The organism is uncultured Chitinophaga sp., from assembly GCF_902168175.1.
Lineage (GTDB): Bacteria > Bacteroidota > Bacteroidia > Chitinophagales > Chitinophagaceae > Chitinophaga.
Genome location: NZ_CABHOU010000072.1, coordinates 57,672 through 115,342, shown reverse-complemented (window position 1 = coordinate 115,342; position 57,671 = coordinate 57,672). Strand labels below are relative to the sequence as shown.

The 57,671-nt window shown below is 48.1% G+C and carries 49 protein-coding genes (2 of these 49 cut by a window edge); 20 read left to right on the top strand and 29 right to left on the bottom strand.

The genetic code is table 11. The features are described from left to right. The 3 genes from QZT80_RS15475 to QZT80_RS15465 form a co-directional block, all read right to left on the bottom strand. Window positions 1-310: the 5' portion of a hypothetical protein gene (locus QZT80_RS15475; RefSeq protein ID WP_295123719.1), read on the bottom strand. 80 nt of this gene lie to the left of the window's left edge; 310 of the gene's 390 nt are visible here — the first part of the coding sequence; the start codon lies at window positions 308-310; its stop codon lies beyond the left edge, outside the window. Window positions 311-410: 100 nt separating this feature from the next. Then, window positions 411-845 (bottom strand): hypothetical protein, encoded by a 435-nt coding sequence (locus QZT80_RS15470; protein WP_295123718.1) that lies wholly within the window; start codon window positions 843-845, stop codon window positions 411-413. A gap of 134 nt (window positions 846-979) precedes the next feature. Further along, window positions 980-3,175, bottom strand: coding sequence for a S9 family peptidase (locus QZT80_RS15465; protein ID WP_295123715.1), 2,196 nt, complete (start codon window positions 3,173-3,175; stop codon window positions 980-982). A 173-nt stretch (window positions 3,176-3,348) separates the two neighbouring features. Between QZT80_RS15465 and QZT80_RS15460 the strand changes: the two genes are divergently transcribed. After that, complete coding sequence (locus QZT80_RS15460; RefSeq protein WP_295123712.1) at window positions 3,349-3,606, top strand: hypothetical protein; 258 nt, start codon at window positions 3,349-3,351, stop codon at window positions 3,604-3,606. A 100-nt stretch (window positions 3,607-3,706) separates the two neighbouring features. Here QZT80_RS15460 and QZT80_RS15455 read toward each other — a convergent pair whose 3' ends face one another. Further along, window positions 3,707-4,648: an aspartate carbamoyltransferase catalytic subunit gene (locus QZT80_RS15455; RefSeq protein ID WP_295123709.1), complete on the bottom strand. Its 942-nt coding sequence runs from the start codon at window positions 4,646-4,648 to the stop codon at window positions 3,707-3,709. A gap of 47 nt (window positions 4,649-4,695) precedes the next feature. After that, window positions 4,696-5,235 carry a bifunctional pyr operon transcriptional regulator/uracil phosphoribosyltransferase PyrR gene (gene pyrR, locus QZT80_RS15450; protein ID WP_295123707.1) on the bottom strand — a complete coding sequence of 180 codons (540 nt, stop codon included), beginning with the start codon at window positions 5,233-5,235 and terminating at the stop codon, window positions 4,696-4,698. A 170-nt stretch (window positions 5,236-5,405) separates the two neighbouring features. Here pyrR and QZT80_RS15445 point away from each other — a divergent pair, with 170 nt between their 5' ends. Then, window positions 5,406-6,041 (top strand): outer membrane beta-barrel protein, encoded by a 636-nt coding sequence (locus tag QZT80_RS15445; protein ID WP_295123704.1) that lies wholly within the window; start codon window positions 5,406-5,408, stop codon window positions 6,039-6,041. Window positions 6,042-6,156: 115 nt separating this feature from the next. Beyond that, window positions 6,157-6,669 carry a peroxiredoxin gene (locus QZT80_RS15440; RefSeq protein ID WP_295123701.1) on the top strand — a complete coding sequence of 171 codons (513 nt, stop codon included), beginning with the start codon at window positions 6,157-6,159 and terminating at the stop codon, window positions 6,667-6,669. A gap of 129 nt (window positions 6,670-6,798) precedes the next feature. Here QZT80_RS15440 and pruA read toward each other — a convergent pair whose 3' ends face one another. Together pruA and prfB are read right to left on the bottom strand one after the other, a co-directional pair. Beyond that, entirely contained in the window at window positions 6,799-8,430 is a 1,632-nt protein-coding gene (pruA, locus tag QZT80_RS15435) for an L-glutamate gamma-semialdehyde dehydrogenase (protein ID WP_295123698.1), read from the bottom strand. 41 nt (window positions 8,431-8,471) lie between these two features. Next, window positions 8,472-9,567 (bottom strand): peptide chain release factor 2 gene (prfB, locus tag QZT80_RS15430; protein WP_295123695.1). Its coding sequence is split into 2 segments (ribosomal slippage): window positions 8,472-9,506 and window positions 9,508-9,567, totalling 1,095 coding nucleotides; the frame shifts between segments, so codons are not numbered across the junction. A 212-nt stretch (window positions 9,568-9,779) separates the two neighbouring features. Here prfB and QZT80_RS15425 point away from each other — a divergent pair. Both QZT80_RS15425 and pgi read left to right on the top strand, forming a co-directional pair. Further along, complete coding sequence (locus tag QZT80_RS15425) at window positions 9,780-10,604, top strand: hypothetical protein (RefSeq protein WP_295123692.1); 825 nt, start codon at window positions 9,780-9,782, stop codon at window positions 10,602-10,604. 42 nt (window positions 10,605-10,646) lie between these two features. Next, the gene (gene pgi, locus QZT80_RS15420) at window positions 10,647-12,299 is read left to right on the top strand and encodes a glucose-6-phosphate isomerase (RefSeq protein ID WP_295123689.1); all 1,653 of its coding nucleotides are present in this window, start codon (window positions 10,647-10,649) and stop codon (window positions 12,297-12,299) included. 240 nt (window positions 12,300-12,539) lie between these two features. Here the strand turns inward: pgi and QZT80_RS15415 are convergent, their stop codons facing one another. The 5 genes from QZT80_RS15415 to QZT80_RS15395 all read right to left on the bottom strand — a co-directional run bounded on the left by QZT80_RS15415 (window position 12,540) and on the right by QZT80_RS15395 (window position 16,685). Next, a complete protein-coding gene (locus QZT80_RS15415; protein WP_295123686.1) occupies window positions 12,540-12,983 on the bottom strand; it encodes a DUF3276 family protein in 444 nt (147 codons plus the stop codon). A gap of 169 nt (window positions 12,984-13,152) precedes the next feature. After that, window positions 13,153-14,946: an ABC transporter ATP-binding protein gene (locus QZT80_RS15410; protein WP_295123684.1), complete on the bottom strand. Its 1,794-nt coding sequence runs from the start codon at window positions 14,944-14,946 to the stop codon at window positions 13,153-13,155. An 83-nt stretch (window positions 14,947-15,029) separates the two neighbouring features. Beyond that, on the bottom strand, window positions 15,030-15,959 hold the full coding sequence (locus QZT80_RS15405; protein WP_295123681.1) for a phosphoribosylaminoimidazolesuccinocarboxamide synthase: 930 nt from the start codon (window positions 15,957-15,959) through the stop codon (window positions 15,030-15,032). 232 nt (window positions 15,960-16,191) lie between these two features. Next, window positions 16,192-16,440 (bottom strand): hypothetical protein, encoded by a 249-nt coding sequence (locus tag QZT80_RS15400; protein ID WP_295123678.1) that lies wholly within the window; start codon window positions 16,438-16,440, stop codon window positions 16,192-16,194. A gap of 32 nt (window positions 16,441-16,472) precedes the next feature. After that, a complete protein-coding gene (locus QZT80_RS15395) occupies window positions 16,473-16,685 on the bottom strand; it encodes a hypothetical protein (protein WP_295123675.1) in 213 nt (70 codons plus the stop codon). A gap of 113 nt (window positions 16,686-16,798) precedes the next feature. Here QZT80_RS15395 and QZT80_RS15390 point away from each other — a divergent pair, with 113 nt between their 5' ends. Further along, window positions 16,799-17,443 (top strand): MgtC/SapB family protein, encoded by a 645-nt coding sequence (locus QZT80_RS15390; protein ID WP_295123671.1) that lies wholly within the window; start codon window positions 16,799-16,801, stop codon window positions 17,441-17,443. Window positions 17,444-17,456: 13 nt separating this feature from the next. Then, window positions 17,457-18,149 (top strand): deoxyribonuclease V, encoded by a 693-nt coding sequence (gene nfi / locus QZT80_RS15385; protein ID WP_295123668.1) that lies wholly within the window; start codon window positions 17,457-17,459, stop codon window positions 18,147-18,149. A gap of 2 nt (window positions 18,150-18,151) precedes the next feature. Here the strand turns inward: nfi and QZT80_RS15380 are convergent, their stop codons facing one another. The 6 genes from QZT80_RS15380 to QZT80_RS15355 all read right to left on the bottom strand — a co-directional run bounded on the left by QZT80_RS15380 (window position 18,152) and on the right by QZT80_RS15355 (window position 24,782). Continuing rightward, window positions 18,152-19,060 (bottom strand): EamA family transporter, encoded by a 909-nt coding sequence (locus QZT80_RS15380; RefSeq protein ID WP_295123665.1) that lies wholly within the window; start codon window positions 19,058-19,060, stop codon window positions 18,152-18,154. After that, the gene (locus tag QZT80_RS15375) at window positions 19,057-19,677 is read right to left on the bottom strand and encodes a CGNR zinc finger domain-containing protein (RefSeq protein WP_295123663.1); all 621 of its coding nucleotides are present in this window, start codon (window positions 19,675-19,677) and stop codon (window positions 19,057-19,059) included. Before QZT80_RS15375 ends, QZT80_RS15380 begins: the two co-directional genes overlap by 4 nt. Window positions 19,678-20,286: 609 nt before the next feature. After that, complete coding sequence (locus QZT80_RS15370; protein ID WP_295123659.1) at window positions 20,287-21,045, bottom strand: SDR family NAD(P)-dependent oxidoreductase; 759 nt, start codon at window positions 21,043-21,045, stop codon at window positions 20,287-20,289. A gap of 133 nt (window positions 21,046-21,178) precedes the next feature. Next, window positions 21,179-22,012, bottom strand: coding sequence for a helix-turn-helix domain-containing protein (locus QZT80_RS15365; RefSeq protein ID WP_295123657.1), 834 nt, complete (start codon window positions 22,010-22,012; stop codon window positions 21,179-21,181). Window positions 22,013-22,096: 84 nt separating this feature from the next. Beyond that, the gene (locus tag QZT80_RS15360) at window positions 22,097-23,044 is read right to left on the bottom strand and encodes an erythromycin esterase family protein (RefSeq protein WP_295123654.1); all 948 of its coding nucleotides are present in this window, start codon (window positions 23,042-23,044) and stop codon (window positions 22,097-22,099) included. 100 nt (window positions 23,045-23,144) lie between these two features. After that, entirely contained in the window at window positions 23,145-24,782 is a 1,638-nt protein-coding gene (locus QZT80_RS15355; protein ID WP_295123651.1) for a hypothetical protein, read from the bottom strand. 293 nt (window positions 24,783-25,075) lie between these two features. On the opposite strand from QZT80_RS15355, the gene QZT80_RS15350 reads away from it, so the two are divergent. The 7 genes from QZT80_RS15350 to QZT80_RS15320 all read left to right on the top strand — a co-directional run bounded on the left by QZT80_RS15350 (window position 25,076) and on the right by QZT80_RS15320 (window position 37,200). After that, window positions 25,076-25,963 (top strand): decaprenyl-phosphate phosphoribosyltransferase, encoded by an 888-nt coding sequence (locus tag QZT80_RS15350; protein ID WP_295123649.1) that lies wholly within the window; start codon window positions 25,076-25,078, stop codon window positions 25,961-25,963. 46 nt (window positions 25,964-26,009) lie between these two features. Further along, on the top strand, window positions 26,010-26,741 hold the full coding sequence (locus QZT80_RS15345; protein ID WP_295123646.1) for an SDR family oxidoreductase: 732 nt from the start codon (window positions 26,010-26,012) through the stop codon (window positions 26,739-26,741). Continuing rightward, window positions 26,741-27,334: an HAD family hydrolase gene (locus tag QZT80_RS15340; RefSeq protein WP_295123643.1), complete on the top strand. Its 594-nt coding sequence runs from the start codon at window positions 26,741-26,743 to the stop codon at window positions 27,332-27,334. The genes QZT80_RS15345 and QZT80_RS15340 overlap by 1 nt, the downstream gene beginning before the upstream one ends. Window positions 27,335-27,474: 140 nt before the next feature. Next, on the top strand, window positions 27,475-29,004 hold the full coding sequence (locus tag QZT80_RS15335) for a patatin-like phospholipase family protein (RefSeq protein ID WP_295123640.1): 1,530 nt from the start codon (window positions 27,475-27,477) through the stop codon (window positions 29,002-29,004). A 17-nt stretch (window positions 29,005-29,021) separates the two neighbouring features. Next, window positions 29,022-29,657 carry a hypothetical protein gene (locus tag QZT80_RS15330; RefSeq protein ID WP_295123637.1) on the top strand — a complete coding sequence of 212 codons (636 nt, stop codon included), beginning with the start codon at window positions 29,022-29,024 and terminating at the stop codon, window positions 29,655-29,657. Window positions 29,658-29,691: 34 nt separating this feature from the next. Continuing rightward, complete coding sequence (locus tag QZT80_RS15325; RefSeq protein WP_295123634.1) at window positions 29,692-31,461, top strand: ABC transporter transmembrane domain-containing protein; 1,770 nt, start codon at window positions 29,692-29,694, stop codon at window positions 31,459-31,461. 423 nt (window positions 31,462-31,884) lie between these two features. After that, a complete protein-coding gene (locus QZT80_RS15320; protein ID WP_295123631.1) occupies window positions 31,885-37,200 on the top strand; it encodes an AAA domain-containing protein in 5,316 nt (1,771 codons plus the stop codon). Window positions 37,201-37,381: 181 nt separating this feature from the next. Here QZT80_RS15320 and QZT80_RS15315 read toward each other — a convergent pair whose 3' ends face one another. Next, on the bottom strand, window positions 37,382-38,746 hold the full coding sequence (locus QZT80_RS15315; protein ID WP_295123629.1) for an exonuclease domain-containing protein: 1,365 nt from the start codon (window positions 38,744-38,746) through the stop codon (window positions 37,382-37,384). A 172-nt stretch (window positions 38,747-38,918) separates the two neighbouring features. Between QZT80_RS15315 and QZT80_RS15310 the strand changes: the two genes are divergently transcribed. The 3 genes from QZT80_RS15310 to QZT80_RS15300 all read left to right on the top strand — a co-directional run bounded on the left by QZT80_RS15310 (window position 38,919) and on the right by QZT80_RS15300 (window position 41,653). Continuing rightward, the gene (locus QZT80_RS15310) at window positions 38,919-40,109 is read left to right on the top strand and encodes a tetratricopeptide repeat protein (RefSeq protein ID WP_295123626.1); all 1,191 of its coding nucleotides are present in this window, start codon (window positions 38,919-38,921) and stop codon (window positions 40,107-40,109) included. A 154-nt stretch (window positions 40,110-40,263) separates the two neighbouring features. Then, window positions 40,264-40,845 (top strand): hypothetical protein, encoded by a 582-nt coding sequence (locus QZT80_RS15305; RefSeq protein ID WP_295123623.1) that lies wholly within the window; start codon window positions 40,264-40,266, stop codon window positions 40,843-40,845. A gap of 184 nt (window positions 40,846-41,029) precedes the next feature. After that, entirely contained in the window at window positions 41,030-41,653 is a 624-nt protein-coding gene (locus QZT80_RS15300; RefSeq protein WP_295123621.1) for a hypothetical protein, read from the top strand. An 88-nt stretch (window positions 41,654-41,741) separates the two neighbouring features. On the opposite strand, the gene QZT80_RS15295 is transcribed toward QZT80_RS15300, so the two are convergent. After that, a complete protein-coding gene (locus tag QZT80_RS15295; RefSeq protein WP_295123618.1) occupies window positions 41,742-42,206 on the bottom strand; it encodes a peptidylprolyl isomerase in 465 nt (154 codons plus the stop codon). A 187-nt stretch (window positions 42,207-42,393) separates the two neighbouring features. Here QZT80_RS15295 and QZT80_RS15290 point away from each other — a divergent pair, with 187 nt between their 5' ends. Then, the gene (locus QZT80_RS15290) at window positions 42,394-43,062 is read left to right on the top strand and encodes a hypothetical protein (RefSeq protein ID WP_295123615.1); all 669 of its coding nucleotides are present in this window, start codon (window positions 42,394-42,396) and stop codon (window positions 43,060-43,062) included. Window positions 43,063-43,327: 265 nt separating this feature from the next. On the opposite strand, the gene QZT80_RS15285 is transcribed toward QZT80_RS15290, so the two are convergent. Then, window positions 43,328-44,113, bottom strand: coding sequence for an SRPBCC family protein (locus tag QZT80_RS15285; protein ID WP_295123612.1), 786 nt, complete (start codon window positions 44,111-44,113; stop codon window positions 43,328-43,330). Between the two features lie 169 nt (window positions 44,114-44,282). Between QZT80_RS15285 and QZT80_RS15280 the strand changes: the two genes are divergently transcribed. Further along, a complete protein-coding gene (locus tag QZT80_RS15280) occupies window positions 44,283-44,753 on the top strand; it encodes an ankyrin repeat domain-containing protein (RefSeq protein ID WP_295123609.1) in 471 nt (156 codons plus the stop codon). Window positions 44,754-44,905: 152 nt separating this feature from the next. On the opposite strand, the gene QZT80_RS15275 is transcribed toward QZT80_RS15280, so the two are convergent. From QZT80_RS15275 to QZT80_RS15250, 6 genes are all read right to left on the bottom strand, one after another. After that, on the bottom strand, window positions 44,906-45,598 hold the full coding sequence (locus QZT80_RS15275) for a M24 family metallopeptidase (protein ID WP_295123606.1): 693 nt from the start codon (window positions 45,596-45,598) through the stop codon (window positions 44,906-44,908). Between the two features lie 182 nt (window positions 45,599-45,780). Beyond that, the gene (locus tag QZT80_RS15270) at window positions 45,781-48,117 is read right to left on the bottom strand and encodes a hypothetical protein (protein WP_295123603.1); all 2,337 of its coding nucleotides are present in this window, start codon (window positions 48,115-48,117) and stop codon (window positions 45,781-45,783) included. Between the two features lie 30 nt (window positions 48,118-48,147). Continuing rightward, window positions 48,148-49,290 carry a DUF4249 domain-containing protein gene (locus tag QZT80_RS15265; protein ID WP_295123599.1) on the bottom strand — a complete coding sequence of 381 codons (1,143 nt, stop codon included), beginning with the start codon at window positions 49,288-49,290 and terminating at the stop codon, window positions 48,148-48,150. A gap of 3 nt (window positions 49,291-49,293) precedes the next feature. Then, a complete protein-coding gene (locus tag QZT80_RS15260) occupies window positions 49,294-52,065 on the bottom strand; it encodes a TonB-dependent receptor (protein ID WP_295123596.1) in 2,772 nt (923 codons plus the stop codon). A gap of 4 nt (window positions 52,066-52,069) precedes the next feature. Further along, window positions 52,070-52,756, bottom strand: a complete 687-nt coding sequence (locus tag QZT80_RS15255; protein ID WP_295123593.1) for a hypothetical protein — start codon at window positions 52,754-52,756, stop codon at window positions 52,070-52,072. A 265-nt stretch (window positions 52,757-53,021) separates the two neighbouring features. Then, window positions 53,022-54,359, bottom strand: a complete 1,338-nt coding sequence (locus tag QZT80_RS15250; protein ID WP_295123590.1) for a nucleotide disphospho-sugar-binding domain-containing protein — start codon at window positions 54,357-54,359, stop codon at window positions 53,022-53,024. 661 nt (window positions 54,360-55,020) lie between these two features. Here QZT80_RS15250 and QZT80_RS15245 point away from each other — a divergent pair. Further along, entirely contained in the window at window positions 55,021-56,568 is a 1,548-nt protein-coding gene (locus tag QZT80_RS15245) for a M20/M25/M40 family metallo-hydrolase (protein ID WP_295123587.1), read from the top strand. 1 nt (window position 56,569) lies between these two features. Here the strand turns inward: QZT80_RS15245 and QZT80_RS15240 are convergent, their stop codons facing one another. Beyond that, window positions 56,570-57,601: an LD-carboxypeptidase gene (locus QZT80_RS15240; RefSeq protein ID WP_295123584.1), complete on the bottom strand. Its 1,032-nt coding sequence runs from the start codon at window positions 57,599-57,601 to the stop codon at window positions 56,570-56,572. Window positions 57,602-57,609: 8 nt separating this feature from the next. Next, a protein-coding gene (rnhA, locus tag QZT80_RS15235; protein WP_295123581.1) for a ribonuclease HI crosses the window boundary here: on the bottom strand, window positions 57,610-57,671 show its end. The gene runs 409 nt beyond the window's last position; 62 of the gene's 471 nt are visible here — the last part of the coding sequence; its start codon lies off the right edge, out of view; its stop codon occupies window positions 57,610-57,612.

Genomic DNA, 57,671 nt, shown 5'->3' with positions numbered 1-57,671 from the left:
CTGTTTCGCGGTGGGGGCATTCGCCCATTTCACAGCGTGAAAAGATAAGCAGGTTGCGGAAAGTCCAGGCAACCAGGAAGGTAGCGGAAAACAGGTTAGCCAGTGTTGCCCACCTTTGAGGTATAAGAAAGAAGATGATGCAGATAACGGACATCCCAATATTTAATACACCCGGCTCTCCGAAAGAAGACCCTTTCGTATCTAGGCCGGTAAACACCAGTTGTTTGCTTTCAATGGTAAGCCAGGGCATAAAAGCGCTGATAATTATTACAATAGCCGCCAGTATTCCTGCAATCTTTAGTTTAGACATAATCTGCTACTTGTTCAGAGGCTGCAAAGATATAAGATAAGGAAGACAGTTGGCGCGAAATTGCCAGCTGTCTTCCTTAATATGATGATAATCATGATGATTACTCGGTGGCTAGTTCCCAGTGGCGGATGATGTCGTAGCCGAGGAAGCCTTTGGAAATCGTCAGCTTTACTTTATGATATCCTTTAAGATTCGTTCCGCGATCGCACTTTATCCGCTTTTCAATGCCCACATAATTGATCTTCACAAAAGGCCGGGCACTTCCCCGACGGCTCTTTGTAATGCCGCTTGAAACGATTCGTTCGGTAACAACACTGGTGGCCACCGGCGCCAGATAATAATTCGCAGACAGCAATAATGCGATCACCAGACCTCCAAAAACTACCGTATTGAAAACTAGCTGGAAAAACAGGAATACTACAGGAAAATAAAGCATAAAGGCTTTTCTCAACACTATCGTCATGACCAGCCCTGTTAATCCCCATGCCAATACCGTTACTTTGATTGGCACCATAGTACTTTCGGTCAGGTACATAGACCAAGCAATTAGTCCTAAGCCCGCTAAAAAAACTACCGTCAATACGACCTCATTCAGCCAACGTCGTGGCTGTTCGGCAGAATCAAAAACCGGATTTGCGCGCTTGTGATTGCTCTTCCGTCCCAAAATAATTATTTGCCGCCCGGAGGGCAGTTCTGTTTCAAAAAGTTGGTATACAACTGCGACAAATGCGCACTCGTACCCTCGCCCTCATTAATACTATGCGTACGGTTTGGATAAGCCATCATCTGGAACTGTTTGCCGTGGCGAATCAATTCGTTGATCAGCATTTCGGCATTCTGGTAATGTACGTTATCATCGCCGGTGCCATGTACATACAGCAGGTGGCCTTTCAGGTTTTTAGCGTAGGTAATGGGCGAGCCTTTTACGAAGTCTTCGCCGTTTTCCTGCGGGATGCCCATGTAGCGCTCCTGGTAGATGTTGTCATAAGTAAGCTGGTTGCCTACTGCGGCGATAGCAATACCAGTGCTGTATATTTCCGGATACTGGAACATCAGGTTCAGCGTCATGGAACCACCGCCACTCCAGCCCCATACGGCTATGCGGCTTGGGTCAACGAACTTCCACTTCATAATTTCTTTTGCACCCATGGCCTGGTCGCGGGAGTTGAGGATACCTACCTTGCGGTAAATACTTTTGCGCCATTCGCGGCCTTTAGGGGCGGGAGTGCCACGGTTATCGAGTGATATATAAATATACCCGTCGTCGGACATATCACCTGCGTACAGGTGGTTCCGGCCCGAACCATAAGAATCCGTTACGGTCGTACCGGCTGGCTCTCCATATACATAAAATACAACAGGGTATTTTTTTGTAGAGTCGAAGTTCTTTGGTTTCAGCATCCAGCCGTCCATTGTAACACCATCGGCGGTAGTTACCTGGAAAAAAGAGAGTTTATCTGCATTACGCCAGGCTGGTGGTGCTGCGCTGGGTACACGTTCGGCAGTTTTGTCGCTAAGGTTCTGCAATTCAGCTACATACTGTACCGTGTGGCTTTGGTAAGTATGATAAGCCCATACGCCATTGGGGGAAACCTGGTATTCATGTTTACCTGGCTGGTCGGCGGCCGTTAAACGTTCAGGTGTACCCGTACCATCGAGTTTTATTTTATAAAGGTATTGCTGCGTGGCATTATCTGGCGACGCCAGGATGTATACCGCATTGTTCTTTTCGTCGATACGGCAGATTTTGATCACATCATAGTTGCCCGGGGTAATAAGTTTCTCATTCTTTCCATCAGCCGAAATGCTGTAAAGATGACGCCATCCGTCCTTTTCGCTTACCCAAACAAACGATTTGCCGCCGTTAAGCCAATCCCAACCTGCTATCTTATCATCGTCCCAGCGGCTTTTCACGTCCAGCCAGGCGTTATCCTTTTCCTGCCAGATGGTTTGGGTTTTGCCCGTAGCGGCCTGGCAAATCATGATCTTACCTTCCTGCTGCTTACGGTCCAGCTGCTGGATAATGAGCTCATTTTTACCGGGCAGCCATTCCATACGCGGAATGTAATGCTGTTGCGCATTGCCGGGTACCTGCATCCAGGTCGTCTTTTTAGTATTGATGTCTATCACCCCCACACGGCAGGCCGAAGGGGCCTGACCGGCTTTAGGGTACTCTACCGGCACGGTAAAAGAATATATAGAGTCCGTATTATTGATCATGAAGAAGTCGCGGATCTTCGTAGCGTCTATCTGCCAGAAAGCGATGGAGCGGCTATCCGGGCTCCAGCGGAAACCGTCGCGGCAGCCAAATTCTTCTTCATAGGCCCAGTCAAATGTACCGTTAATGAACCTTCGGGTGCCATCCTTTGTTAACGGTTGAATAACATTTGTGGCAAGATCTTCTACGTATATGTTATGATCGCTCACGTAAGCCGCCTTTTTGCCGTCGGGCGAAAGTTTGGCAAACATCAGCGATGAGGAGGCCAGGCCTTTGCCAAGCTGGCGAAGCTTTTTGGTAGCTACGTTATAAGACCAGTAATCGCCGCGGGTGCGATAACGCCATACTTTCCGGGTATTGGTAAAAATAAGCGCCTGTTGCTCGTCTGCGGAGAAGCTGAAGTCGGCAATCTCGATCGCTTTTCCGTCCGTATTTTTAAGGGCTGACTGCAATAATAGCGCAGTCCGCTGTTTATTGCGGAAATTAACAATATATAATCCATCGCCATCATTGGTGATAATAGATTCGCCGTCCTTCGCCCATTTCAGGTCGCTGCCGGGCATTTGGGCATAAGCGGAGGTGCAGCAGGCTGACAAGAAGGCCGCCACCAGTACGTTGCGGGTTAGTTTAAACCAGTTAGAATGCATAGCTGTTTAAATGATGAGGGCTAAAAATAATATAATTAGCCGAGAAACAGCGACCGCTGGTGTAGGGAGGGATATTACGTATATTTAAAAAAAACCAATCAAAATTTTTGTCAATTTATTTTTTTTGTTATTTTTATGGATCTATAAAATCCTATTGAGAAAAAAAACCTACTATGGTACAGGTAACCTACTCTTACAAAAACCGGGAATTCTTTCAACTGGAGGACAGACTATTAAACCAGTTGGCGGAAAGCGGTAAACGCCTTCTGTTCGCTCTGTTAGAGCCAATGGAAGATGTTCTGATGACAGAAGAAGGAAAAATTCGCATCTGCCTCGATGAGCGCCCAAATATTGAGCTGGAAGGTTTCAGCGCGCATATCAAATATCGGATAGAGCGTACTTTACGCGGCGACGAGGACGAAGTTAATTAGCCCCTGACAAGATTTATTTAAAGGAAAACGGATCAAGCCAACAACTTTACAGCGTTGACTTGATCCGTTTTCCTTTTTTTTTTATAAGGCGAATCTTTTGTTAGGCTTCGAGTTTTTTTCCGCCCCTTCCTGAAAGGAGGTACAAGGCAGCCATGCGTATGGCCACGCCATTTTCCACCTGTTGCAGGATAATGGACTGACCGCTGTCGGCTGCGTCGGAACTTAATTCTACCCCCCTGTTTATCGGTCCGGGGTGCATGATCACAATCTCTTTATTCAGGCTTTCGAGCAAGGCCCTGTTAACCCCGTACACCAGCGAGTACTCGCGCAGGGAACTAAACAGCGGCGTATTTTGTCTTTCCAGCTGAATACGCAACACATTTGCCACATCACACCATTCCAGGGCTTCGCGCAGGTTGTACGTAACGTTTACGTCCAATGCGGCCGCCAGGTGTTTGGGGATGAGCGTAGGCGGGCCTACTACCGTTACTTCGGCGCCCAGCTTACGGAGGCAGTAAATGTTAGAGAGGGCAACGCGGGAGTGCATGATATCGCCACAGATGGCGACCTTCTTCCCTTCTACTCCACCGAGCCTTTCGCGGATAGAGAATGCGTCGAGCAGGGCCTGTGTAGGATGCTCATTGATGCCGTCGCCAGCATTTACAATAGGTACGTCGATGTGTTTCGCCAGGAAGTGCGGCGCGCCGCTTGCCGAGTGCCGCATCACCACCATATCTACCTTCATAGACAGGATGTTGTTTACGGTGTCGATCAGGGTTTCACCTTTGGACACAGAAGAACCGGAAGCTGAGAAATTCACTACATCGGCACCCAGACGCTTTTCCGCCAGTTCGAAAGAAATGCGGGTGCGGGTGGAATTTTCAAAGAAAACGTTGACGATGGTAGTATCTCTCAGAGTTGGGACCTTCTTAATAGGCCGTTGTAAAACTTCCTTGAATTGATCGGCAGTTTGAAAAATAGTTTCTATATCCTGACGCTTCAGATCGCGTATACCGAGAAGATGTTTTACTGATAATGACATTCTAATTTGCAAATATAAAGGCGAAAGTTGATAATCTGAAAATCTAATTAAAGGGCGTCGTTTTCCAACACCACCTCATCCTTCCCGTCGCGCTCTTTCCACAATACCTTCACCTTTTGCGTAATAAAAGCATCGATCGTACGGCCGGTATAATCTGCCTGTATCGGCAACTCTCTGCTAAAACGGCGGTCTATAAGCACCAGCAGCTCCACTGCCGATGGCCTGCCGAAATCAAGCATGGCGTCCAGCGCCGAACGGGTGGTACGACCTGTATATAAAACGTCGTCGATCAATACCACGCGTTTATTTTCTATAGAGAAGTCAATGTTTGTTTCGTTGGGAACATGTATCGTGTTACCCTGGCTAAAATCATCCCGGTAAAAGGTAATATCGATCTTGCCATAACGGATATCCGTTTCGGGTAACAACTTTTTAAGGTTATCATAAATCCTGTCAGACAGGTATATGCCTCTTGGCTGAAGCCCTATCAACACAGAGTTATCAAAGGGAAAATGATTTTCGATAAGCTGATGACAAAGCCTGTCTATGGTGATGGCCTGTTGTTTATCGCTCAGAATGGTCTTCAAAAGTTTTCGTTTTAGAGCTCAAAAATAAACATTATTCACTAAAGATAGAAGTTATCGAGCGCGCGATAATTTATTGAATTACATATTAACAAAAAATTATTTTTTTGCTTGTTCATATCAATCTAAACATTAGTTTTGCTCATCATATTTATTCACCATATCACACGAAAATGAAAAAGATTACGATCAAAATGATGATGGCAGGAGCTTTTCTGCTGGCTATGACTCAATTCGCAAACGCGCAGACTAAGAAGACTAATTTCCTCGGCGGATCTGCTGGCTTCTCTTCTTCTAAAGACGAAGCTGCTAACGAAGAAACAAGCGGTTACGGTGTTGACCTGCGTTTCGGTCATTACATCAAAGAGAAACTGGCTATCGGTGTTAAACTGGGTTACCAGGGTACTAAAGATGAGAACACATTGGCTGGTGCTGAAACTACAGACAAAACAACTCAGTTCAGCGTTGCTCCTTTTGTACGTCTGGAAACTCCATTATGGCAGACTAAATTCTCTATCTACAGCGACCTGGGTATCTATGGCGCTTTCGGTAGCGACAAAACTGAAGCTGCTGGCGCAGAAACAGAGTACAAAACAACTGGTTTCGGTGCTTTCTATGAGCCAGGTATCCTGTTCCACATTAAAGACAACATCTCTCTGCAGGCCTCTTTCGGTAACCTGATCGGTTACGATTACACTTCAGGCAAAGCAGACGGCAGCGATGTTAAAACTACCAGCAACACTTTCGGTGTGTTCGGTGATCAATTTGGTCTGGACAACTTTAGGTTCGGTATCAACTTGAAATTCTAATTCTAGATTTCTCCTTCTCTGATTTTGAAAGCCCGGTGGTTGTCCACCGGGCTTTTGTTTTTAGCTTATGGCTGTAACCCGGATATACCCTAACTTAGCTGTCATTACTTTCACCATGAAAAAGCTTTGGATAACCATGATCAGTTTATCGTTCTTCGGTTTCGGACCGGCGGAAGGCCAGCTTAAAACCGGCGACAACGTGCCCGCGTTTCAGCTACAGGACCAAAACGGACAACCTTTTGACGTTAAAAATGAACTAGGTAAAGGCCCGCTGGTCATCTACTTCTATCCAAAAGATGAAACACCAGGCTGTACCAAAGAAGCCTGCTCCTTCCGCGACTCCTTCACTTCCTTTAGCGATTTAGGTGCGAAAGTAATCGGCATTAGCAGTGATGACGTGGCTTCTCACAAACAGTTTGCCGAGAAATACCGCTTGCCTTTTACATTGCTGGCCGACGTTGGTGGCAAAGTGCGTAAGCAGTTCGGCGTACCAAAATCGCTGGGTATGACGGGCAGGGTTACATATGTTGTTGATAAGGACGGAAAAGTCGTGCATATCTTCAACTCGCAGTTACAGGCTACCAAACATGTGACGGAGGCTCTGGAGGCGATTAAGAAGAATAGTTAAATGTAGTTACTGCTGCTGAAGAGTGCGACGCAACGGTGGCTTAATAGTAGTAATAAAAGCTAAGTACATAATTAAAAAAGGTTGATGGGCAAACCATCAACCTTTTTCATGTATAACCTTTAGTAAATACTAGCTTTCTTTCAGGAACGGATACCTGTAGTCTGTCGGAGATACCAGCGTTTCCTTCACTGTACGGGCGCTTAACCAACGATACAGGTTCAGCTGAGAGCCGGCTTTATCGTTCGTACCGGATGCGCGGGCGCCGCCAAATGGCTGCTGACCAACAACCGCACCGGTCGGCTTATCGTTGATATAGAAGTTGCCCGCACTGTTAACCAGTTTGCGGGTAGCAAACTCAATCGCATAACGGTCCTGCGCCAGTATAGCACCTGTAAGTGCGTATTCGGAAGTAGTGTCTACGATAGCCAGTATCTCCTCGAACTTATCGGCTTCATATACATACAGCGTAAGCACCGGGCCAAAAATCTCTTCGCACATGGTGATGTACTTAGGGTCGGTAGTTTCGATCACGGTTGGCTCAATGAAGTAACCTTCTTCTTTATTATAATTACCGCCCGCAATGATCTTTGCTTTCGGATCTTTCTTCGCGTTATCGATGTACTGCGCGATCTTGTCAAAAGAACGTTCGTCGATTACAGCGTTCACGAAATTAGAGAAGTCCTCAACGGAACCCTGTTTCATGGTTTTGATCTCGGCGGCCAGTTTGCTCTTCACTTCCTCAGCAATGTTGCTTGGAATGTAAGCGCGGGAAGCGGCAGAGCATTTCTGTCCCTGGTACTCGAAAGCGCCGCGGGCCAGTGCAGTTACCACAGCATCCACATCAGCAGATTTATGGGCTACCACAAAGTCTTTACCACCTGTTTCGCCAACAATGCGCGGGTAGGTTTTGTATTTGTGGATGTTGTTGCCGATGGTCTTCCACATTGTCTGGAACACGCCGGTAGAACCGGTGAAGTGAATACCAGCAAAGTCGGGATGACCAAAGCAGATGTCACCAATAGTTGGTCCGTCTGCATACACCAGGTTAATTACACCGGCAGGCAAACCTGCTTCGATGAGGATTTTCATGATGATGTTAGCGGAGTACACCTGGGTATTGGCTGGCTTCCAAACCACCACGTTGCCGCACATGGCAGCAGAGGTAGGCAGGTTAGCAGCAATAGCGGTGAAGTTAAAAGGCGTAACGGCCAGTACAAATCCTTCGAGCGGACGATACTCCAGCCTGTTATGCACACCGGGCGAGCTAACAGGCTGCTGGCGGTATATATTACTAAGATAATGCACGTTGAAACGCAGGAAATCGATGATCTCACAGGCGCTGTCAATTTCAGCCTGGTAGGCGTTTTTGCTCTGGCCCAGCATAGTGCTGCCGTTCATGTGGTAACGGTACTTAGTGGCCATCAGCTCTGCCGCTTTCAGGAATATACCTGCACGGTGTTCCCATGGTGTGTTGGCCCATTCTTCTCTCGCAGCAAGGGCCGCGTCGATAGCCTGGTTTACATGCGAAGCGTCGCCTGCATGAAAGTGCCCCAGCTTGTGCTTACGCTCATGCGGAGGGTTAATGTCAACCAGCTTGCCGGTACGAACTTCCTGCCCGTTAATGTACATCGGGATGTCGGCCTGTTCGGCTTTAAAAGCTGCCAGTTGTTTTTTAAGTGCTGCGCGTTCCGGTGATCCCGGTGCATAGCTTAACACTGGTTCGTTTGCAGGTGCTGCAAAGTCAAAATAAGCATTATGCATTGGTGTCGATTTTTAAATGGTTGGAAAAATCATTCACATGGTTACTGCTGTTCTTCCTCTTTCTGTAACATGAGGTAAGCCTTTATAAACCCTTCCAGCTCGCCGTCCATCACTGGTCCCACGTTACCTACTTCATAGTCGGTGCGGTGGTCTTTAATCATTTTGTAGGGATGGAATACGTAAGACCTTATCTGGGAGCCCCATTCGATCTTGCGTTTATTGGCGTTGGTAGCGTTTTTCAGTTCTTCACGTTTGCGGATCTCTTCCTCATACAAGCGCGATTTTAACATGGTGAGCGCCTTTTCACGGTTCTCGCCCTGTGTTCTCGCCTGCTGGCATTCTACAATAATGCCGCTGGGAATGTGTTTCAAACGTACCGCAGTTTCAACCTTGTTCACGTTCTGTCCGCCTTTACCACCCGAACGGTAAAATTCCCATTCGATGTCGGCAGGGTTAACAGTTACTTCAATCGTATCGTCTACCAGCGGGTACACAAATACGGAAGCGAACGAGGTATGCCTGCGGGCGTTGGAGTCGAAAGGTGAAATACGCACCAGGCGGTGTACACCACTTTCGGCTTTTAACAGGCCGTAAGCGAAGTCGCCATCAAATTCCAGGGTAGCGGATTTAATGCCCGCGCCGTCACCATACTGTACATCGATCTCAGAAACTTTCCAGCCCTGTTTTTCTCCATACATGCGGTACATGCGCAGTAACATTTCGGCCCAATCCTGGCTCTCGGTACCACCGGCGCCGGAGTTGATCGTAAGCACTGCCGGCATCTCATCTTCGGGCTGGTTCAACGTGGATTTAAACTCCAGTTCATCCAGTGCCGTTAACGCTTTACGGTAAGCTTCTTCCACTTCCTGCTCGCTGGCTTCGCCTTCTTTCTGAAAGTCGAGCAGTACACTGCTGTCTTCCACGGCGTTACGTACGCTTTCATAAAGGTCTATCCAAAACTTGTTGACCTTAATTCCTTTAAGTATGCTCGTTGCCCTGGCATTATCGTCCCAGAATCCCGGGGCCAACGTTAGCTGCTTATCATTTTCATTTTTGGCTATACGGTCCTGGACGTCAAAGAAAACCTCCCAGGACGTATAGACGGTCCCTCATATGTTTAAGTTGCTCGATTGTCATAGGGCGCAAATGTAGGGAAAATTTGAGATAAATGAGTCCTCCGGGTAAGATGGACAATCGCGGCAAACCCTCCATAAACCTTAATTATCACCTGCTTAACGTATATTGACCGGTACACCTTTTTTTACCGCATCCATAACAACTTTCGCATTACGTTGTTATTTTCAACCGGAACAATATTTGTTCATTACCAGGAAAATCAAACCACCCTTATGAGTATTAATATTAACCTGGCACAGCATCGTCAGCGTGCAGCATTTAACCTCATCGGCCTTATTGTGGTCATTGTTGTAAACGCACTGGCCAATATCCTGCCCATTAATGGCAAAAACACCGGCGAGTTGTCTAACCTCTACCCTAATTACTTCACGCCTGCCGGTATTACATTTTCAATATGGAGTGTGATTTACTTCAGCCTGCTGCTGTTTGCTATCTACCAGTTGTGGCTGGCTTTTTCGCGCGGGCACATTGAAGAGCTTCACAGCTTTATGACACGCATGAAAGGCTGGTTCCTGCTGAACTGCATCGGCAACACCTGCTGGATATTTGCCTGGCATTACGAACAGGTACCGCTTTCGCTGGGCATTATGCTGGTCATCCTCATTAGTCTTATCGTTATCCACGAACGTTTCCGCATGTTTCTGCCCGGCGTTGGCAGGCGCGAGCGGGCTTTTGTACATATACCTTTCAGTCTTTACCTGGGCTGGATAGCGGTGGCTACGATTGCCAACACCGCTGCGCTGCTGGTAGATATCGGATGGGACGGCGGCGGGGTATCGCCCGTTACCTGGACCTGCATCATGATCGGGATAGCTACTTTATTAACTATACTGATGCTGTTTCTTCGTAACAACTTCCCCTACGCCCTGGTGAGCCTCTGGGCCTTTACGGGCATCAACCTTAAACGGGCGGCGGCCGAAGGTGTCGAAAACGAGAACATTATTATCGTATGCTCTGCCTGTATGGTGATTATCGTCATTTGTGTTGTTATCCAATTGTTCCGTTCAAGAAAAACCGTGATCGGTACAAGGGTTTAAGGGATAAAATTGATACATTTGAGACCATCTAAATTAAGTAACATGTTCCCAAAGACCGATTTGACACAAACAAAAGCATGGCCCGAGCTACAAGCGCATGCGGCAGATATGAAGCAGGTACACATGCGTGAACTGTTTGCGGACGATAAGCAGCGGTTCGAGAAATACCACCTCCAGCTGGAAAACATCCTTTTCGACTATTCAAAGAACATTATAAACGATAAAACCCTGCAACTGCTGCAGTCGCTGGCGAAGGAATGTAAAGTGCCTGAAGCCATCACTGCCATGTTTGATGCAGAAAAGATTAACGCCACCGAAGGCCGCGCTGTATTACACACTGCCCTCCGTAACTTCTCCGGTAAACCGGTTTTGCTGGATGGTGTGGATGTAATGAAAGACGTGCATGAAGTACTGAACCGCATGGAGTCTTTCTGTAACCGCGTTCACGCTGGCGAATGGAAGGGCTACACGGGTAAGCCTATACGTTACATCGTGAACATCGGGATTGGTGGTTCCGACCTTGGCCCTGTAATGGTTACCGAGGCCCTGAAACCTTTCTGGAAGCCGGGTATACAGCCTTACTTCGTGTCTAACGTAGATGGTACCCATATTGTGGAAACGCTTAAAAAGGTGAGCCCGGAGGAAACTTTGTTCCTGATCGCCTCTAAAACTTTCACTACGCAGGAAACCATGACCAACGCCAATACCGCGCGCGAGTGGTTCCTGGAGCATGCGAAAGACGAGGCGCACGTAGCCAAACACTTCGCAGCGCTGTCTACCAACGAAAAAGCTGTTACTGCTTTTGGGATCGACGCTAATAATATGTTCGGGTTCTGGGATTGGGTGGGCGGCCGCTACTCGTTGTGGTCCGCTATCGGCCTTTCTATTGCGCTGACGGTAGGTTTCGATCATTTTAAAGCTTTGCTGGAAGGCGCATTTGCTGCCGACGAGCATTTCCATAAAACAGCATTTGAGCAAAATGTTCCGGTAATCATGGCCCTCGTTGGTTTGTGGTATGGCAACTTCTTCGATGCCGATTCGGAGGCTATCCTCCCCTACGACCAGTACATGCACCGGTTTGCAGCGTACTTCCAGCAGGGTAATATGGAGAGCAATGGTAAGTATGTCGATCGTTCAGGCAAGGCCGTTAGTTACCAAACCGGCCCTATCGTTTGGGGCGAACCCGGTACTAACGGACAGCATGCGTTTTACCAGCTGATACACCAGGGCACCAAACTGATACCGTGCGACTTCATTGCTCCGGCTATCAGCCACAACCCGGTGAGCGATCATCATAATAAACTGCTGAGTAACTTCTTCGCACAAACGGAGGCACTCATGAACGGAAAAACTGCCGAAGAGGTAAAAGCCGAACTGAAAGCAGCGAAACTCGACGATGCAGCGATCGCAGAACTGACGCCGTTTAAGGTATTCAGCGGCAACCGTCCAACCAACTCATTCCTGGTAAAAGAAATTACACCACGTTCACTGGGTACTTTGATCGCACTTTACGAGCATAAGATTTTCGTACAGGGCGTTATCTGGAACATCTATTCCTTTGATCAATGGGGTGTGGAACTGGGCAAACAGCTCGCTAATAAAATACTGCCCGAGCTGGGCGGCAACGAAAGCGTGAGCAGCCACGATTCTTCTACAAATGGGTTGATCAACGCTTTCAAATCGATGCGAAAGTAATTAATGTAAAAAATACAGAAAAGGCATGAAACGTTGATTTTCATGCCTTTTTCTTTTGGAACAAGCTTCAGTAGTGCTATCAGGCCGCCGTTGTGTCACTCCCTTCAACCGCAGTGCATCCCTCATCCAAACAGGGGCCGAACATCACTTATTGTACAAACAACACAAAACCAAAAGGGCATAAAAAAACCTCCGGAATAGTCCGAAGGTTTAAAATTATTTCTTAACAAACGGAATGGACTACCATTTGTCTACATCATCGCCGGAAGTTGAAGCAGCTTCGGCAGCAACAGCAACAGGAGCAGCTTCTTCAACAGATGCTACCACTTCTTCAGCGGTTACATTGCTAACTTCTGTTTCTACGCCATCTTCATCTTCTCTGGAATAATCATGGTTGTAAGCATCAAAATCGAAATCAGGCATCAATTCTGTTTTTACATAATTGATTGTTTCGGTCAGCGCGTTAAGGAACTTATTGAAGTCTTCCTTGTAGAGAAATACTTTATGCCTGTCATAACCATTATCGTTAAAGCGCTTCTTGCTTTCCGTGATAGTCAGAAAGTAATCGTTGCCACGAGTGGTTTTAACGTCAAAAAAATACGTTCTTCTTTTACCCGCTTTCAATCGCTTGGAAAAGATGCTATCATTGTTTCTTTCCTGTTGATTGTTGTTTTCGTACGCCACAGTTGATAGATTTAAGGTTGTTAACGAATCAAATCCTGTTGTTATTATCAATAATCAACAAATATACTATTGTTTCTCAAATAACAAAATAATTTTAGATGATTTTAAAAAATCATTTAAAATAGGCTGAAACGAGCCTTCATGGGGCGTTACAAGGTATTAAAACATATCAATTCTGACCCTCTTCTTCGTTTTTCTGCTGCCTCGCATACAGCTCGGAATAGTACCCATTATTGGCCATTAACTCTTCATGGGTGCCGGTTTCCACGATCCGGCCTTCGTCCAGCACGATTATCTTATCAAACGAAAACAGCGCAAAGATGCGGTGGGTAATGATTATAGCGGTTTTGTCTTTCAGAAATTCATACAGGTTACCGATGATCTCTTTTTCCGTACGCGCGTCCACGGCGGAAAGGCAGTCGTCGAACACCATGAGGTTTGGATTACGGATGAGGCCGCGGGCAATGGATATACGTTGTTTCTGGCCACCGCTAAGGGTTACACCCCGCTCTCCTACCACAGTATTGAACCCATCGGGAAAATTGAGCACATCGCGTTCTACAGACGCCTGCCTGGCCGCCAACTGCACCAATTCTTGGCTGGCCGACGGCTCACCGAAACGGATGTTGTTCGTTATGCTGTCGGAAAACAGGAACACATCCTGAGGCACATAACTCACCTGGTTACGCAGGCTCGATAATCTTATATTCCTTAAGTCGTGCCCGTCTACGCAAATCCTTCCCTCCTGCGGGTCGTACATGCGGATCAGTAACTGGGCCAGCGTGCTTTTACCGGAACCGGTACGACCTATCACTGCTACCTTTTCACCCGGCTTAATCGTCAGGTGAAAATCCTTTAGCGCCTGTATGCCTGTATGCGGGTATGTAAACGATACATGATCGAACTTTACTTCCCCTTTTATCAGGATGTCCTGCACCTGTGCATTGTCTTTGATATCGGGCACGATGTCGAGAAATTCGTTTAACCGCTGCTGTGAGGCAGCAGCACGCTGTATCATCGAAGCTACCCATCCAATGGAAAAGAACGGGAAGGTGAGCATGTTTACATAAATCACGAACTCTGCCAGGTTGCCGATCGTGATCGTCCCTTTGCTTACCTGCAAACCGCCAATGTAAATGGTAATGATCACGCTTAAGCCAATCATCAACGCCATTACCGGCTGATACAGGGCGTCGGTTTTGGCCAGGCTAACGGAACTTTCTTTATAGTCTTCACTGGCTTTGTCGAAATGGCCGGCACTGGTTTCTTCCTGGATATACGACTTAATTACCCTGATGCCGGAATAGGATTCCTGGGCGATGGACGTAATGTTAGACAACTGCGACTGTATCCGCTCGCTCTTGCGATGGATAATATGGTTTACGTAATATATGGTAAGGGCCAGGAACGGTAGCGGCGAAATAGTGTAAATCGTGAGCATGGGATTCACCTGCCACATCAGGTACACGATAATCACCAACATGAATACTGTCCGGGTGGCGTACATCACGGCTGGCCCCACGTACATCCTCACTCTCGATACATCTTCTGTTATACGGCTCATCAGGTCGCCCGTCCGGTGCATTTTAAAGAAATTCAGGTCCAGTTGCTGGTAATGCCTGTATATCTCATTCTTCATGTCGTATTCGATATGCCGCGACATCACGATCAGTGTTTGCCTTTGCAGGAACATGAAAAAGCCACTCAGCAGCGCCATTGCCAGGATACCTACTCCGTACAGCGCCAGCACTTTGGTAAACTCGCTGCGGAAAACAGACTTTACGGACGTATCGCTGATGATGCGGTAATTATTCAGGTTTTGCTCCAGTAAATCGAATATCTGCCTCACCATAATGGGCTGAAATACGGAAAAGATGATGGAAACAACGGTGAAGATCAGGCCCAGCGAGAATCTCCATTTATATTTAACAAAGTACTTATTCAGTGCCAGAAGGTGCTTCATGGATGCAAATTACTGAGATTGGGCATAAAACAGAAATGGCGCCGGATGAACGGCGCCATTTAGTATGTTGAGTAACAATACGCTTACAGTGTAGAAACGGTATCGATGATACGCTGTTTCGCTTCCTCTACGGCTACGTCTTCTTTTTTGAATTGCTGACCGGTGATGTTTTCGAACAGCTCGATGTAGCGGTCGCTCACGCTGTTAACGAAAGCATCGTCCATAGCGGGCACCTGCTGGCCGTCTTTACCCTGGAAACCGTTTTGCATCAGCCATTCGCGCACGAACTCCTTGCTCAGTTGTTTCTGTGGCTTACCGGCTGCCTGGTTGGCTTCGTAACCTTCTGCATAAAAGTAACGGGAAGAATCGGGGGTATGGATCTCGTCGATCAGGTAGATGGTACCGTCCTGGTGACCAAACTCGTATTTGGTATCAACCAGTATCAGCCCCTGCCTGGATGCCAGCTCGCGGCCGCGCTTAAACAGGGCGAGGGTGTATTTCTCAAGTTGTTCATATTCTTCTCTGCTTACCAGACCCGAGGAAATGATCTTTTCACGGGAAATATCTTCGTCATGGCCTTCGTGTGCTTTGGTAGTTGGGGTGATAATCGGCTCAGGGAAGTAGTCGTTCTCCTTCATCCCTTCTGGCAGGGTTACCCCGCAAAGTACCCTTTCTCCACTTTTGTAAGTGCGCCAGGCGTGCCCGGTAAGATTACCGCGAACGACCATTTCCACCGGATAAGTTTCGCACTTCATACCCACGGTCACGTTAGGTAAGGGCACTGCCTTTACCCAGTTAGGCACGATGTCCTTCGTAGCTTCCAGCATAATGGCCGCAATCTGGTTCAATACCTGGCCTTTGTAGGGAATCGGCCTGGGCAGCACCACGTCGAAGGCGGAAATCCTGTCGCTCACCTGCATTACCAGCCATTTGTCTGCTATCGTGTATACGTCACGCACTTTCCCTTTGTAGAAAGCTGTTTGTCCGGGGAACTGAAAAGTTGGTTCTGCCATTATACTTGCTGTTTATTTGTTTGATTTGCTGAGCCCCGCAATTGCCGGGCAGTAAAAACTGGTGCAAAAATAGGTCAGGCAGACTAATTTTTAAAACAAATGCCCTCCGGGGAAATTTTTACCCTGATCGCTGCTGATTTCCACAACTACGCCAACAAAAAAAGGAGAACTCTCGTTCTCCTTTTCACCATTGTATGCTACGCATGGTTTGATGATGGTTCAAAGATAATTACTAATTATGCTGGGAAAACCGCACCGTATCCTCTCCACCTCTGCCCGGCTTATTCACCGGCGAGGTGTCTGTGGAAACGGATGTATCGTATCTTATATGACTTGTATCGAAAGCCCTGGTAGTATCGCCATAGTTCTGCAGACTATCATCATTCGGGGGCTTTGCATTATTATTACAGGCAGCCAGGGTAAAGGCGGCTACCATACATACTGATAAAAAAAATCCCTTATTGGATGAAATTAATCGCATATATAAATAGTTTGATGATACTGCATTAACCCTTATAACCTTGTCGTTGTATCTGTCGGTGCCGGTATGGCGGTATCCTGGTTAGGCACTACGCTGGCCGAATCGCTGGGTACCGAAAGTGTGGTATCGCCCGAATTAGTCCTCGAACTGCTGCTGCAGGAATATAAAAGGATGATAAAAAACAGGGCTACCATGGCTGTAACGCCTGCTCTCAATATGCCGGTGATAAGGTTTTCTTTTCTCATAATTAAGTGTTTATTCTGGTTAATTGGAGATGTATTCGGTGGTATAGACATTAATAATTGTGCCAACATATACCTACATTTAACGGGCATGTTTTTTCCAACACGTATCATATATGGAACATCTTATTGAAGAAGCGGTCAAAATGCTGGTATCCCTGGCCATAGGATCTACGCTTGGTTTCGAGCGGGAGTACCGCCGTAAGGCTGCCGGCATCCGTACCATCGCACTTATCTGCGCCGGCTCCACTTTGTTCACGATCCTCTCGCAGGAACTGGGCGCCCCCAGTAGCATGGACCGTGTAGCCTCTAACATACTAACGGGTGTCGGCTTTATTGGTGCGGGTGTTATTTTTAAAGGTAAATATTCGGTAGATGGTATAACTACTGCCACTACAATATGGATTGCCGCGGCGCTGGGCATGTCTGTTGGGATGGGCCATTACATACTTGCCACCCTTTCACTCTTCGGCACCCTGCTGGTACTCACAGGTCTGAAATACATCGAGCGCCTTCTGGAGCAGGTGCATCAGCGCAAGCAATACACTATCCGCTGCCACCACGACCTTTCTCATCTTCAACTGGAAGCTGTGTTTACTGAAAACCACCTCCGTTATAAAACACTCGTTGTTATTCGAAGCAACGATTTGTTTGAATTTAAATATGAATTAACGGGACATTTAAAAGACCTTCTGACGATAAATGAATACTTTTTAGCCGAAAAACGCATTATTGGCTTTGAAATAGAAACAACTTATTAAATAGCAATAAGATATGGAGTTTAATGAGGATAAAATAACCGTTACTGAAGCCACACTTCTCCAGAAAGAGTTACGAAATAGAATTATCACACAACCTATTGATCCTGATATAAAAATTATAGGTGGAGCAGATATTTCCTTCAACAGATTCAGCCCTATAGTGTACGCTGGTATCATATTACTCAGCTATCCTGGACTGGAATTAATAAGTGAATCCACTATCATTACTACCGTAAACTTCCCATATATCCCGGGGTACCTCGCCTTTAGAGAGGTGCCTGCAGTCCTGAAAGCCTGGGAACAACTGACGGCTAAACCGGATGTACTTATAGTAGACGGACATGGTATTGCCCACCCGCGCCGCATGGGTATTGCCACCCATTTCGGAGTACTGGCCGATGTTCCCACTATCGGATCTGCTAAAAATGTATTGTTTGGAAAGTACGAAGCGCCTGGAATAACAGCAGGTAACGCTACGGAGCTTAAAGATAAAAATGAAGTGCTGGGATATGCTTACCGTAGTAAATCCAACGTGAAGCCAATATTCGTATCGCCCGGTTACAAGGCTGATTTGCCGGGTAGCCTGTCCCTCATCAAGACCTGCATCCGAAAACACCGCCTGCCCGAACCAACCCGCCTCGCGCATAACGCCGTAAACGCCTTTAGGATAAGTTGTATGGGCAACGAAGCTGAAGTTTTACAATAAGCCTATTTCTTCTTCCAGGTCATTAATACTACCCCAAGTATTACTATAACAGAACCGATCAGGCCGTTAAGGCTTAATGTTTCGTTCAGTACAATCCAGCCGAGAAAAAGCGCTACCACGGGGTTAACGTAAGCATAAGTGGAGGTAATACGCGGAGGTGCGTTCCTGGTGAGCCAGCTGTAAGAAGTATAACCGACCAGCGATCCCAGTAAGATAAGGTGCAGTAAAGCCAGCCAGGTACGCGTGGTCATGTCGGCCACCGTATGCCAGCTATCTCTTTCAAGCACCATACTCATCACCATGGTGAACACGAAACCGGCAAGCATTTGGATAGCGGTGGAGGTAAGTTGCCTGGGCATGGGCAACCGCTGCACCAGCAAAGAGCCGAGCGTCCAGCAAATGGAGCCAAAGATGATCACGAACAGCGGCCATACCGGGTAATCGTAACTAGCGCCGGAACTAAATGGGTTGAATATGAAAAAGAGCCCTATAAAACCGATCAATATACCCCAGAGGGTCATCGCGGCCGGACGCTTGCGGGAGAAAAAGGCCCAGTCCTGCGCCACGAAGTAGGCCGGTGCGGCAGCAATTAACAATGCTACCAGCCCCGAAGGCATATAGTGTACCGCCAGCGCCACCCCGCCATTACCGATCCCGATCAGCAGTGTACCTACCAACCCGGCCGAAGCCCATTGCTTCAACGACGGCCACTCTTTCTCCTTAGCCATCCCGATCACAAACATGATCATACCCGCCACAAAAAAGCGGAAGGCCGACAATAGAAAGGGCGGCAACACCTCCGCCGCCACCTTCATGCCCAGGTAAGTAGATCCCCAGATGATATATACGGCTATAAGACATGCTACCAGTGTGGTAGAGTACTTACTTTGATTTTTACTTAATTCGTTCATCGATCCGATTTCTTTTTCCTTTCGTAGAATTGTTTCACTTTATGTACATCGCCGCAGGTAGCCATATTACACCACTTACGCGAGTGGTTTTTACTCTTATCTACAAACAGCCAGTTACAGGCGGGGCAACGGCGTACCAACTGTAGCTGCCTGCTGGTAAACACCTCCACGGCCGACTTTACTATTTCCCACCACACCAAATCCAGCTCAGGCATTGTAAATGAAAGCGTTGCAGGCTCTTTCCTGTTGTAATGATCGAGGTTAAGCTGACTAAAAGCGGCGGCAAGGTACTGATTAAATTCGGCTACCAATTGCTCTTTGGGCGATAACCCTTCGGCCTGGCCGGCAAACATTGCGTACAGCAACTCCCGCAAAGCAATGGCCTTTTCGAATACCGCAGCCGCTTTGGGCGGGTAAGCCTTCGCTAACCGCTCCAGCGTTTTTATGACCGAGGGCTTTAACACTTCCGTACGCCGGTACCACCTGAGTATATCCAGGTAGTTGCCCAGGTAGTCGAACGGCTCGGGCACCGAGCGGTTGGCGATGGTATTGGTGAAGTTCAGGCACAACGTTCCGCCGTCGAGCAGCAGGGTTGATATGGATTTTTCTGTACTCATATTAACCGGTAAAACCAATTTAGATGGTTAGGTAAATGTACGCCTAAACCGCATATTTCCAAAGTGTTTAGCTTTGTTGAAGTGCCGTCGAAAACAACGCGCGCTAAAGTCATGGTAATTAACGCTCTTATCCCCTGTTATTCCACATCCTCAACCGGGTCCGAGGCGTTATAGCCGCCTGTTCCTACTTCACGTTATCATTAAAAAAACTAACATTATCCAGTTAGTAGTTGCCCAAACCGGCCACCCTGAAATTCCTGTATGAGATCGCTATCGTCACCCTGGCTACCTATGCCTCATTTGTACAGACAGCTTCGTCGCCAGGCAAACATGACTAATAGCATATTAACCCAAAATAACGACCGGGAACCAGCTTCGCCCTTTGGTTGCCCTTTCGTTGCCCTCTTGTTGCCCTTACATTATTGGGGCCATAAGCCTTGACCGCTTTACCCGGCAGCCGCTATACCCCTTCACCGGTAGTGACGGAACGGGTACCGGATGACCGAACAATGCTAACCATAAAACAGAAAGCCGGCCAGGAAGGGATCTTCCGGCCGGCTATTTCACACCTTAATCTATCTCTCTATCGTATCTTAGGAATGGTTAATACTAAGCTTGTGAGGCGCCATCAACTAAGTTGACGGTACCTGAAACGAACTTACTTTCGTCGGAGGCGAGGAACACTACCATATCCGCAATTTCGGATGGCTGTGCGTAGCGGCCGAAAGGAATGGACTTTTCCAGCTCTTTCTTAGCCTCTTCGCCGTGCCCGTTACTGAACCCATCTTCCAGCGAACGCATCATGCGGTTATCTACCGGACTGGGATTCACTGTGTTAACCCTGATCTTACGCGGAGCAGCTTCCAATGCAACACTGCGCATAATGCCAATTGTGGCGTGTTTACTGGTGTTGTAAGCGCTGGTGCCCGGTGAGCCCATTACGCCGGCAACGGATGAAGTGATAATGATACTACCCCCATCAGTCATGGCAGGTAATATATATTTACATCCGAGCCAGACGCCTTTCACGTTCACTGCAATCACCTTGTCGAACACCTCCTCCGGATACTCCGTAATGGGTTTCACCACACCTTCAATCCCCGCATTGTTGAAGAATATATCGATTTTGCCAATACGCTTTTCTGCCTCCTTCACATATCTCTCTACATCTGCACTCTTCGTTACGTCGGCTACGATATAATCAACATATTCACTATTCAAATCTTTGACGGCCGTTTTAAGGGCATCTTCACTTAAGTCTACCAATATTACTTTTGCACCAAAGTCCAGGAACTTCCTGGCGGTTGCCAAACCAATAGAACCAGCACCGCCGGTAATAATGGCCGTTTTGTTTTCTAACCTGTTCATCTTCTTAAATTTTAGCGCGGTTCGTCGTTGAATCAATTACGATGTAAAGTTCCGCCTTTAGGCATAGGTTTCCGGGTACTAAGTGACCAATAATTAGCACAATCAGAACATTAACAAATCTTTGATAAATAACTCAGCTAACGGGCGTTAGCGCTTGTTGACGGAAGCTTTCCGGCGTGCTGCCGGTTTGTTTTTTAAAGAAGCGGGAGAAGTAACTTTGTTCGGAAAAGCCCAGTTCATAGGCTATTTCCTTGATCGATTTGCGGCCATGGCCAATTTCGCGTTTGGCCTCTATTAACAACAGGTGGTAAATGATCTGGCTAACCGTGAAACCGAACTTTTCGCGCACAATTTCGTTCAGGCGTTTAGGGGTGATGCCTATTTTATCTGCATAAAAAGCGACGGCCCGCTCCTCTTTATAGTTCTCCTCCAGCAGGCGGAACAGCTTTTCGAGCCGCTCGTCGTACATAGCCGCGCCGCCCGGCGATTGTTTCGAGAACCGGTACAGGTGCATCAATAATGCCGTTGTATACTTTAACAACAGCGCCGTTTCAGCATTGGCATTATACTCCAGCACCAGCAAATGAAATAATTGCTTTAAGGGGCCGGCCATTTCAGCCGGAATGATAATCCCCTCGTTGTTAAAGGGTAAGAACAGCAGCCTTAAATAAGGTTCTTCGATCAAATGAAAGAAGTCTTCGGAGCAAACGATTACCCGGGCATCCGGTCGTTCGGTAGCGGGAATGCTGTGTACCTGGTTTTTCCCGAGCAGGTACACCATATCTTTCTTTATAGGATAAGGCTCAAAGTCGATGAAATGCGTACCTGCATTTTCGGAATACCATACCAGGGCATAAAAGTCAATGCGGTGATTCGGCTCGTGATCTCCAAAGGTCACGCTGTGTTCCGATGCCAGGAACTGGATATCGTCGAGCTGATGAAGGGGTATATTTTGCAGTGTTTTCATGCACCCGTGGCTTTATGTAGCGGTGTTTCGCAGTAAAAATAAGGGAAATTCGCAACACAAAGCCTTAACGTTCAGGAACTACCATTACTCCAGTTTAACCGAAGCGGTAGTATTGCGAATGAAAACCAGGGCATCCACATCTCTGCCGGGCACTATGGGCAATGACTTTACGCCCTGCCAGTTGGAATATATTAGCGTAAGGGCAATGGTACTGTCTGCGAAAGCCGAACGGTCCAGGGGTAAAAAGAACGTTGCTGATCGTGCTTTGGCCAGTGTGCCGGAGAAGCTGTTCTGCTCTCTTTCAAAGGTATGCACCTCGAATTTGCCTTCATTCATCACGTTTACCGAACCGCGGTAAGTATCGAAAGCCACCACATAAAACTGGTTACCCAGTGCCCGCTTCAGGTAGGCGCCCAGGGCCTGGTACTCGGCGGTGGTATCTTTCACCAGGTGTACATTATGCGCCCAAACGATGGTTTTGCGCTTATGCGCCTCGTAATCCGCCACAACATTGCCTGCCATGAATTTGTCGCGCGTAAACGGGTCGGCCCAGTAGTCTGCGTGATCAAAACCGGTTAATACCACCTTGTCCTTATCTGCCTTGTTTTCATTGTATTGCCTGATCCACTTGAACATCCGGTATATTTCGTCGGTGTTATATAATGCCAGGGGCTGCATCAACTCCTTAAGTTGCCCCTGCCCGCTTTGCAGGTAGGTGTTAATCGGCTCCATCAGCGCGCCGGGGCATTCGAAAGCGAGCGTCCTGTATTCCTGTTGCTGCACCAGGTAAGCGATCATCCGGGCCTTTTGCAGATAAAACTCGCTGGTGCCGTGTGAAGCCTCGCCCAGGGCCACCATCGTTTTGCCCGCCAGTTCTTTCGATAAGAAACCTAAATCGCTGGTGCCGGACGTACTGAGCGTGCAGGCATTCTTGTTGATCCAGTCTGCCTGTTTATCCTGTGCATCCGCATCAGCAATTATAAACAGGGCCATCAATAATGTGGTTACTAATGTCTTCGGTGCGTATTTCATAACTTTTGTATCAGCGTTTTCTCATAGATGGTCAATTGGCAACTTTCCATAAAAAAAGAGGATGCCGTTGCGGGCATCCTCTCCTTATAAATAGCGCAGATTATCTTGCGTACACCTCGATGATCGCGTTCGTAGGCCTCCTTGGTGCCAGGAACGTATCTACCTGGCGATAATGCTTTTTCAGTTCATCGCGCAGGGTGAAGGGATAAAAGTTATTGTTGTAAGGCGCATACTCATACAGCACCACATCGTAATGTTTGTTACGCACTTTCGCCGTGAATTCGTCGAGTTGTTTATTGAACATCCCCACGCCCAGGTGGTACCAGAGCGGGTAATTACTACCGGTTTCCAGCTTAAAGGGGGTAATGCTGGCAAGCGGCGTTAACTCGGTCATATTTAACACTTTAGCGTTACCATTAGCACCTTTGATTTCGGGCATGGCCAGGAAACGTTCGATGCCTTTAACGGTGGACGCCGGCATATAGATCTTCGCAAACTCTTTGTACGGCGTATAAATCCATTCAGAAGTAGGCACGTCGGTGGAGTCGTAACTAAGCATAAAGTTATTCCTGGAGATAACATTCTCACCTGTAGCCGATACTACTATGCCTGATTCGGGCTGCGGCATAAAACGGGAAAACACCCTGTCGAGGTACTTCCAGTAAGTGCCCGACCACCAAAGCAATACGAGTACACCTGCAATGGCGAACGGCTTAAACTCTTCAAGCTTAAATTGAAGCAGGCCTGCCATGTGACTCAGGATAAACGAAAAGGCAAAGGCATGGAAGAAGATGTTATTGTCCGGCGGTGTATAACTGGTTACCTGGAAAATGGCCGCTTCGATGAGGATGCCAAAAGTAACCAGTACGAAAAACATCAACTGGCGGTTGTTCCAGGAAGCTTTCAGGTGCTTAAAGTAAGGCACTAAAAGTATGATGATGAGTAATATGTAGAACTTGATCCACTGCGACTGCCCGAGTATTTCGGCTACAATGTCGCCAACAGACAGGCGGGAGTTATGTGGCGGCTGGCCATGGTTAAACCAGTAGCCGATACCAAACTTAGAGAAAGATAAAAAGAAGGTGCAGGCGATAACGATATAGAAGCCAAGGAAAAACACCAGGTCCTTCCACTTCTTTGACTGCAGCGTATGGTAAGCCAGCAGCGCCAGGGCCATTAGTAAGGCCAGGCCGCCCCCATCCTGCTTGGTAAAGAAAGAAAGGAACAGGAAAAAGGCAGAGGCCAGCAAAGCAGGGATTCTCCATTTGCTCTGGTTTTCGTTCGTAATAGCACAAAGCAGGAAGGCCAAACCGACCAGCTCATATACAATTACGGTGTGGTTATACCAGGGCCAGAAGTTGAAGAAAGAGTAAGATAATGCGAACACCAGCACAGACAACACCCTTACGCCCAGGTTCACCTTCAGGCTTTTCTGGATACCACGGAACGCAAAACCACTCATTATATTAAGAGCTACCTGCGCCTTAACCAGCGATATCATAGCCGGACCAAACAGTTTAAAGAACAAAGCCGGCATCAGCCAAAAGCCAAAACCCAGCGGGGTGCCAAAGTCGCGGTAAGGTAATTGTCCCTCCGACAAACGGTAAGCCCCCTCCCACGTAAGGAAGATGTTTACCCGGTAAGGGAAAGTCACGAATAAAGGTACAAGGGCCAGTCCTATAATGATTAAACATTCAATAATGGTGGCGCGCTTCCGGTTTAGTAAAATGCCTGACATAAGTTGGGGCGGATTAAAAATGAAGGCCCAAAAATAGAAGATTAATATTTTATATGGAAGAAAAATACGTTAAGCGTATGTATCTGCCGGTAAAGGCTGCAAATTGGCGTATATCCGGTAATGGAAACTAATATCAATTAATTAATATAATTATATATTGCGGCATTAACTACGTGTAAACCAGACTCTTAATTTAGCAGGTGGCTGTTTTTAAGTGATGAACGGAAGCCCAAAAGCTGGGAGGTACAGAAAAATCGTTCTATCTTTGCGCCCAACAATAATGTTTAATCCCCGTGCAATACTTAAAACTATTACGCCCGTCGCATTGGGCCAAGAATCTCTTCCTGTTTATTCCGCTCTTCTTTGCCGGCGAGCTCACCAATGTCGATAAGATCATTGAACTGGTGAAGGGTTTTATCGCCTTTAGCCTTATCGCGAGCAGTATCTATATTATTAATGACTACCGCGACATTGAGAACGACAGGAAACATCCCAAGAAAAGTAAACGGCCGTTAGCTTCCGGGGCAGTATCTAAAGGAGCTGGCCTGGCTATCTTTTTTGCCTGCGTAGTAGCGGGTATGGCGATGGGGTACTTTGTGAAAGAGAAGTTCCTGTTCGTACTGGCCATTTACTTCGTGCTGAACATCGGGTATTCTTTTGGTTTAAAGAACATTTCCATCCTCGATATTATAATAGTGTCCATTGGTTTTGTGCTGCGCGTAAAAGCGGGTGGTGTGGCCTCCAACATCCCGGTATCCGAGTGGCTGATGATCATGGTGTTCCTGCTGGCCTTATTCCTGGCTATCGCCAAACGTCGCGACGATGTGCTGCTGAAGCTGGAATCGGGTACAGACATGCGTAAAGCATCAAAGGGATATAATATGGACTTCCTGAACGTTTCGCTTGGACTCGTATCGGCCATTATTATTGTGGCTTACCTGATGTATACGATGTCGCCCGAAACCATTTCGCGTTTCGGCACCTACCGTTTGTACTACACCTGCATTTTTGTTATTGCGGGATTAATGCGATATTTGCAAATAACCTACGTGGAGAACAATACAGGTTCACCCACAAAAATCCTTTACAAAGACCGCTTCGTTCAATTAACCATTCTCCTTTGGGTCCTGAGTTTTTACGTAATCATTTATTTACCGACGGATCAAAGTTTCTTTAAGTAATGCAAAGAGACAGGTTATTCTGACAAACAACTAGATTATACTATTTATGCCTACAGTTCTTATACTGGGCGCAGGTTCCGACATGGCAGTTGCCGTTGCCCGGAAATTTGCCAAACAGAAATATGACCTTCAGCTTGCAGGCCGCAATGTGAGCCTGCTCGAAGCACTTAAAAATGATCTCAACATCCGTTATGGTGTAAACACCGAAGCTGTAGCCTTTGATGCGCTCGACTTTGCTTCCCATACCGGTTTCTATAATTCCCTGGCCGTTAAGCCCGACATTACCATTTGCGTATTCGGTTACCTCGGCGACCAGGAGAAAGGTCAGGCTGACTGGACCGAAGCCGCCCGTATTTTACATACCAACTATACCGGCGCTGTATCTATATTAAATGTAGTAGCAGAAGATTATGCGGCAAAGAAACAGGGTTTGATCGTGGGCATCAGCTCCGTGGCAGGCGAGCGGGGCAGGCAGAGCAACTACTTGTACGGCAGTGCCAAGGCAGGTTTTACCGCTTACCTTTCCGGCTTACGTAACCGTTTGTTCCACCAGGGCGTGCATGTGTTAAGCGTACAGCCAGGTTTCGTAGCTACCCGCATGACCGAGAACCTGCAACTGCCGGGCCTTTTAACCGCAAAGCCAGAGCAGGTGGCCGAGGATATTTACAAAGCCGTCAACAAGAAAAAGAACACCATTTATACTAAGTGGTTCTGGCGTTACATCATGCTTATCATCAAGAGCGTTCCGGAATTTATGTTTAAAAAACTGAAGCTCTGATGAATAACATAGCTTTTTTCGATTTCGACGGTACCATCACCACCAAAGACACACTTTGGGAGATCATCCGTTTCCAGAAAGGCACCCCTGCCCTGTTTGCCGGCTGGCTGGTGATGTCGCCCGTACTGGTCATGTTTAAATTAAAGATGATATCGAACCAGCGGACCAAAGAATTGATGCTGAAATACCATTTTGGAGGCACCAGTTTACAGGAATTTCAGCAGCGATGTGATGTTTTTTGTAAAGAAACGTTATCTTCCATGATACGACCCGGTGCAAAAGCCGAAATAGCCAAACACCAGGCTGAGGGCACAAGGGTAATTGTGGTAACCGCGTCCGCAGAAAACTGGGTAGCACCCTGGTGTAAAGAGATGGGCATAGAATGCATAGGCTCTAAACTGGCCGTACAAGATGGTAAAATAACGGGCATGCTCACAGGTCTTAACTGCAACGGCGACGAAAAGGTTTGTCGCATAGAAGCAGCAGTAGACTTAAAAGCATACGGGAAAATTTACGCCTATGGCGACAGCAGCGGTGATAAACAGATGCTGGCCATTGCGCAGGAACCCAACTTCCGCCCGTTCAGGAATTAGTACGTTTTGTTCTGATAGATAAGTAAGGGGCGCCTTGGTGAAGGCGGCCCCTTTTTTTATGGTGATACTCCCCCGCCCCTAACCCGCTATTTATCAGCATAATTCCCTATCTTACAAATAGATAAACACCCCCAAAGACTATGAACACATCCCCAAAACCCACGTCTGAAAAGACGATGGCATTAAGCGCTTTTACAGAGCATTCCGACGTGAAAGCGGTGTTGCAGCAACTACGTGCCCGTTTCGAGGACCGCAACAATCCACAACCTAATTTCGATAAGCTGGTAGTGAGCGACACGCTCGATGCCAATGGCCACCAATATGTACACCTGGTACAGGAAGGCGGCGGCGTACTGGGCGTGGCCCTGGTGGGTTATACTTATGTGCTGGAGCAGGCAGGCATTCGTTTTATGCGATTGGCCGGCACCAGTGCAGGTGCTATTAATACGGCCATGATGGCCGTGATCGGGAAAAAGGAAGACCCCAAATCGGAAAAGGTGCTGGATTATCTCTGTAATAAAAACCTGTTCGACTTTGTAGACGGACATCCGTTTGCGAAGCGGGTGATCAGCAAAGTGATCACACAGAAAAACTACTTTAAAAATGTAAAGAAGCTGATCACCAATACCCTGCTGGCGTTGGCTGGACTCATCATGCTGAACATCATCTGTATAGGTTTAAAGAACTCGCCGGTGTTTTCACTGATCGGCAAGTTCAGTTTTGTGTTTACGGGCATGCTGGTCGTGAGTGTGCTGGTAGGCCTGCTTTATTTTAATATGCTGTTGAAACGGTTTAAGGACAGGGGGTTCGGCGTTAATCCCGGCAAGGATTTCCAGGACTGGGTGCGGGATATTATGCAGAAGAACGGCGTTGAAACCGTGTCCGACTTCGTGGCCAAAGCCAGCGCACCACCTCCCGGTTTACATTTGCGGAATGGTAAAAACGATGGTACATCATTGAAAGACCTGGGGCCGGATGTAACACTGATCACCTCTGATATTGTTACACAAAACAAGATAGAGTTCCCGAAGATGTGGGAGTTGTTTACGACAGATGAAAAGACGTTGCACCCGGCACAGTTTGTACGGGCATCGATGTCGATCCCCATCTTTTTTGAATCATCCGTGATACAGGACATTCCTCGCAACGAGCCGCAGATACAGGAGAAGTGGATGAAACACCTGCTTACCGAACCCGCCGATATTCCCAGTGCCGTGCGGTTTGTAGATGGCGGTATACTTTCCAACTTCCCCATCAACATCTTTTACAATCCAAAAATAGAAATACCGCGCCTGCCCACGTTTGGTATAGACCTGGACGATGTAGACCCTAAAGACAAAGAAAAGGACAAGGCCAATACCGGCAGCATGGGACTCGGTAGCTTTATGGGGCGCATGTTTAACACCATCCGTTACTATTACGATAAAGACTTTTTACTGAAGAACAGCCTGTTCAAAAAAGGCATTGGCCGCATAGAAGTATATGAGTTCAACTGGCTCGACTTCGCCATCAGCGATGAGAAAAAAGTAGCCTTGTTCGTGAAAGGCGCGCAGGCTGCAGGCCAGTTCCTGCAAGGCTTTGACTGGGATGCATACAAGGCCGACCGGAAAGATGCCTTCGAGAAACTGAACAAAGTAAAACCTATTCTCCAAACCTTAACCGTAGCCTAATGATTTGCACACCTTGCATGACCTCGAACCTCTGGTTTTACTTCGCCATCTGTTTTACGGTGTTCCTGTTTACCACCTACATTATGGCCAGGGTCGCGAAACACTTTTGTATGAATAAAGCCGGCGCCAATGTTCCGTTCAGCATTATGGACCTCGAACTGCCTTTATCAGAAAGAGAGTTAGTGAACATCATACTCACTATGCCAGGTAACGCCAGGCGTGCCGTAAAACACCACCTGAACGTGGACTACCTGTTTATGGCAGCCGTATATCCCGGTATAGCCCTGCTTTGCGGTATCGCGGCTAATAAAATGGACCATATAGGGAAGTGGTTTTTCTGGCTGCTGGCCGCCCTGCAGGTCGTTCCCTGGCTGTTTGATGTGCTCGAGAACATTTACCTGGCGGGTAAACTGCGTAACCCGGTAGTGAACGAGCAAAACCCTAAGGCCTTTACCAGCTTCGTCTGGCGGGTGCAGGTCAAGTTTATTACAGCACTGGCCGGGGCTATATGTGCGGTATTTGCGTTGCTGTACTACTGGCTTACGGCCGACTTTAATCCGGATACACCGTGGTACCTGCTCGTGATGCTGGTAGAGCTGATCATATTCATTGTGGTGATGAATATTTCAGGAAAAAAGAAGGTTATGGCATAAAATATCTAGGTTTGCGGTTCGTCTACAGAAAAATATGGAACAAGCTGCTAAAAAACCACGTGTAACTGCCTCGGGATTAAAGAAGATTGCAAGGTTATATCAATATGCCAAACCACACCGCTGGCTGTTTGCGCTGGGTATGTTGATGCTTTTCCTGTCGAGCAGCGCTACCCTGCTGTTCCCGAAATTACTCGGCAACTTGGTGGATGCCGGGCAAAAGGGCAACATCATGGAGCACATCAATACCACTGGCGCCATGCTGGTAGGCGTATTGGTGGCCCAGGCCATACTCTCCTTCTTCCGGATCAATATATTTGTAACCGTTACCGAAAAATCACTGGCTTCTTTACGCCAGGCTACTTATAGTCACCTCATCAGGCTACCGATGAAGTTCTTTGCCGAACGTCGCGTAGGAGAACTGAACAGCCGCATTTCCGCAGATATTGCCCAGTTACAGGATACGTTTACCACTACCCTGGCCGAATTCATCCGCCAGATCATTATGATCGTGGGCGGTATAGTGCTGCTGGGTATTACCAGCTGGAAACTGACCCTGTTTATGCTGGCCATCATCCCGGTTATTTCCATAGTGGCCGTGATATTTGGTAAGTCGATTCGCCGCTTTTCCAAAGAAGCGCAGGCGCAGGTGGCCGATTCCAATACTATCGTTGAGGAAACACTCCAGGGCATATTTAACGTAAAAGCCTTTGCAAATGAGCTTTTTGAGATAGGCCGTTATAAAAAGAAAACCGACGATGTAGCCAAAACCGGCATTCGCGTAGGTAAATACCAGGGCGTTTTCACTTCCTTTATCATTCTCGGTTTGTTCGGCGCCATGGTGGCCGTTATATGGCGCGGGGCCATACTGATGGCTAACCATGAACTGGAAACTGGCCAGCTTTTCAGTTTTGTGATCTACACCGGTTTCATTGGCGGCTCCATTAGCGGACTGGCTGAAATATACTCCCGTATACAGAAAAGCATAGGCGCTACGGAAAACCTGCTGGAAATACTGGACGAGCCGGTGGAAATTCTTTCACTTACCGCAGACGTAAGGCAACCGATCACCGGGGCGCTTAGCTTCGATGAAGTGAGCTTCCGTTACCCTTCGCGTAAAGATATATCCGTGCTGAACGATGTAACGTTTGATGTGCAGGCAGGCTGGCAGGTAGCCCTGGTAGGCCCGAGCGGCGCAGGTAAGTCCACCGTTGTTTCCCTGCTGCTGCGTTTTTACGATCCGGTAAGCGGCAGTATTAGTTTCGATGGCAAACCAGCTTCCAGCTTCGATTTAACCGACCTTCGCCGCCAGATGGCCGTAGTGCCGCAGGATGTCTTCCTGTTCGGTGGCACCATTCGCGAAAACATTGCGTACGGCGACACCAATGCTCCTGAAGGCTCCATCATCGCCGCTGCCCGCCAGGCCAACGCCTGGGACTTCATCCAGGCCTTCCCCGAAGGACTGGATACCGTGGTAGGCGAACGTGGCGTACAACTCTCCGGCGGACAACGCCAGCGCATCGCCATTGCCCGCGCTGTACTCAAAGACCCACGCATCCTCATCCTCGACGAAGCCACTTCTGCCCTCGACTCCGAATCGGAACGCCTGGTGCAGGATGCCCTCGAAAAACTGATGAAAGGCCGTACCTCCATCGTAATCGCCCACCGTTTATCGACCATCCGCAACTCCGACCTCATTCTCGTACTGGACAAAGGCCGCATAGTAGAAGGTGGTACACATGAAGAGCTGATGATGAAGGAAGAAGGCTTGTATAAAGGGTTGGGGGAATTACAGTTTTTAGGATAAATTTCATCATACCCATCCTATATCGATCCTTTACCCATCCTATATCCATTTCCGCTGAAACCCGCCATGGTGGTGACGGCGAATATAGGATCGATATAGGATGGATATAGGATTGATAAACAAATCCCCTACCAGCAACGATCTAACCCTGCGTCAACAATTTGCCATATAAAATCAACAATTTGCCTAACAGAAACGCCTCCCCGGTGTCGTATCTTTGCCCTGTTGATCTGCCTTACTATAGCTGAAGGGAGTGACACAACGGCGGCTGAACAGAATTACTGCCGCCGGATACCAATCACCCTTTAAAAACGTTAATAGTGGAGCAACTGGAAGCGCAGAAAAACCTAATATATTCATTTACTGCCCGTTAGCAATTTCCCCGCCCAGATACTCCTTTAAACCATATTTTTACGCTTTCGCATGGCAATTATGACACAAACATTCAGGCAATTTTTGATTACCGCTTTTGAGCATGGCGATTACACGACAGACGATGTGATTGCAGGCGTGCTACCACTGTTCAGGACCGTATTAAAGATCCATGAAGAAGAGCTGACGGCGCCTTTCCAGCGGGAAGAAGCTTTGATTGCCAACGGGCAGGAGCTTTCCGTGAATATGGAAATGGCTTTACCGCCACAGTTCAATATTCCAGCCCTCGCAGCGCTTACAAACTCGCAGTCGCCGCACTTTGAAGTGGTAGACAAAGTGAAAGTAACGGACGATACGATGGTGAGCCTGCGTATACAAACCGATCTGCAACTACCGGTGAAACATCCGGCCTATATACCTGGTTACCAGAGCTATGAAATGCTGCTGCAACACCACGACGAACAAACGGACATTTTCTGCCTTGGACTGGTGTTAGGTAGTGTGGCGATGGGTCTTGACCTGTACGACGAAAAAGACCTGGCGCTGTTTGTGAGTCACCGCTCCCACCCGAGTCGTTATAAACCCAAAATACACCCTGCCATCGGCACCCTCATTACCGAAATGACGGAGCTGGACAGGAAAAAACGCACCCAGGATTTATACGAAGCCATTCACCGCCTGGAACATTACCGCGACTTCGACCCGGAGAAACAACTCGACCTCGCCGAAGTAGCAGGTTGGGTGCATCAGGCGCGTAACGAGCGGAATGATTTTATCCTGAATAAACTGCGCAACCGCTTATTCGACACCAGTCGCCGCAACCGGCTTTTGTACTATAAATCCAACGCCCGTTTCATTAACCTTACTATCAGCAGTGTGCCCATGGTACTGCATTACCAGAGCATAAGGCCGCAGCTGCTGTTTACCTGGAACGAGGAAATTGCAGATAAGGTAAAAGGGATGAAAGAGATGGCGCTGAACAAATACCTGCGTTTCGAAGATCATCCTTACCTGCCCGCAGCGCTGAACAAAATACGGGTAGAAGCGCAACACGACATCCAGGAATTTGGCTTCTCGCAGTTGAAACTCGTTATCGCTTTCCTGAACTGGCACAACCTGCGCGACGAGGCGGACGAACGTATACAAAGTCCGCTGCTGCTGATTCCCGTAGAGTTGAAGAAGAAGAAAAGCGTTACAGAAGATCAGTACATCCTGAAAGTAAATGCCAACGAAGCAGAAGTAAACCCGGTACTGGCCAACTTCCTGCACGAACTATACGGCATCAGACTACCCGATTATGTAGACCTCGACGAGATGAGCCTGGAGCAGTTTTACCAGTTGCTGCAGGTACAGATAGAAGGTGCCAATCGCGGCATCGTATTACAATACGCCGATAAACCACGTATTAATCTCGTGTACAGGGAAGCGCGGCAAACCGTGAACCAATACCTGAAAAGACTGAACAAACCTGGTATTCCGGCAGAGAGTAAGGCTTTGGTGGTGCCTGTTACGGACGAAGAGGCACCGCAACTGATTACCGACCCCGTTACAGAGAAGGAGATGTTTACCATGGCGCAAACAGAGAGTAATCCCTATCGCTGGGACTTCGATGTATGCAACATTGTACTGGGTAACTTCAACTATAAAAAAATGAGCCTGGTGCGCGATTACAACCAGGTAATGGACCAGCAGGTAACACACCAGGTGTTTGACAAGCTGTTTAACGCGCAGCCCAAACCCTTGCAGGAAGCACCGGCAGACGCCCCTCCGCCCTCAGAATGGTTCCATGTAATCAACGCCGATCCCACCCAAACCCGCGCCATTTCACAAGCCCGCAGCGGGGAAAGTTATATTATCCAGGGTCCTCCGGGAACAGGTAAAAGTCAGACCATTACCAACCTCGTGGCCGACTTCGTAGCCCGTGGCAAAACAGTGTTGTTCGTATGTGAGAAACGCGCCGCACTGGATGTGGTATATCACCGTTTAAAGCAGCAGGGGCTGGATGAATTGTGCTGTTACATACATGATAGTCAGGGCGACAAACGTTCGTTTATACGCAACCTGAAAGCCACTTACGAAGACTTTTTGCAGAAGAAGATGGACCTGCACAGCATTAACCTGAAAAGGAGCGCGCTGCTGCACAATTTGCAGGAACAACTGGGGCTGCTGGAGCAATACCACACCACCAATGCGGGTGAGCAGGAAGTAGCAGGCATCAGCGTACACAACCTGATAGAAAAAGTAATAGCCATGCGGCCTTTGTTGCAAAACATGCAGGCAAAGGAGGAAGAGATGATCCCGCATTACCAGCACTGGCAACAGTTTGGACAGGTAATAGAGCAACTGGGTAAAGCGCTGGAAGACAGCGGCGCCTCCGCTGCTTTTTCCGAACATCCTATCAGTCAGTTGAACGAGCAGGTGTTTACATCGCCACAACCCCATCACCTGTTAGAAAAACTGCTGCAACAAACGCAACAACTGCTCGATGTAGTGGTGCGGGTGGTTGAAGAAAACAACATAGACGCCACGTATGGCGGCAGTATAGAAGGTATCAGGCAACTGATATTACACGCCACCCTCCTGCTGCCACTGGCAGAAACGAACAACCTTGAACTCGTTGATCCGGCTAATGCGGCCGCGCAGCAATTTGACCAGCAGGTAGTACAGTACAAACTGGCGCAGCAGGCCCAGGCAGCGATAGAAGCACAGAACAGTAACTGGAAACGCAAGTTTAGTCAGCAGGACACGCTGAACGCTTTACAGGTAGCACAGCAGCAGGAAACAGCGTTCTTCCGCTTCCTGAACAGCGGCTGGCGTAAACTGAAGAAGCAACTGGAAGATACTTACGACTTCTCCCAACACCTAGTTAAACCTGCTTACAGCACTATACTCGAGCAACTGAAAGCCGAATACGAATCGGCCGACCGGGTGAATGAACTGAACCGCCAGTTGCAACAGCAATACCGGATCGACAATCTCGAAATGACGCGGCTGAGTATAGAACGGATGCGTACCAAACTCGACGACCGCTCTTTACAATACCTGCTGAAACACCCCGAACCATCGCGGGTAGTAAAGCAGCTCGCAGGTTTACATGAAACGTTGCACAAGCTTGATTTACAGTTGCGTCAATGTTTACAGGACCCGAACCGCGAGTCGGTGCAGGAGTTGCTCGACGACCTGGAGAACATCAGCATCAACACCGATTCGTTAGACGACCTGTTACCTGCGCTGGGCAACTATGTAAACATGCCCGATGGTATGAAACACGCTGTACGCCGCATGCCATTTACACCAGAACAACTGGAAGCGAACATGGCGCATAAAACGCTGCGGCATATTTACCAGTACAATAAAAGTTTTGCCAATACAGATAGCCTGGCCATAGAGAAAGCAGCGGGTGAAATCAAACATTGTTACAAACAGCTATTGAAGCTGAATGCAGACTGTATAAGGGCGAACATCCGCCAGCAGTTCCAGCAGCATGTGGAGATCAGCAACAGGGCCTTATCGCAGTTAACCGACGAAGAGCAGGACTTTAAAAAGGAGTATAACGAAGGAAGGAAAATACTGGAGAACGAGTTCTCCAAAAGCATGCGTTACAAGAGCATCCGGGAGTTAGCCGAGAAAGAGAGTGGTTTGGTATTAAAAGATTTAAAACCAGTTTGGCTGATGAGTCCTTTGAGTGTAAGTGATAGTCTGCCACTGGACATCTCCTTCTTTGACGCCGTGATATTCGACGAGGCCAGCCAGATAACACTGGAAGAAGGTGTACCTACGCTCTATCGTGCGCCACAGGCCATTATTGTAGGCGACGAAAAACAAATGCCTCCCACCGACTTCTTCGCCGCTAAAACCGGCGATCCGGACGACCTGGAGGTACCTGATGAAGAAGATGAAAATGATATTTTAAGTGCAGATGCAGACAGTTTGTTAGTACAGGGCGCACGTAAAATGCATAGCGTAATGTTAGGATGGCACTACCGCAGTGTGTACGAAACGCTGATCAGTTACAGCAACCACGCATTTTATGATGCAAGCCTGCTGACAATTCCCGACCGCTCCATTCATCACAGTGAGAAAACGCCGATAGTCAGTAACGAAGCAGCCGATGCAGCGCAGCACGCCCCCGCCCTGTTCGACCGTAGCATTAGTTACCACTACATTTCACAGGGACAATATGTAAAACGGAGCAACGTCGGCGAGGCCGAATACATTGCAGAAATGGTAAGGTCCCTGCTAAAGCAGCAGGCCCGCGAAAGCATAGGCATTGTAGCCTTTAGCCAGGAGCAGCAACACGCGATAGAATCCGCGCTGGACAAACTTGCGGAGAAAGACCGTGAATTTGCGCAGTTACTTGAAGAGGCGCAGGAACGTACAGATGACGACCAGTTTACCGGCCTGTTCGTAAAAAACCTGGAGAATGTGCAGGGCGACGAGCGCGACATCATTATCCTCAGCATTTGTTACGCACCCGATAAGCGTGGTAAGATGTCGATGAACTTCGGCCCGATCAATAAAAAAGGCGGAGAGAAACGACTGAACGTGATATTCAGTCGTGCGCGCAGGCACATGGCCGTGGTAAGCAGTATCCGTCATAACCAGATCACGAACGAGTACAATGCGGGCGCCAATTACTTTAAACGTTTCCTGCACTATTCCGACAATGTTAGCAGTGGCAATATGCAACAGGCACGGCAGATACTGGACGGTTTGTTGCCGCAGAAGTTCCAGCACAAACAACGTGCAGGCGATACCGTGATCAGGCAGCAGATCCGCCACCAGTTAGAACAACGCGGTTACACCGTAGCAGAGCAGGTAGGCCAATCCGGCTTCCGTTGCTCACTGGCCGTAAAAACCAATGCGGACGATACTGCATACACCTTAAGCGTGATCATCGACGATGATAGTTATTACAGCAATCCCGATGTGATAGAGCAATACTACCAACGCCCTGCCCTGCTGGAGAATGCGGGCTGGCGCACCATTACGGTATATGCAAAAGACTGGTTACATCAACCACAGCGTGTAATGGATGCGATATTGAAGAAACTGCAACATATTAAGGAAGATGCACCGGTAGCAGTAAAACCCGCCCCGCAAAGTCTTTTCCCCGAAGCACCTCCGGCACCGGTTACCTCCGGCGCATACGATGCGCTTATCTTTAGGCGGTTTACGCAAAGCGGCCGTTTCTGGGAAGTGGCCACCGAGGGTGCAAAACTGATTATCCGTAGTGGGAAGAATGGGGCTAAGGGCCAGGTGCAGGTGAAGACGTTGGCGGGCGGGCAGGCGGCCGTGGCGGGAATGGCGAAGTTGATGGAGGATAAGGTGAAGGAAGGATGGGAAGAAGATAAGCAAGACGACTGAGTTTGAAGGCCTGGTGATACCGGGCCTTTTTATTGCCTGGCTTGGCGGTGTATACACCGCACCTTCTAATAGCTGAAGTACGATTCATGCCGTAAAACTCTTCATCACCACGCCCCAACAGCTCCCCAAACATAAAAAAGGCGCGGTGTATACACCGCACCTTCCAATATCTCAGCGCCGTTTAAGCCGTCAAACTCGCCATCCCCTTCGTCACCGCATACTGCTTAATCAAATTCAGTATATACTCATTCTCCGGGTAAGGCGTCAGGTAGTCCTTCAACATATCTATATTCGTAATAGCGACATCGCGGGTTAAGTAGCCCATGCCATAAAACCGGCCTTTTTCCATCAGGATACAACTCTGTTCGCCCACCCCACGACCGTTGCCCATGATAACATAGGATGGCTGCTCTTCCTGAAGATGTTTAATAGCTTCCAGTACCCGGCTGTTGTACACTTCCGGTGCCTCTCGTTTCTCGCAGGCGCCGTTACAGGTATGATCTTCAAGCCCCGCGCATTCGGGAGCGGTTTGCAGGAAACAGAGTTTTGGACAAAGACTGAACCTGGTTACCAGCGATTTAAGGCGGTTACGGCCATCGAGCAGCAAGTTAAAGCTATGCAACGGCAGCGTGTGTTTACGGCGTTTTTCAATAGCCAGGCGCAGATACCCTTCCTGGTCTTCGAACAGGTAAAAGCCGAAGCGGGCCTCGAAACGTTTTTGTGAATAGTTATAGGCAGGCCACAGGCGTTTGATTTCAACCGACTCCAGGATGAAAGCCATCAGTTCTGTGCCGGTAGATTCAAAGCTGATACTGTGGATGTTGCGCAGGAACTCCTGGCGCTGGCGGCCGGCATTATTACCCGTAAAGTGGCTGTTCACCCGTTTACTGATATTCTTCGCCTTGCCCACGTAAATCACCTTGCCCTTTTCATCGTGGAAGTAATAAACGCCTGGCATACCGGGCAGTTTGGTTACCTGTTCTACGGAAAGGTTAGGCGGCAGGAAGTGTTCTTTGGAGCTGGGCTTCAATGCAGTGGCTATAGCGCCCTTTTCATCCGCCTCCACCAACATGGCAAACAGTTTAGCCGTAGCCTCTGCATCGCCGCCCGCACGGTGCCGGTTAATAAGCGGCACGTTCAGCGAACGGCACAGGTTACCTAAACTATACGACGGCAACCCGGGAAATATCTTCCGGCTTAGCCTTACAGTACATAACTTCCTGGTATTGAGATCGTACCCGTAATGCCCCAGATGGAACTTCAGGAAAGAATAATCAAAGTTTACATGATGAGCCACAAAGATGTGGTCTTTCAGGAAGGCGTGGATCTCTGCCGCTACGTCCTCAAAATAAGGCGCGTCGGCCACCAGTTCGTTGGTGATGCCGGTAAGGGCCGTAATATAAGTGGGGATTTTTACACCGGGATTGATCAGGGTCTGGTACTGGTCCACAACCCTTATGCCGTCCGAAATGAAAATAGCCACCTCCGTTATACCGCTGGCACTGGCATGCCCTCCCGTTGTTTCTATATCGACTATTGCATACATGGGACGGCAAATATACCCATCTTCCTAATTCTGGAAAATACTGATCTTTCTCTTTTCAATATCATATATATTATATATTTTTAACATTATATTGGGTATGGAAAAACCGTTTTTACGCATCTTATGCGTAAATTAACGTTAGCGTGATATTGTTTAGCCTAAACCGATCCCTATGACGATTGTGATGACCTTTACAGTAATTTACCTGTTGATTGTAATTATCAATCCTATTACGACGTTTTTCCACGAATTGGGCCATGCTATACCCATGCTGTTGTTTTCAAAAGAGGGAAATGTGGAAGTGTTCATTGGCTCCTTTGGCGACTATGAAAAATCGCTGAAGGTAAGGATGGGGCGATTGCATTGTTATATTAAACTCACACCCCTGCTCATCATGAAACCAGCGGGTATTTGCCGGGGGGCGAAAGCAGAGAGCAGCTATGCGCACCAGCTTGTCATACTTTACGGCGGTGCCTTTTTCTCTCTCCTGCTGGCCACAGGGTCGTTATTCTTTGTATTAAAGTATAATCATGATGCGCCTTTAAGGCTGATCGGTTTTACCGTACTCGCCTTCTCTCTCATCGACCTGGTAATGAACCTGGTGCCGCGTAGCATAAAGGATAAGAAAGGTAAGATACTGTACAACGATGGTTATATGATCCTTTTCACCATACGCACCCGTAAGTTCCATAAGAACATTACCAGCGCGTTCCGGTTTTACAGCCAGGAGAATTATCGCGATGCGGCTCATGAGCTGAATTACATCATTGAAAATGGTTTTTGTAATGAAATCCTGCTCCGGGCCCTTTGCAGTTCGTTGTTACTGGATAAAAAGCACGATGAGGCCGCAGCCTGCCTGGAAAGGTTAGGTAAAATATCTTCATTTGATGCCACTGACCACTTTCATGCAGGCTACCTCGCCAGTCACAACAACGATGCAACCCAGGCCATGAACCACTACCGCCTGGCACTGGACGCCGACCCGGATAATGCAGTGGTACTGAATAATCTTGGTTATGAGTTAGCGGAAAGAGGCGAGTATGAAGAGGCCAGTGTATACTTGCAAAAGGCCATTGACCTGGCGCCAAAACTCGCTTATGCGTACGATAACCGTGGTTACGCGCACCTGATGCTGGAGCAGCTGGAAGAAGGCCGCCTGCTTATCAGTTACAGCCTGGAACTAGACCCGGCTAACGCTTACGCCTATCGGAACCTTGGTATCTATCACTTAAAAACAAAACAGTTCGCCAGCGCCATTGCCTTCTTTAATAAAGCCATACAACTCAATCCCGATACGCCCCGCGCAAAAAACTATTTAGAACAGGCCTGGATGATGGCCACTTCGCAACAACAGTTACAATAACACACACCGCTACATACCAACCGCTCAGTTTATTGCGTAAATACTAATTTCCATTTCTCAGTATAACTACTGAAGGCATAGTTGTTCTCTCCTGTTACTTTTGCATCGCATTAAACGGAAAACACTTAAAACCTCAAATATTAATTCCTGAAACATGAAAGTAAATTTCAAGCGCATGACGCTGGCAGCAGCATTCGTTGTTGGCTTATCAACCCCAAAAGTACAAGCCCAGTTAAAAGGTGGCGAAAACCTGGTGAATGTTGGTCTCGGTTTTGGCTCTGCCTACAGCTATGCCTCTGGCTACAAGGGCTTCCCTGCCGTGAGCGTATCATTTGAACGGGTGATCCCTAAACAGCTGGGGCCTGGTTTGCTGGCTGTTGGTGGTATTATTACCCGCCGCAGCATTGCCCACAAATTCAAAGGTTACGACGGCGAAGGTGTAGACTACGATTACAAGAACCGTTATACAAACACGGTTGTAGGTGTACGCGGTACTTACCATTGGGAACAACTAAACACTGAAAAGTATGATGTTTACGGCGGTGTGCAAACGGGGCTTCGTTTCGAGAACTACAAGTCGAAATGGGAAGATGAAACGATCAAAGACAAATACACGCACTTCTATGGTAGCGTAATTGTTGGTGGTCGTTACTACTTCACCAGCAACCTGTCTGCCTTCGCAGAACTGGGTTACGACGTAACCTGGACCAAAATAGGTATCAGTGCAAAATTCTAAATAAAGGCCGGGATATTCCCGGGAACGCCATCCCCGTTTATTTCCCCCAAAGAGAAATGCCGCTTCCCTGTGAGGCGGCATTTTTGTATATATGCCCCCTCTGCTGCATAGTTGGTACGTAATTGGCACCGGTATCGTCAGCAGGATGACTGTTGTCATCTATCCACAAACGAAAACCCTTTTTATGAAACGTACTTTAACCTATATTATATGCAGCCTGTTCCTTTGCCTACAGGCAAGCGCGCAGGATTGGCATGAAGAGTTAAGCAAAGACATCAAAACTTTCGATAATTCCACCTCTGTAAGTGTATGGCAGGAAACTGCGGATAAGATCTCTAAGATGGCGAACGAGCATCCTGAAGAGTGGCTGCTGCAGTACTATGCCGGCTGGGGATATACGCAGGCCTCATTTAAAGCTGATAATGCAGAATCATTATCGAACAAGGCGGAGGCGTATGTAAAAAAGGCGCTGCAAATGCAGCCCACGCATTCCGAAACACTTACCCTCATGGCTTACTGGCTAAGCGCCAGGATCAATGCACAAAACAGTCGTGGTGTAACCTTGGCAAAACAAAGCCGTAAGTACGCACAACAGGCCATAGAAGCTAATCCGGCTAACCCAAGGGCCTACCTGGTGAAGGCACTGGTAATTTATCATACGCCTGCAATGTTCGGTGGGGGTAAACAAAAGGCAAAACCGGTGGTGGAACAAACGGCGGAGAAGTATGCTTCATTTAAACCGAGGTCTCCGCTGGACCCCGATTGGGGAGAAGATATATACCAGGAGCTTGCTAAAAAATACCAGTAATTATTTATAGCGTGCCGTTTAAAAGGATGATCTATAGAAAAGTCCCGGTTGTAATGACCGGGACTTTCCGTTTTTATCGATAATTAGTTTATGCTTTTACTTCACCGGCCATGATCTCGGCCGGAGTTGCATCCCTTACACCCAGCACTTTTGCCTGTATGTGCAGGGTTTTACCTGCCCATGGGTCGTTTCCGTCGAGGTACACAGTATCGTCATCGACAGCGGTAACGATCCATCCGCCTTCTTCATCGCCAAGCGTAATGATCTCCCCAGGTTCAAGCGGAGCATCGCCTACTTCGAGGTCCTGCAGGCGCAGGGTGCGGATGAGGTTATCCACCCGCTGGCCGAAAGCCTCTTCGGGCGGCAACTTTACATTTACCGTTTCGCCCGGCGTTTTGCCTTCGAGTGCTTTTTCCAGGCCCGTCAGGAGTTTATTAGTGCCCTGGATATACGATACGGGCCCCATGCCGTCGTTGCTGTCCAGCAGGTTGCCCTGACTGTCTTTTATAGAGTAATCGATGGTGACCACTTTGCCTTTGGCAGCTGTTATCATGTTACGTGTACAATTGAGGCGGCAAAAGTACGATTTAATCAATTCCTGCCGCCGTACAATCAAAATATAGGCAGTTCAATCAGCAAATCCGGCATTTCATGCAAGCAAACCTTGCATAAACCGGCAAAAAAGGGGAGATTTATGGCACATTTAAGGATTTGTAAGCCCGTAAATGCATATTTAGCCGATGAATACAGTCCTCACATACTTATCCGTTTTGCTGCTGGCCACTACGGCCTGCGAAAAGGAAAAGACGGCACAATCGCCAACGCCGGCCAATCCCATGCATTCGCATGTAGCGGGTATGGGCGCGCGGGCCGATAAACCCGATGGAACTGCCTTTCACCTTCCAAAGGGAGTGGAACTGCGGGGTATTTACGGAGGCAACTGCCAAATGCCGGATGCCAACAGTTACGGAATGAGTTATGCCCGGGTGGCGCTTTGCATCACCCTTCATAACCAAACTACTGCACCGGTGGAGGTTAACCTGCCGGAAGGACTGGTATTCGTATCGTCGAACCTGGCAGTGAAAAACGGACTGCTACCTAAAGCGATAAGGTTTACAGTACCCGGCAAACAGGAAATACATGTACGCATTGGCGCCCTGTGTATGAATGCCGACCGTGAAATGCCGGAAGCCAGCGACCACTATACATTGGGGCCGGTGTATCACCAGCAACGCTTCAGGATGTTTTACGCATTATTTAACCGAAAACGCATATACGAAAACGAAGGACCATCGCGCCGCGACTTCGATGCGGCCATTATAGCGCAAAGCCTTTTCTGGAAGCTGGGCGACAGCGCAGCACTAAGTAAAGACGATATTGCCCTGGCAAACAGCCTTGCGGATTTATGACCAGGTAGTGTGGGTTTTAGTCCGCAGCCCTGCAGCGTCGCGTAAGCACGCTGCTTTGAGGTTTAAGGGCTTTGGCCAACTCAGCGTTTCCTTTGACATGTTGACTACTTTACTGGTAACCACTGCTGCGGAGATTTTCCGTAACAACAAACCAGCCCATTACCCCGCTTTACACCCAATAAATAAAACCTCCGGGCGACTATACAGTAAATCAGAAGAAATACCGATATAACACCAGGAGGCTTTTGACCGGAAGAAGGTTACCCTAAAGAGTGAGCCCTTCCCCCTTTGATCTATTTCTGAAAGACGTTTTCTTTGTAGGAACGTCGTTAACGTCCTTTACACTGACGCCATCCTCTACGAATTGTTTAAAATTATGCACATCGGCGCTTACCAGCTTTTCAAAACCGCCATTCAGCAGTTTGGCGATGCCAGTACCGATGAGCCCCGCAGGCGGGCGATAAGTGATAATCACTTCGAGATGAGTTCCCCCGTCGGGACCATCTTCAAACACCACTTTACCTGCATTTTCTACCATTGATTCGGGCAGAGAGCGCCAGCCGAGTACATTACCTGCATCTTCCTGGATGATTTCAGCGTCCCATACAAAATCACCGAAACCGCCAGGTATTTTGGCCGTCCAATGAGAATGGGTGTCGCTTATTACCTCTACAGACTTCAGGTGCTTCATGAAGTTAGGCAGGTTCCCGAGTTTACGCCAGGCCTCGTACACTTCCATGCGGGGCTTGTTTACCGTAAATTCCGTACGGATGTTTACGGCCGGGGTATGCCTCACCTCATCATCAGCAAGGAACATGGCAGAAATCGGGCAGTTGCCGGAAATGCCGCGGTACAATAAATAACCGCCAGACACCACCTTTAACAGCGCACTGAACGGGGAAGTCCGCACTTTGTCTAATCCATTCCATAACAGCATAGCACCGGCGGTAGCCGAAGCCACCCTGCCAGCCTTACTCACGTTCATTACGCGGGTGCTTTCATAAATGGCACCGGCGCGGGGCCTGGATCGTTTGTTGTCTTTGTATTGCATAACAGGTTCGTTTAAGAAAGTTACGGGCTGGTTAGATAACAATTAAATCCTGCGCCCGGTTGCTTAAAGAGCAACAAAGACCATTCCAAGCACTTTTTAGATTAAATAGTACACCAACTGGCGTTTTTTTACGCGGGCCTTTTTATATTTACCGCAAATTGGAACATCCATGTACACATTTAGCGATTTATACCAGGCAGCGGAAACAGGAGATATTGCCGAGGTGAAAACAATTCTGGCTGCCGACCCGCAGCTGTTAAAAGAAAAGGACGAATACGAATTTTCGATCATGCACGCCGCAGCCCTGGCTGAAGATCCACAGATGATCAATTACCTGGCGGAACTGGGTGCCGATGTAAACGCTAAGAACGACGAAGGTATGACGCCCCTCCACCTCGTATTGTATCCTGAAGTAGCGGAAGCCCTCATTAAACTCGGCGCCAACGTAAACGCCAAATCCCTCGATGATGAAACGCCCCTGCACATTCAGGTGGCAGAAGGCGAGCAACAATACGACATGGTAAAACTGCTGTTACAACATGGTGCCAACAAAGGTGCTAAAGACTTTAACGGCGAAAGGCCTTACGACATAGCCCGCGACAGGGAAGAATCGGAAGAGATATTGAAATTGCTGAAGTAAGAAGTTTTTAAGGATATAGGGCCGCTCTGTGTTACAGGGCGGCTTTTTTATGCGAAGGAATCTGACTACACCGGGAGGGAATTGACCATACATGAACCAACCGCTGAAGGGAGTGACACAACGGCGGCTGATCAGTGTTATGAAGCCCGTCCCTAATCTATCGTCACTAATTGCTCGTAGAAACCGCCGATCTGCTGCTTTTTGTCTACAAAGTGTATTTCATAGATCCAGTGGCGGGGATGGCCAAATTTGTCGGGGGCATTCATAGGTACGTGGTTGTCGGGATGCACGTAGTTAACGATCTCGCTGCCAAGGATTTCTTTGTGTGGGAAATTACCGATGATGTGGCCGGCGATGGTGCCGCCAAATTCCCAGCCGTAACTTTGGGCCAGATCTACTGAATACTGGTAAAACTCAGCACCCGTAAGGCCCGGATTAGCCCGCAGGTGTTGCTTGCCCTGCTGCCAGGCAGTTTCAATATCATGAAGAAGACGAAGTTTATCCTTGTTGTTGCCCAGTACGTAGGTGCGGCCCAGGTCGGCCTCCCAATCTTCAAACACGGGGCCGAAGTCGAGAAACATAATGTCGTCGGGCATGATCATCAGGTTCGGCGGATTATCGTCGTAGGGAGAAAGGGTGTTGACGCCTGCCCTTACAATCCTTTTATGCCAGTACTTGTGGATGCCGAATAACTCAAATGCCAGGTCGTAAATTCTCGTATTCAATTCTTTCTCAGTTTGGCCGGCGATCAGGATGAGTCGCTCTTCTAGGGTCCGGAATAGTTGCTCAGCTTTCTGTTGCGCGTCTTTTAGTTTCGTTTCAAATTCATTCAGCTTCAAAGACATAAATCTCGCTCTATGGTTAAACAATGCCGCCTTTTGCGGTGAGGAATGGTCTGGTTTATCAAAGATAATATATTAAATAAATCACACAAGAGTCTTCCCCTTTTATATGGATGAGCGGTACAAAAAAAACGCCTTCCCCGGTGGGAAGGCGGCCTGTATTTAGATTCGTGCCTTTCTGGCAATTATTCTTTCACTTCGAAAAATACCACTTTACTACCTGTTTTTCCATCTTTACCTATCGCCTGCAATACAACAGCGTAGCGGCCAGGCAAATCGGACGTATAAAAGCTTTGTGTACTTTCGTTCGCCACATCAGGACGCCAGGCAAGCTGGTTACGGTAGTCAGGCAAATGCGAAGCGCGACTTTCATCGGTATCGTACGCCGGACTGTAAAACTCGCGCTGTACCTGCAGACCTTCGTAATCGACCACCGTTGCATTGGCGTCGAGTTCGTAGCCATTAATATCACCTTTAAATGTGGTGAAACTTACCACCCCATCAAAGTACAGCGACCCCAGGAAATAACGTTTAGTGAGTACTTCGAGCTTACGTACTTTCAACGGATCGTAGGCCAGTACTTTATCCATATTAAACATGGGCACGCCATCCAGCAATACCAGCGGGTTGCCTGTAAAAAAGTTGCGTGTGGGCATATCCAGCGCCATTAGTACCCAGCGGCCACCGCGACGGCGAACGTTTATACCCAGTACGTACTCACGCAGTACTTCTTCCATGGTGGTGAAACGGGTGTAGTCGTCGAGCATATAACGCGCATCAGGCGAGCCGTAGAATGCAGAAGTATCTACCACCGGCATGGTAATACGTTTCATTTGTTCGCCCGTGAAAATATTTTGTACCTGCATGTTAATGCTGCGGCGGTTCAGCGTTTGTGCGTATATTTCACTGATCCCTTTCTGCGGCCAGTTGCCTGCCGCAATACTATCGGAAAATGGGCTGTCGATATCGATACGGAACATGCTGTCTTTTTGTCCGTCGGCCTGCGCAATTACTTCACTAGGACCGTAGAAATCGCGCACATCATATTTCACATTCCCTTTTTCATCGCTCAGCGAAGTATAAAACTCCACGGTAGGACCAGGAATAGACAGGAACGTGGCGATACTGCTGGTGGGCCTGTTGGTGCGGGTATCTACGACCTGCCCCGTAATCAGGTGACCGTTAAACTCAGGCGCGTACTGGAAAGCCGGTTTCTTTTCAGAAAGCACATCGTCCCAGCGGAACCTGCGCCAGCCGCGGGTAAGCAGCAGGTTATCGAGTGCGATGTCGCCTTCAGGACTGGTATCTTTTAAGTAGTCGCCTGCATTATGTACATACCCGCCAATATCAGCAGTAAGATACAGCGCGGTAGTAATATCATCTGCAGCCGGCTGCTGTAAAGAATCGAGGCGATATACAGCCATAGACATGCTCGCAGCGTCTTTCGCACTGATGGCAATATCTACTTTCTGCCGGATATTGTATTGTTGCTTGTCAGTGCTGGCCTGTATTTCAAAAGTCTGTGGACGTTTAAAGTAAAGGCGCTCACAAAGCGGCTGGCGATCCATACTAAAGAGCGTGAAATGCGTTATACCTGTACCCAGTTTTGCCTTGTCGATCATGAACTCAGCTTTGCCGTTCTGTATCGTTTTGCTCTCCCCTACTTTTAACACCTGGCGGGTATGGGCCAGCAGATACACCGCATCGGCACCTGTATTGGCAGCACTTACACTTACTTTTACCTGGTTACCTTCTGTCGTTAACGCCATTACATAACCGGCGTTACGGATTTCAGGCAATTTAGCTTCCACAGCCGCAGCTCCGGCGGGTTTTATAATGGCGTGATAAATACGGCCATCACGCGGCGTGAACAGGAAATTGCCTGTACTATGTTTGCCCGGCACGAAGCTAAGCACGGTATCATTAAACTGGTCGAGTACAGCGCCGGTATAACTCACATCGTTACCGCTTTTATCTTTTACCGTGAATGCTACTTTGCTTTCCAGGCCTTTTACGAGGTAACCGCCTTCCGGATAAAAATGCACCTCGTACGAGGATTTATCGTCCGCCGGAACATCCAGTAACTTCTGCGAGTTCACTACCGTGATCGTTTTTTCGTAATACCCCGATGCATCGAAGTTTTTCATCCAGGCGGTGTAGGCGCGCAATTTGAATGTACCGGTGTTAACCGTTACGGGTACATAAACCGAGCCACTGCCCGTACCATCCTTCAACTCCACCTTGGCCTGCAATACACTGCGATGCTGCTGGTCAAGCACATCTACATAAGCCACTTTACTTACATTGGCCAGCCTGTGCCACGAGGCATCTACATCATATACTTTAAACCACATGATCTCGCCTGCGAGGTAAAAATCTTTATCGGTGTGTACATACACTTTTTCCTGGAATACCTTTCTCCGGTACTGGTCCAGGGCCGACTGCAGTACCGTTTGCGCGGTAAGCTGCGCCGGAAGGGCCAGTATGATAAGTGCATGAAGCAGTTTTCTAATAATATTCACCGGTATCATTTATGTTGTTGTCGTTAACAGTTATTGCCAGAAATCGGGTTTTATCGGACTAGCCATCAGGGAACAGTCTACACAGTAAGGTGTTACACCCAATATTCGTCCGGTCAGCTGATCCTGCATGACAGGCAGATACATCTGGCTGCCGAAATAAGACAGCAGGCTGTCCGGGTCGTTAGGTACATAGTACTCATCGCAATCAAGGCCATAACGCCAGCCGGGCAGTTCTGAACGGCTGATCCATAGCCTGTGTTCCTGCACGGAGCCAACACTAACATAACCGATCACCATTTCATCCGGCCTGGAAAGGCAGGTAATATTACCGCGCGATTCGGAAGGCTGCGGATCGAAAATAGACCCCAGCGATTCGCTGTTACGCTGCATCATTTGCCAATAATCCAGGGCTTCTTTTGCCATGGTGTACTGGCGGACCAGAATGGTGTATTTCACGCCCATCTTCCACGATCCGTTCGGCACACGGGTGATCTGTTTATCTTTTACAATATCGTTGGCCAGGCGGGCGGTAGAGTGGATAATGATACTGCTTGAGTTTTCGAACTTCCAGCAGCGCATGGGCAGCACTTCTCCCGGAGCGCGCTCCACAACCCGTGGAGGCGGTTCCAGATACTTTAGTTCCGAAAAGTAATACGTATCGTGTTCCCAGGTTTCGGTATAATTCCAGCGGTAGTAACGGGTTTTGTTTTCCGGGTCATGCGTGTTCACCAGTATTTTTACACCTTCATCTCCCTCCCATTTCCAGGTTACACTGTCGATCGGCGGGTTTTTATGCACGGCCACAAATGAGGAGGCGTACTCTTTCCCATCATCGGTGCGCACGTAAAGGCGGTATTTTACATTTTCATTGAGTGTAAGTATACCGGCAGAATAGTTGCCCTGGCCAGTGTGCGACAGTACCCAACTGGTGTTATTATCTCCCTCTACCCTCACCTGTGCGGTAACTTCAGGTCTGATAAAAGCAGTGTCAACCATTTTTGCGGTGCGGCTTAATTTGATAACGGTAGGCGACGCTCCGTTCAGGATATCACCTTCTACTACCAGGTAGCGCAAATCTGCGGTGGTTACCGGCGGGTTGTAAGGGTCTTTACAACTAAATCCCAGCATGAGCAGTACAGCCAGCAGCACGGTATGTCTTAATCGGTTGCCCATATCTTAAAATCTGATATTAAAGTTAACAAATGGGATAGCGCTGCCGAAGATCGACAGTTTGTATCCGTTCACCACGCCGTTTTCGGATACGAAGTATACAGAGTAAGCATTCCTGCGGGCGGTAAGGTTATACACGCCAATGGTCCAGGAGTTATGCGTTTTCTGATGCACTTTGTGATTACCTTCTATATTGATGGAAAGGTCGGTGCGGAAGTAATCGGGAATACGGTAAGCGTTCCTGTCGGAGTAAAGCGTACGTACAGAACCGGCATAATAGTATTTACCGATTGGCAGTGTAATAGGCCGCCCGGTACTATATGTGGCATTCAGTGAAAAACTTACCCTGTGCGAGAAGCGATAGTTACCGATCATGGTTACATCATGCGGTTTATCGTAATTGGAAGGATAGAAGCCGCCTTTGTTGATGGTTTCTGTAGTAGTTGGATCATCAACTTTCAACTCCGTGCGGGAATAGGTGTAACTGATCCAGCCATTGAGTTTGCCGGTGAGCTTTTTGATCATCAGTTCTACGCCGTAAGCCCTGCCCTTGGTATTAATAACATCCTGCTCCAGTTTGTGGTTAAGTACCAGTGAGGCGCCACTCTTATAATCAAGATAGTCGTGCAGGTTTTTATAGTACACTTCTACCGAGGTTTCGATGGTGTTAGATTTCAGGTTTTTATAAAAGCCCAGTGAAACCTGTTCGCCACGTTGCGGTTTAATATTAGGATCACTCAGTTTCCATACGTCGGTTGGTGCAATGGCCGTGGTGTTCGACAGCATATGAATGTACTGGCGGGTAGTGTTGTAAGATGTTTTGATCGATGAGTTGGCGCCTAATGCAAAACGTGCGCCCACCCTAATTTCCGGTCCGTTATAATTGTTGATGAATTCACCATTCTTGTATGTTTTACTTTCTATCAGGCTCGCATCAGAACGGGCAAGGCCCGGCTGATAATAGTTCACCGTGCGGGGCCCCATGGAGTTAAACATCGACCAGCGAATACCGGCGTCCAGCGATATATTATCGGTGAGCGTGATATGGTCTGTTATATAAGCCGCACTTTCCAGTCCCTGCTCCGCCGGCATAATATCAGGCATTACTTCCGATTTTTTACCAACCGGCTCGTAGCTGCCTGGGTGCAGTTTGTACAGGATGCTGCTTACACCAAAATCGAATGTATGGTTAGCGTTCAGGTAATAGTTGAAGTCGAACTTCAGGTTAGCCTGACCAATATCAAACTTCAGTTTGTAAGCTTCGAGTTCGAGGGCATCACTGTTAATGTTGTAGTCGTAGAAATCGTAACCGGTAGTAACCGTGCCGGAGAACTTACTGTTAAATGTATGTTTCCATTTAAGGGAGATGTTCTTGTTGCCGTAACCATAGGTAGTATCGCTGTTCAGCGCAAACCGGTCGCGGCTCAGGTATGTAGTGAGATAAAAAGAGTTCTTCTTCTTTTTATCCTCGTGACTTAACAGCAGGTTTACATCGTAGAAGTTCACTTTACTGTTCTCATATTCCTGTGGCAGCAATTTCAGCATCCAGTTGGCATACGTGGTGCGTGCGCCGAATACAAAGGACGTACGGTCGTTAAACAGCGGCCCTTCCAGGTTGATGCGGCTCGTAAGCAGGCCTAAACCACCTACACCGGAAAACTTCTTTTTGTTACCCTCGCGGCCCTGCACATCCAGCACGGAAGATAAGCGACCACCGTACCTGGCCGGCACGCTGCTTTTATACAGCTCCACACTCTTCACCACTTCCGGGTTAAAAGCGGAGAACATACCGAAGAAGTGAGCAGGATTATAAATAGTAGCATCGTTGAAAAGGATCAGGTTTTGATCGGCAGCCCCACCGCGTACGTTAAACCCTGTACTGGCCTCACCTACCGACTTAACGCCCGGCAGGGTTAATATTACCCTCAATATATCCGCCTCACCAAACACAGTAGGTACCTGTTTAATCGTTTTGATGCTCAATTTCTCTACCCCCATCTGCGTGCCTCTTATGTTACTGGCCTTTTCGCCCGTAATAGTCACGTGTTTCAGCGAAATCACCTGCTCCTGCACTTCTATGTTCAGTTTACCATGGTCGTTCAATAAAATCTGCCTGCGGGTATCACGCATACCAATGCTTTGAATATGCAGCACATGACGGCCACGGGGCAGGTTAATGGAGTAATAACCGTATTGGTCGGTTGCCACGCCTACCCGTTTAGGCTTATCAACATAAACCGACACCCCTATTACGGGTTCGCCGGTTTGTGTATTGCGGATGTAACCGGCCAGGTTCACGGTAGCATCTTTACTGCCACCCACCACACCGATGGTATAAAGTTTATTTTCCAGCGTAGCCTCCTGTACTGTTTTGGTCGTTTGCTGGTAGTCGATCACTTCGTCCGTTTTTTTAGGCTGAGCGGGATCTTCCGCCCTGCGAACGAAATATTCTTCAGGGAGTACCAGTCGTATGCTGCGTTCTTTGGTAATGTAAACACGGTTGCCGTCGATCGCGTAATTAAGCTGTGAGCCGCTAAGACCCCGCTGTAATACCTGCGACAGCGGTGCTTCTTTTACACTGAGTGTAATACGCAAACTGTCGAAATGAGCGGTATCGTAATAAAACTTGTACCCGGAGCGGGCTTCCAGCGATTGCAGAAAACGTTCTACAGGCAGATCAGAAAAGTCTGCTGTAATCAGTTTCTCCGTTGGCGTTTGCGCGTGAGCGCCCAGGCACAGCAACAGGGAAATAAAAAGAAGTTGAAGGCGTAATAGCATGATTTTACTTGATCAGTTGGTCATAGTAAGCGATAGTACTGGCAATGGCAGTTGCACGGTCTTTTTTATACTTGATCTTATTTTTACGGAGGTACTGGCGAACTTCTTTCTTTTTATCGCCCAGCAGGGCCAGCACCGATTTTTCCTTTTTTACCGGATGGAACTTCCCGGCCATCAGCACGTAATAACGTATTACACTATTAATAGTACGCTTGATACCCTCGTTGGTGGTGGCTTCCTGTATCATTTTACTCGTTTTTACATATACCCCGCTTTTTCCCTGGTAACGGCGGTCAAAAAAGCCGGTGCTGATTACCCGGGCATTCAGACTATCGGGCACGATGCGTACGAAAGTATGACCCAGCAAAGAAAACTCAGATACCTTTTCATTTACCAGGTAAATTTTGAAGAAGTTGCCCGCCTCCTGCACTACCAGCTGGTCTTTTACCTGGTCGTACATCATGGCCACGTTATCGAAACGGAGCCCATCATACACCACAGAGCCCACCTCCAGCGTATCGGAAAGGAAATAATGGCTGCCATCGTCGAGCTTGAAAGCGTAAGGCACGTACTCGCTGCCGTTATAGAGGCGCGACTGCGAAGCGATCACCTGGTGATAGTATGCTTCCGCATTGCGGATGGCAGATTCACGGACGCTCGTATCCACCGGCTGGTCCTGTGCGGACGCCACCCTGGAAAAAGCTGTTAAACAAAAAACAATGCAGGATAAGCAGGTAAAGCGATTCATAAATGTTGTGACGTGCTGGGTATTAATTTTACTATAGATCTTGGTAACGAACCAATATATATCAATATTTTTAAAATAAAAACACCAAACGCCTGTAACAAGGAAAGTTCATGGTACGTTGCCGGGATTTACCGACGAAACGATCACTCCTGTGCTTAAAAATGCCGGGAACTACATTTCCCGGCAATATGGACGCGATAAGCCCTGTTTATTTTACCAGTAGCCGCCTTATCTCCTGGTCACGGCGGCGCATATGCAGTAAAGCCTTCACATACCGTTCGGTCGCTTTTGCCGGTTCGTACCCCAGGAACTCTTTAGCCAGTACCGCCACGCTGTTGCGGTAGCTGGTATCCTGCAACACATTTTCTACCGCCGCGCGTACCTGTTGCGGGTCGGGCGCTTCGGTGCGCAGGTTAACGCCCAAACCGAAATACCCTACCCTGGCGTTAATCTCGTTTTTACCTTCATGCTCACCCGCTACCACCATAGGCAGCCTGTGTTTAACAGAAAGCATGACCCCTCCGTAACCGCCATTGGTTACATACACATGCGCCAGCGGCATAATCTGGTCAAAATCGATAAAGTCTTCGATCAGGATGTTCTTTTGGGGAAAGCGTTTACGCAGTTCTTCGGTATTAAAACCTCCGGTAGTGGCCACCACCATGTAGGCAGTATCTTTAAAAGCCTCCAGCGTGGGGACCAGCAGTTTCTCCGGGTCTTTTTCCACAGTGCCCTGTGTTACCAGTATCACTTTATCGTACAACATCAGGCGGCCCTGCGCGGTGAAAGGTCTGGGCGCTTTGGAGCAGTAAGGCAGCAGGGGCCCAATAAAACGGACATTGTTACCCAAATCGCTTCTTTTATACTCGAACCCCGGCGTGCCGCTTTGCAGCAACAGGTCGGCCTTTTTACACATTACATCGAGCAACACTCCTTTGTATGGCGGTAGTTGATAGTGCGCGTAAATACTGTTCAGCCGTTTAAGTCCATCGTTAAAAATAAACCGCCTGGACACATACCGCAACACCGCATGTTTCAAACGCTCCATTCTGTTCTTCGCCGGTAACATGGCCATTCCCGAAGGCGGCAGGTCGCGCGACGATTCACTTAAAGGCACCACGCCTATTGCTAGTACAGGCACGTCCATCAGTTCTTTAATCAGTGCCGCACCCGTAAATACCACGTCGCAAATCAATATGTCGAACGAAAACGTACCGTGTATCTCGCGGATGTCTTCGTAATACTCAGGCGCACGGTCAATAAAACGGTTAATGTCGAATTTCAGTTTCGCCATTTTTCCTTTGATCTTTTTCCGTTCCGGGAACAGTTCGTCCGTATTGTGCTGATTCAGTTCCAGCGCACGTTTGAACGGGTACATGGGAATACCCATTTCGGCAATCTTTCGTTCGTGGCAAAGGCCGCTGTACCAGCGAACATCATATCCTTTATTTACCAGGTGCATGGCCAGTCCCGTAAGCGGGCTGAAATGCCCATCGAAAGGCACATTGGCGAAGAGAATTTTGGGGGCTTGGGGTGTTGCAGGCATATCCTAATTTTGATGATACAAAGTAAGGGCGAAGTGGCGAAACACGTTTCAGCGGAAATTATGATTTATCGTGCTGCGTAGTATTACTGAATAACTTTTTTTGGGAAACCGGCATTGGTATTACTATTAAGCCGCCGTTGTGTCACACTCTTCAACTGCAGTAACAACATTGGGCAATGTTTAGCTCTTGTACTGCGGCGATGTATACACCGATCTAAAAACTTAAAGGTCGATCTCCTCCGCAGCAGCTCTCCTACGCCATGCGGTATACACACCATCCTATTTAACATAATGAAAAAATAGTTCATTGATAATCAACCAACTACACGAAGTTGTATATCCCCGCTATATCAAACTTCATTTTATACGCTCATAAGTAATTAAAGATCAACCTCGTATACGGCCACGATGTGAATGTTGTATATCGCCGCTATATCGTTTCTATATCTCCGCTATATCGTTTCTGTATCGTTTCTGTATCGTTTCTGGTTCCATCTACCTGTCATCCTCCTTCCATCTACCTGCCATCCTATATCAAATCCGGCTATACAGTAGTGAACGTTAACTGCAAACCCACGTCAGTAGCAGTTATTACCGGAAATTATCTTTATATTACTACTATCAAACTCCCCTTATGCTATTAAAATACCCAATTACCCTTATGCTGTTTGTACTCCCATTCACAGCACCCGCACAGGAAAAACCAGACGCCCGGGTAATGACCCGGATACGCGAGGAAGGCCTCGAACGCTCGCAGGTCATGAACATCGCATTTCAGCTAACCGATGTTAGCGGCCCAAGACTTACTGCCAGTACCGGTTACAAACGTGCCGCCGGTTATGCGGTTAAACAACTGAAAGACTGGGGCCTGGTAAATGCAAAACAGGAGGCCTGGGGCGAATTCGGTAAAGGATGGGATTTGCAGAAGTCTTACCTCGCTCTCACCGCCCCATACTACCGCCCGCTCATCGCTTTCCCGAAGGCCTGGACGGCAGGTACCAGCGGCCCCAGATCGGCCGAAGTATTATTGCTTACAGACAGCGATTCGACCTATACAGCTTCACTGAAAGGCAAACTAAAAGGAAAAGTCCTCATTACGGACCGTAACGATGTATATACCCAGAGTTTTAAAGCCGATGCAGTACGTTTTACGGATGAACAACTGCTGCAAATGCAGGAACCGGTGGCAGCTAACACCACGCCACCAGATACCGCTGCACAACGCCGGCGTATGGAACAGGCGCGTAACCAGGCACGCGGACAGGTACCGTTTTTAAATGAATTGCGTAAAATGGCCGAAGCAGAAGGCGCTATCGCTGTTTTAAGCACCGGCACCCGCAACCACGATGGAACTATATTCGTTCAGGGCGGCGGCCTTTATCGCGCCACCGATCCGCCTAACTTCACGGATATTTCGCTTACCCTCGAAGACTATATGCCGATCGTTAGAATGTTAAAGGCAGGCATTCCGGTAAAAGTAGACCTTGATGTAGCGGTGAAGTTCCAGACCGCCGATACCCAGGGCTATAACGTACTGGCTGAAATACCCGGCACCGATCCAAAACTGAAAGATGAAATCGTTATGTTAGGCGGCCACCTCGACAGCTGGCAGGGCGCTACCGGCGCTACAGACAATGCCGCCGGCTGCGCTGTAATGATGGAAGCCGTTCGTATACTGAAAGCTATTGGTGTTAAACCACGCCGCACCATCCGTATTGCTTTGTGGAGCGGCGAAGAACAGGGATTGCTGGGATCACGGGCCTACGTGAAAAAGACATTCGGCAATCCGGTTACGTCAACTGCCACACCGGCCCACGAAAAGTTTTCCGGTTACTTTAATCTTGATAATGGAACGGGTAAAATACGTGGCATTTATTTGCAGGGCAACAAAGCCTGCGAGCCACTGTTCACCGCATGGCTCGAACCATTTAAAGACCTGGGCGCTAATACGGTAACATTACGCAACACTGGCGGCACCGACCACCAGGCCTTTGACGGCGTAGGTCTGCCTGGCTTCCAGTTTATACAAGACCCGGTGGAATACAATACGCGTACGCACCACAGCAATATGGATACTTATGATCACCTGGCTGCCGACGACCTGAAACAGGCCGCTGTAATAGTGGCGGCATTTGTTTACAATACCGCGCAACGCGATCAGCAACTGCCGCGTAAGGAGCAAGCCAGACCGGCTTTGGGAGGAATGTAAATTACTTTCTGATTTCTTCGAGTTTCACCGTACCGGCATTGACCTCCAACTTATGCAGTACGCCGCATTTCAGCGCGTAGTTGTTTCGCTGGTGCCCAACGGGGAAGTTGAAGCATACGGGATACCTGTAGTCCTTTACCTTTTCGTACACAATATCGTACAGCGTACGGCCAAACTCCTCGCCCGGATCATCAGGTTTCGTCCGGTTAAAACCACCGATAACAAGTCCTTCGAGCTGACTGAGTTTACCTGAACGCTGGAGATTTCCCATCATGCGGTCGAGACTGTAGAGATATTCGCCTACTTCTTCCAGGAAAAGGATTTTGCCTTTGGTATTCATTTCGGAAGGAGTACCAGCCACGCTCACGAGCATGGACAGGTTGCCGCCTACAAGTATTCCCTGCCCGGAACCTGTGCGGTTCTTCGGGTCGGACGGCGTAATATATTGCATTTTGTTTCCCAGCAACGCATTGCGGATAGAGAGGATCGTTTCCTGCATCATGCCATCGGCTGCTTCAAAATCGGTGGGAAAACTGTTGCACATTTTTGAATGGATACTGGCAATACCGAACTGCCTGTAGATGTGGCTATGCAGGGCAGTAATGTCGGAGAAGCCGATCACCCATTTGGGATGTGATTTAAACTTATGGAAATTAAGACGGTCAATGATACGCGCGCAGCCATAACCACCACGGGCACACATGATCGCAGCCACCTCCGGATCGTCGAGCATTTGCTGCATATCGCGGGTACGCTCATCGTCGGTGCCGCCAAAAGTGAAATCTCTTTTACCGATCGTATCGCCAATGCGCACTTTAAAGCCCCATCTTTCCATCAACTTCACTGACGGCATTATTTCTTCGCGGGTAATATACCCTGCGGGCGAAGTAATACCTATTACACTGCCTTGTTTCAAATAGCGCGGTATAGAAGGTGTGGCTGTATCTTCTTCCGTTAACCGGCTCACTGCGCCCAGGGCTGGCATAGCGGCGCCTGCGGTGATAAGAGATGATAGAAAGTGCTTACGGTCCATATTGTCAGTTAATTGCCCTCGCCACTTTCGTAGCCGGCATCTATCAGGTGATTACCACTGTCGGCTGCTT

Coding starts and splice junctions, on each gene's coding strand:
- QZT80_RS15470 (WP_295123718.1), bottom strand. CDS start 845: ATGTACCTGACCGAAAGTACTATGGTGCCAATCAAAGTAACGGTATTG.
- QZT80_RS15465 (WP_295123715.1), bottom strand. CDS start 3,175: ATGCATTCTAACTGGTTTAAACTAACCCGCAACGTACTGGTGGCGGCC.
- QZT80_RS15460 (WP_295123712.1), top strand. CDS start 3,349: ATGGTACAGGTAACCTACTCTTACAAAAACCGGGAATTCTTTCAACTG.
- QZT80_RS15455 (WP_295123709.1), bottom strand. CDS start 4,648: ATGTCATTATCAGTAAAACATCTTCTCGGTATACGCGATCTGAAGCGT.
- QZT80_RS15445 (WP_295123704.1), top strand. CDS start 5,406: ATGAAAAAGATTACGATCAAAATGATGATGGCAGGAGCTTTTCTGCTG.
- QZT80_RS15440 (WP_295123701.1), top strand. CDS start 6,157: ATGAAAAAGCTTTGGATAACCATGATCAGTTTATCGTTCTTCGGTTTC.
- pruA (WP_295123698.1), bottom strand. CDS start 8,430: ATGCATAATGCTTATTTTGACTTTGCAGCACCTGCAAACGAACCAGTG.
- QZT80_RS15425 (WP_295123692.1), top strand. CDS start 9,780: ATGAGTATTAATATTAACCTGGCACAGCATCGTCAGCGTGCAGCATTT.
- pgi (WP_295123689.1), top strand. CDS start 10,647: ATGTTCCCAAAGACCGATTTGACACAAACAAAAGCATGGCCCGAGCTA.
- QZT80_RS15410 (WP_295123684.1), bottom strand. CDS start 14,946: ATGAAGCACCTTCTGGCACTGAATAAGTACTTTGTTAAATATAAATGG.
- QZT80_RS15405 (WP_295123681.1), bottom strand. CDS start 15,959: ATGGCAGAACCAACTTTTCAGTTCCCCGGACAAACAGCTTTCTACAAA.
- QZT80_RS15400 (WP_295123678.1), bottom strand. CDS start 16,440: ATGCGATTAATTTCATCCAATAAGGGATTTTTTTTATCAGTATGTATG.
- QZT80_RS15395 (WP_295123675.1), bottom strand. CDS start 16,685: ATGAGAAAAGAAAACCTTATCACCGGCATATTGAGAGCAGGCGTTACA.
- QZT80_RS15390 (WP_295123671.1), top strand. CDS start 16,799: ATGGAACATCTTATTGAAGAAGCGGTCAAAATGCTGGTATCCCTGGCC.
- nfi (WP_295123668.1), top strand. CDS start 17,457: ATGGAGTTTAATGAGGATAAAATAACCGTTACTGAAGCCACACTTCTC.
- QZT80_RS15380 (WP_295123665.1), bottom strand. CDS start 19,060: ATGAACGAATTAAGTAAAAATCAAAGTAAGTACTCTACCACACTGGTA.
- QZT80_RS15375 (WP_295123663.1), bottom strand. CDS start 19,677: ATGAGTACAGAAAAATCCATATCAACCCTGCTGCTCGACGGCGGAACG.
- QZT80_RS15370 (WP_295123659.1), bottom strand. CDS start 21,045: ATGAACAGGTTAGAAAACAAAACGGCCATTATTACCGGCGGTGCTGGT.
- QZT80_RS15365 (WP_295123657.1), bottom strand. CDS start 22,012: ATGAAAACACTGCAAAATATACCCCTTCATCAGCTCGACGATATCCAG.
- QZT80_RS15360 (WP_295123654.1), bottom strand. CDS start 23,044: ATGAAATACGCACCGAAGACATTAGTAACCACATTATTGATGGCCCTG.
- QZT80_RS15355 (WP_295123651.1), bottom strand. CDS start 24,782: ATGTCAGGCATTTTACTAAACCGGAAGCGCGCCACCATTATTGAATGT.
- QZT80_RS15345 (WP_295123646.1), top strand. CDS start 26,010: ATGCCTACAGTTCTTATACTGGGCGCAGGTTCCGACATGGCAGTTGCC.
- QZT80_RS15340 (WP_295123643.1), top strand. CDS start 26,741: ATGAATAACATAGCTTTTTTCGATTTCGACGGTACCATCACCACCAAA.
- QZT80_RS15335 (WP_295123640.1), top strand. CDS start 27,475: ATGAACACATCCCCAAAACCCACGTCTGAAAAGACGATGGCATTAAGC.
- QZT80_RS15330 (WP_295123637.1), top strand. CDS start 29,022: ATGACCTCGAACCTCTGGTTTTACTTCGCCATCTGTTTTACGGTGTTC.
- QZT80_RS15325 (WP_295123634.1), top strand. CDS start 29,692: ATGGAACAAGCTGCTAAAAAACCACGTGTAACTGCCTCGGGATTAAAG.
- QZT80_RS15320 (WP_295123631.1), top strand. CDS start 31,885: ATGGCAATTATGACACAAACATTCAGGCAATTTTTGATTACCGCTTTT.
- QZT80_RS15315 (WP_295123629.1), bottom strand. CDS start 38,746: ATGTATGCAATAGTCGATATAGAAACAACGGGAGGGCATGCCAGTGCC.
- QZT80_RS15310 (WP_295123626.1), top strand. CDS start 38,919: ATGACGATTGTGATGACCTTTACAGTAATTTACCTGTTGATTGTAATT.
- QZT80_RS15305 (WP_295123623.1), top strand. CDS start 40,264: ATGAAAGTAAATTTCAAGCGCATGACGCTGGCAGCAGCATTCGTTGTT.
- QZT80_RS15300 (WP_295123621.1), top strand. CDS start 41,030: ATGAAACGTACTTTAACCTATATTATATGCAGCCTGTTCCTTTGCCTA.
- QZT80_RS15295 (WP_295123618.1), bottom strand. CDS start 42,206: ATGATAACAGCTGCCAAAGGCAAAGTGGTCACCATCGATTACTCTATA.
- QZT80_RS15290 (WP_295123615.1), top strand. CDS start 42,394: ATGAATACAGTCCTCACATACTTATCCGTTTTGCTGCTGGCCACTACG.
- QZT80_RS15285 (WP_295123612.1), bottom strand. CDS start 44,113: ATGCAATACAAAGACAACAAACGATCCAGGCCCCGCGCCGGTGCCATT.
- QZT80_RS15280 (WP_295123609.1), top strand. CDS start 44,283: ATGTACACATTTAGCGATTTATACCAGGCAGCGGAAACAGGAGATATT.
- QZT80_RS15275 (WP_295123606.1), bottom strand. CDS start 45,598: ATGTCTTTGAAGCTGAATGAATTTGAAACGAAACTAAAAGACGCGCAA.
- QZT80_RS15265 (WP_295123599.1), bottom strand. CDS start 49,290: ATGGGCAACCGATTAAGACATACCGTGCTGCTGGCTGTACTGCTCATG.
- QZT80_RS15260 (WP_295123596.1), bottom strand. CDS start 52,065: ATGCTATTACGCCTTCAACTTCTTTTTATTTCCCTGTTGCTGTGCCTG.
- QZT80_RS15250 (WP_295123590.1), bottom strand. CDS start 54,359: ATGCCTGCAACACCCCAAGCCCCCAAAATTCTCTTCGCCAATGTGCCT.
- QZT80_RS15245 (WP_295123587.1), top strand. CDS start 55,021: ATGCTGTTTGTACTCCCATTCACAGCACCCGCACAGGAAAAACCAGAC.
- QZT80_RS15240 (WP_295123584.1), bottom strand. CDS start 57,601: ATGGACCGTAAGCACTTTCTATCATCTCTTATCACCGCAGGCGCCGCT.